Annotated in this window: 53 protein-coding genes, 1 tRNA gene and 1 riboswitch (2 of these 55 running past the window's edge); of the genes, 24 read left to right on the forward strand and 30 right to left on the reverse strand. The window is 61.5% G+C overall.

Translation table 11 applies throughout. The features are described from left to right. Positions 1–938, reverse strand: the 5' portion of a protein-coding gene (locus tag ABAC460_RS48640) for a glycine zipper 2TM domain-containing protein (protein WP_023455419.1). 10 nt of this gene lie to the left of the window's left edge; 938 of the gene's 948 nt are visible here — the first part of the coding sequence; its start codon is at positions 936–938; its stop codon lies off the left edge, out of view. A 196-nt stretch (positions 939–1,134) separates the two neighbouring features. On the opposite strand from ABAC460_RS48640, the gene ABAC460_RS44895 reads away from it, so the two are divergent. After that, positions 1,135–1,362: a hypothetical protein gene (locus tag ABAC460_RS44895; protein ID WP_023455420.1), complete on the forward strand. Its 228-nt coding sequence runs from the start codon at positions 1,135–1,137 to the stop codon at positions 1,360–1,362. Here ABAC460_RS44895 and dctA read toward each other — a convergent pair. After that, positions 1,359–2,642 carry a C4-dicarboxylate transporter DctA gene (gene dctA / locus ABAC460_RS44900; RefSeq protein WP_023455421.1) on the reverse strand — a complete coding sequence of 428 codons (1,284 nt, stop codon included), beginning with the start codon at positions 2,640–2,642 and terminating at the stop codon, positions 1,359–1,361. The genes ABAC460_RS44895 and dctA overlap by 4 nt on opposite strands. Before the next feature lie 50 nt (positions 2,643–2,692). Further along, entirely contained in the window at positions 2,693–3,649 is a 957-nt protein-coding gene (locus tag ABAC460_RS44905; RefSeq protein ID WP_023455422.1) for a hypothetical protein, read from the reverse strand. 83 nt (positions 3,650–3,732) lie between these two features. Between ABAC460_RS44905 and ABAC460_RS44910 the strand changes: the two genes are divergently transcribed. Further along, positions 3,733–4,203, forward strand: a complete 471-nt coding sequence (locus tag ABAC460_RS44910) for a hypothetical protein (RefSeq protein WP_235075855.1) — start codon at positions 3,733–3,735, stop codon at positions 4,201–4,203. Here the strand turns inward: ABAC460_RS44910 and ABAC460_RS48645 are convergent. Further along, on the reverse strand, positions 4,200–4,988 hold the full coding sequence (locus ABAC460_RS48645) for a polysaccharide lyase (RefSeq protein ID WP_155914745.1): 789 nt from the start codon (positions 4,986–4,988) through the stop codon (positions 4,200–4,202). The two genes, ABAC460_RS44910 and ABAC460_RS48645, sit on opposite strands and share 4 nt — an antisense overlap. A gap of 37 nt (positions 4,989–5,025) precedes the next feature. On the opposite strand from ABAC460_RS48645, the gene ABAC460_RS44915 reads away from it, so the two are divergent. Continuing rightward, positions 5,026–5,850 carry an NAD(P)H-hydrate dehydratase gene (locus ABAC460_RS44915; protein WP_235075856.1) on the forward strand — a complete coding sequence of 275 codons (825 nt, stop codon included), beginning with the start codon at positions 5,026–5,028 and terminating at the stop codon, positions 5,848–5,850. Here the strand turns inward: ABAC460_RS44915 and ABAC460_RS48650 are convergent. After that, positions 5,843–6,931 (reverse strand): DUF3667 domain-containing protein, encoded by a 1,089-nt coding sequence (locus ABAC460_RS48650; protein WP_023455426.1) that lies wholly within the window; start codon positions 6,929–6,931, stop codon positions 5,843–5,845. The two genes, ABAC460_RS44915 and ABAC460_RS48650, sit on opposite strands and share 8 nt — an antisense overlap. A gap of 86 nt (positions 6,932–7,017) precedes the next feature. Next, positions 7,018–7,689: a peptide-methionine (S)-S-oxide reductase MsrA gene (gene msrA, locus ABAC460_RS44925; protein ID WP_023455427.1), complete on the reverse strand. Its 672-nt coding sequence runs from the start codon at positions 7,687–7,689 to the stop codon at positions 7,018–7,020. A gap of 139 nt (positions 7,690–7,828) precedes the next feature. Between msrA and ABAC460_RS44930 the strand changes: the two genes are divergently transcribed. Next, positions 7,829–7,918, forward strand: a tRNA-Ser gene (locus ABAC460_RS44930). Between the two features lie 95 nt (positions 7,919–8,013). On the opposite strand, the gene ABAC460_RS44935 is transcribed toward ABAC460_RS44930, so the two are convergent. Then, entirely contained in the window at positions 8,014–8,436 is a 423-nt protein-coding gene (locus tag ABAC460_RS44935) for a type II toxin-antitoxin system VapC family toxin (protein ID WP_023455428.1), read from the reverse strand. Further along, a complete protein-coding gene (locus ABAC460_RS44940) occupies positions 8,433–8,687 on the reverse strand; it encodes a FitA-like ribbon-helix-helix domain-containing protein (protein ID WP_023455429.1) in 255 nt (84 codons plus the stop codon). Before ABAC460_RS44940 ends, ABAC460_RS44935 begins: the two co-directional genes overlap by 4 nt. Before the next feature lie 204 nt (positions 8,688–8,891). On the opposite strand from ABAC460_RS44940, the gene ABAC460_RS44945 reads away from it, so the two are divergent. After that, positions 8,892–11,417 (forward strand): beta strand repeat-containing protein, encoded by a 2,526-nt coding sequence (locus tag ABAC460_RS44945; protein WP_023455430.1) that lies wholly within the window; start codon positions 8,892–8,894, stop codon positions 11,415–11,417. Here the strand turns inward: ABAC460_RS44945 and ABAC460_RS44950 are convergent, their stop codons facing one another. Together ABAC460_RS44950 and ABAC460_RS0125225 are read right to left on the reverse strand one after the other, a co-directional pair. Continuing rightward, positions 11,418–12,767, reverse strand: a complete 1,350-nt coding sequence (locus ABAC460_RS44950; protein ID WP_023455431.1) for a putative bifunctional diguanylate cyclase/phosphodiesterase — start codon at positions 12,765–12,767, stop codon at positions 11,418–11,420. Positions 12,768–13,145: 378 nt separating this feature from the next. After that, positions 13,146–14,900, reverse strand: a complete 1,755-nt coding sequence (locus tag ABAC460_RS0125225) for a vWA domain-containing protein (RefSeq protein WP_031237433.1) — start codon at positions 14,898–14,900, stop codon at positions 13,146–13,148. Positions 14,901–15,070: 170 nt separating this feature from the next. Here ABAC460_RS0125225 and ABAC460_RS44955 point away from each other — a divergent pair, with 170 nt between their 5' ends. After that, complete coding sequence (locus ABAC460_RS44955) at positions 15,071–16,570, forward strand: alpha/beta hydrolase family protein (RefSeq protein ID WP_023455433.1); 1,500 nt, start codon at positions 15,071–15,073, stop codon at positions 16,568–16,570. A 94-nt stretch (positions 16,571–16,664) separates the two neighbouring features. Here the strand turns inward: ABAC460_RS44955 and ABAC460_RS44960 are convergent, their stop codons facing one another. Continuing rightward, a complete protein-coding gene (locus tag ABAC460_RS44960) occupies positions 16,665–18,167 on the reverse strand; it encodes a vWA domain-containing protein (RefSeq protein ID WP_031237434.1) in 1,503 nt (500 codons plus the stop codon). A gap of 216 nt (positions 18,168–18,383) precedes the next feature. On the opposite strand from ABAC460_RS44960, the gene ABAC460_RS44965 reads away from it, so the two are divergent. Further along, on the forward strand, positions 18,384–20,822 hold the full coding sequence (locus ABAC460_RS44965) for a hybrid sensor histidine kinase/response regulator (protein ID WP_023455435.1): 2,439 nt from the start codon (positions 18,384–18,386) through the stop codon (positions 20,820–20,822). Positions 20,823–21,035: 213 nt separating this feature from the next. Here the strand turns inward: ABAC460_RS44965 and ABAC460_RS44970 are convergent, their stop codons facing one another. Further along, positions 21,036–21,392, reverse strand: a complete 357-nt coding sequence (locus ABAC460_RS44970) for an endonuclease domain-containing protein (protein ID WP_023455436.1) — start codon at positions 21,390–21,392, stop codon at positions 21,036–21,038. A gap of 223 nt (positions 21,393–21,615) precedes the next feature. Here ABAC460_RS44970 and ABAC460_RS44975 point away from each other — a divergent pair, with 223 nt between their 5' ends. Then, positions 21,616–23,625: a M3 family metallopeptidase gene (locus tag ABAC460_RS44975; protein ID WP_035426495.1), complete on the forward strand. Its 2,010-nt coding sequence runs from the start codon at positions 21,616–21,618 to the stop codon at positions 23,623–23,625. Positions 23,626–23,687: 62 nt separating this feature from the next. Here ABAC460_RS44975 and ABAC460_RS44980 read toward each other — a convergent pair whose 3' ends face one another. The 5 genes from ABAC460_RS44980 to ABAC460_RS45000 all read right to left on the reverse strand — a co-directional run bounded on the left by ABAC460_RS44980 (position 23,688) and on the right by ABAC460_RS45000 (position 28,065). Beyond that, positions 23,688–24,191, reverse strand: coding sequence for a hypothetical protein (locus ABAC460_RS44980; protein WP_023455438.1), 504 nt, complete (start codon positions 24,189–24,191; stop codon positions 23,688–23,690). Between the two features lie 86 nt (positions 24,192–24,277). Beyond that, complete coding sequence (locus tag ABAC460_RS44985) at positions 24,278–25,885, reverse strand: ATP-binding protein (protein WP_023455439.1); 1,608 nt, start codon at positions 25,883–25,885, stop codon at positions 24,278–24,280. After that, the gene (locus ABAC460_RS44990; RefSeq protein WP_023455440.1) at positions 25,875–27,395 is read right to left on the reverse strand and encodes an ATPase domain-containing protein; all 1,521 of its coding nucleotides are present in this window, start codon (positions 27,393–27,395) and stop codon (positions 25,875–25,877) included. Before ABAC460_RS44990 ends, ABAC460_RS44985 begins: the two co-directional genes overlap by 11 nt. 141 nt (positions 27,396–27,536) lie before the next feature. Further along, on the reverse strand, positions 27,537–27,770 hold the full coding sequence (locus tag ABAC460_RS44995; RefSeq protein WP_023455441.1) for a hypothetical protein: 234 nt from the start codon (positions 27,768–27,770) through the stop codon (positions 27,537–27,539). Positions 27,771–27,861: 91 nt separating this feature from the next. Then, positions 27,862–28,065: a cold-shock protein gene (locus ABAC460_RS45000; RefSeq protein WP_023455442.1), complete on the reverse strand. Its 204-nt coding sequence runs from the start codon at positions 28,063–28,065 to the stop codon at positions 27,862–27,864. Between the two features lie 312 nt (positions 28,066–28,377). Between ABAC460_RS45000 and ABAC460_RS45005 the strand changes: the two genes are divergently transcribed. Next, the gene (locus tag ABAC460_RS45005; protein WP_023455443.1) at positions 28,378–28,695 is read left to right on the forward strand and encodes a hypothetical protein; all 318 of its coding nucleotides are present in this window, start codon (positions 28,378–28,380) and stop codon (positions 28,693–28,695) included. A gap of 353 nt (positions 28,696–29,048) precedes the next feature. Here ABAC460_RS45005 and ABAC460_RS45010 read toward each other — a convergent pair whose 3' ends face one another. Then, on the reverse strand, positions 29,049–29,537 hold the full coding sequence (locus ABAC460_RS45010; RefSeq protein WP_023455444.1) for an MgtC/SapB family protein: 489 nt from the start codon (positions 29,535–29,537) through the stop codon (positions 29,049–29,051). 194 nt (positions 29,538–29,731) lie between these two features. Here ABAC460_RS45010 and ABAC460_RS0125230 point away from each other — a divergent pair, with 194 nt between their 5' ends. The 4 genes from ABAC460_RS0125230 to ABAC460_RS45020 all read left to right on the forward strand — a co-directional run bounded on the left by ABAC460_RS0125230 (position 29,732) and on the right by ABAC460_RS45020 (position 34,178). Next, positions 29,732–31,018: an AAA family ATPase gene (locus ABAC460_RS0125230; protein ID WP_031237438.1), complete on the forward strand. Its 1,287-nt coding sequence runs from the start codon at positions 29,732–29,734 to the stop codon at positions 31,016–31,018. Next, positions 31,008–31,730: an RloB family protein gene (locus ABAC460_RS49245; protein ID WP_081716674.1), complete on the forward strand. Its 723-nt coding sequence runs from the start codon at positions 31,008–31,010 to the stop codon at positions 31,728–31,730. Before ABAC460_RS0125230 ends, ABAC460_RS49245 begins: the two co-directional genes overlap by 11 nt. A gap of 147 nt (positions 31,731–31,877) precedes the next feature. Beyond that, positions 31,878–33,716, forward strand: a complete 1,839-nt coding sequence (typA, locus tag ABAC460_RS45015) for a translational GTPase TypA (protein ID WP_023455446.1) — start codon at positions 31,878–31,880, stop codon at positions 33,714–33,716. 201 nt (positions 33,717–33,917) lie between these two features. Next, positions 33,918–34,178 carry a hypothetical protein gene (locus tag ABAC460_RS45020; protein ID WP_023455447.1) on the forward strand — a complete coding sequence of 87 codons (261 nt, stop codon included), beginning with the start codon at positions 33,918–33,920 and terminating at the stop codon, positions 34,176–34,178. Here the strand turns inward: ABAC460_RS45020 and ABAC460_RS45025 are convergent. Next, positions 34,175–35,518 (reverse strand): gluconate:H+ symporter, encoded by a 1,344-nt coding sequence (locus ABAC460_RS45025; protein WP_023455448.1) that lies wholly within the window; start codon positions 35,516–35,518, stop codon positions 34,175–34,177. The genes ABAC460_RS45020 and ABAC460_RS45025 overlap by 4 nt on opposite strands. Before the next feature lie 236 nt (positions 35,519–35,754). On the opposite strand from ABAC460_RS45025, the gene recA reads away from it, so the two are divergent. The 3 genes from recA to ABAC460_RS45040 all read left to right on the forward strand — a co-directional run bounded on the left by recA (position 35,755) and on the right by ABAC460_RS45040 (position 40,471). Further along, positions 35,755–36,837: a recombinase RecA gene (recA, locus tag ABAC460_RS45030; protein ID WP_023455449.1), complete on the forward strand. Its 1,083-nt coding sequence runs from the start codon at positions 35,755–35,757 to the stop codon at positions 36,835–36,837. Positions 36,838–37,038: 201 nt separating this feature from the next. Further along, positions 37,039–39,675 (forward strand): alanine--tRNA ligase, encoded by a 2,637-nt coding sequence (gene alaS / locus ABAC460_RS45035; protein ID WP_023455450.1) that lies wholly within the window; start codon positions 37,039–37,041, stop codon positions 39,673–39,675. A 10-nt stretch (positions 39,676–39,685) separates the two neighbouring features. Next, positions 39,686–40,471 carry a glucose 1-dehydrogenase gene (locus ABAC460_RS45040; RefSeq protein WP_023455451.1) on the forward strand — a complete coding sequence of 262 codons (786 nt, stop codon included), beginning with the start codon at positions 39,686–39,688 and terminating at the stop codon, positions 40,469–40,471. Between the two features lie 203 nt (positions 40,472–40,674). Here ABAC460_RS45040 and ABAC460_RS45045 read toward each other — a convergent pair whose 3' ends face one another. The 8 genes from ABAC460_RS45045 to ABAC460_RS45080 form a co-directional block, all read right to left on the reverse strand. Next, a complete protein-coding gene (locus tag ABAC460_RS45045; protein ID WP_023455452.1) occupies positions 40,675–41,256 on the reverse strand; it encodes a TMEM165/GDT1 family protein in 582 nt (193 codons plus the stop codon). Between the two features lie 15 nt (positions 41,257–41,271). After that, a riboswitch (yybP-ykoY riboswitch) is annotated at positions 41,272–41,432 on the reverse strand. A gap of 22 nt (positions 41,433–41,454) precedes the next feature. Beyond that, entirely contained in the window at positions 41,455–42,378 is a 924-nt protein-coding gene (locus ABAC460_RS45050) for an AEC family transporter (RefSeq protein WP_023455453.1), read from the reverse strand. 55 nt (positions 42,379–42,433) lie between these two features. Then, positions 42,434–42,706, reverse strand: a complete 273-nt coding sequence (locus ABAC460_RS45055; protein WP_023455454.1) for a hypothetical protein — start codon at positions 42,704–42,706, stop codon at positions 42,434–42,436. A 1-nt stretch (position 42,707) separates the two neighbouring features. After that, positions 42,708–43,328, reverse strand: coding sequence for a DUF2939 domain-containing protein (locus ABAC460_RS45060; protein WP_162150348.1), 621 nt, complete (start codon positions 43,326–43,328; stop codon positions 42,708–42,710). A gap of 93 nt (positions 43,329–43,421) precedes the next feature. Beyond that, positions 43,422–44,528 carry an SGNH/GDSL hydrolase family protein gene (locus tag ABAC460_RS45065; protein ID WP_023455456.1) on the reverse strand — a complete coding sequence of 369 codons (1,107 nt, stop codon included), beginning with the start codon at positions 44,526–44,528 and terminating at the stop codon, positions 43,422–43,424. A gap of 62 nt (positions 44,529–44,590) precedes the next feature. Beyond that, positions 44,591–45,658, reverse strand: coding sequence for a zinc-binding metallopeptidase family protein (locus ABAC460_RS45070; RefSeq protein ID WP_023455457.1), 1,068 nt, complete (start codon positions 45,656–45,658; stop codon positions 44,591–44,593). A gap of 12 nt (positions 45,659–45,670) precedes the next feature. Continuing rightward, positions 45,671–46,750 (reverse strand): SGNH/GDSL hydrolase family protein, encoded by a 1,080-nt coding sequence (locus ABAC460_RS45075; RefSeq protein WP_023455458.1) that lies wholly within the window; start codon positions 46,748–46,750, stop codon positions 45,671–45,673. Next, positions 46,747–47,745 (reverse strand): SGNH/GDSL hydrolase family protein, encoded by a 999-nt coding sequence (locus ABAC460_RS45080; RefSeq protein WP_023455459.1) that lies wholly within the window; start codon positions 47,743–47,745, stop codon positions 46,747–46,749. Before ABAC460_RS45080 ends, ABAC460_RS45075 begins: the two co-directional genes overlap by 4 nt. Positions 47,746–48,059: 314 nt before the next feature. On the opposite strand from ABAC460_RS45080, the gene ABAC460_RS45085 reads away from it, so the two are divergent. Then, positions 48,060–48,902 (forward strand): hypothetical protein, encoded by an 843-nt coding sequence (locus tag ABAC460_RS45085; protein ID WP_023455460.1) that lies wholly within the window; start codon positions 48,060–48,062, stop codon positions 48,900–48,902. Between the two features lie 160 nt (positions 48,903–49,062). Here the strand turns inward: ABAC460_RS45085 and ABAC460_RS45090 are convergent, their stop codons facing one another. Further along, the gene (locus tag ABAC460_RS45090; protein ID WP_023455461.1) at positions 49,063–50,277 is read right to left on the reverse strand and encodes an NADP-dependent isocitrate dehydrogenase; all 1,215 of its coding nucleotides are present in this window, start codon (positions 50,275–50,277) and stop codon (positions 49,063–49,065) included. Positions 50,278–50,482: 205 nt separating this feature from the next. On the opposite strand from ABAC460_RS45090, the gene ABAC460_RS45095 reads away from it, so the two are divergent. From ABAC460_RS45095 to ABAC460_RS45105, 3 genes are read left to right on the forward strand one after another with little or no spacing between them, the layout of a single operon-like run. After that, positions 50,483–50,821 carry a hypothetical protein gene (locus ABAC460_RS45095; RefSeq protein WP_023455462.1) on the forward strand — a complete coding sequence of 113 codons (339 nt, stop codon included), beginning with the start codon at positions 50,483–50,485 and terminating at the stop codon, positions 50,819–50,821. A 3-nt stretch (positions 50,822–50,824) separates the two neighbouring features. Next, positions 50,825–52,285 carry a methyl-accepting chemotaxis protein gene (locus tag ABAC460_RS50555; protein ID WP_023455463.1) on the forward strand — a complete coding sequence of 487 codons (1,461 nt, stop codon included), beginning with the start codon at positions 50,825–50,827 and terminating at the stop codon, positions 52,283–52,285. Between the two features lie 58 nt (positions 52,286–52,343). Beyond that, a complete protein-coding gene (locus ABAC460_RS45105; RefSeq protein ID WP_023455464.1) occupies positions 52,344–52,814 on the forward strand; it encodes a DUF1579 domain-containing protein in 471 nt (156 codons plus the stop codon). A gap of 192 nt (positions 52,815–53,006) precedes the next feature. On the opposite strand, the gene ABAC460_RS45110 is transcribed toward ABAC460_RS45105, so the two are convergent. Together ABAC460_RS45110 and ABAC460_RS45115 are read right to left on the reverse strand one after the other, a co-directional pair. Continuing rightward, complete coding sequence (locus ABAC460_RS45110) at positions 53,007–53,318, reverse strand: ArsR/SmtB family transcription factor (protein WP_023455465.1); 312 nt, start codon at positions 53,316–53,318, stop codon at positions 53,007–53,009. Further along, positions 53,315–53,773 carry an SRPBCC domain-containing protein gene (locus ABAC460_RS45115; RefSeq protein ID WP_023455466.1) on the reverse strand — a complete coding sequence of 153 codons (459 nt, stop codon included), beginning with the start codon at positions 53,771–53,773 and terminating at the stop codon, positions 53,315–53,317. The genes ABAC460_RS45110 and ABAC460_RS45115 overlap by 4 nt, the downstream gene beginning before the upstream one ends. 173 nt (positions 53,774–53,946) lie before the next feature. On the opposite strand from ABAC460_RS45115, the gene bufA2 reads away from it, so the two are divergent. The 4 genes in view from bufA2 to ABAC460_RS45135 are tightly spaced (at most 47 nt apart) and all read left to right on the forward strand, a layout consistent with a single transcriptional unit that may run on beyond the window. Continuing rightward, positions 53,947–54,231 (forward strand): BufA2 family periplasmic bufferin-type metallophore, encoded by a 285-nt coding sequence (gene bufA2 / locus ABAC460_RS45120; protein WP_023455467.1) that lies wholly within the window; start codon positions 53,947–53,949, stop codon positions 54,229–54,231. Between the two features lie 47 nt (positions 54,232–54,278). After that, positions 54,279–55,130, forward strand: a complete 852-nt coding sequence (gene bufB / locus ABAC460_RS45125) for an MNIO family bufferin maturase (RefSeq protein ID WP_023455468.1) — start codon at positions 54,279–54,281, stop codon at positions 55,128–55,130. Further along, positions 55,130–55,885 (forward strand): HvfC/BufC N-terminal domain-containing protein, encoded by a 756-nt coding sequence (locus ABAC460_RS45130; protein ID WP_023455469.1) that lies wholly within the window; start codon positions 55,130–55,132, stop codon positions 55,883–55,885. The genes bufB and ABAC460_RS45130 overlap by 1 nt, the downstream gene beginning before the upstream one ends. A gap of 9 nt (positions 55,886–55,894) precedes the next feature. Then, positions 55,895–56,223: the start of an RNA methyltransferase gene (locus tag ABAC460_RS45135; RefSeq protein WP_031237443.1), read on the forward strand. Its footprint extends 475 nt past the window's final position; 329 of the gene's 804 nt are visible here — the first part of the coding sequence; the start codon lies at positions 55,895–55,897; its stop codon lies beyond the right edge, outside the window.

Consider the following 56,223-nt stretch of genomic DNA (forward strand, 5'->3'; position numbering starts at 1 on the left):
GAACGATGGCCTTGCTTGTGCTTGTGTCCGCCATTGTGCCCGCCGTGGTGCGTGCCGCCGTTGCCGCTGTAGCCACCGCCATAATAGTAGCTGCCGCCGCCGTAGGACGAGGACGACGAATAGGTCGTCGAGCTGTAGCTGCTGCCGGTATAGGGCTTATAGCTGCCATAACCGGAGCTGTAGGCCTGCACCGGTGCGCCGGAGCCGTAGGACTGGCTGGAATAGTAGACCGGGCCCGATGTGTAGGTGGCGCAGGTGCAGGGCGCATAGGCCTGGGTCGTCGCCGGATAGCTGGTGTAGCCGCTGTCGTAATAGCCGACACCGTCGTCATAGCTGCTGTAGCCGCTGTTGGAATAGGTGGTCACCGGCTGGCAGGTGTAGCGCACGCCGCAGCCATCGGAATAGGCGGTCGTGGCGGGAGCGCTGTAGTAGGTGTCCTCGTCCGTATCAGGCTGGCTGTAGTAGGTTTCGCCGCCCTGGTAGGGCTGGCTGTAATAGCTGCCGCCTGAGGAATAGTAGGTTTGCGGCTGGCTTTGGTAATAGCCGCCCGAGCTGTAGGACGGTTGCTGATAATAGCCGCCATTGTCGTAGCCCTGAGGCTGCTGCTGATAGTCGCCGCCGCTGTTGTAGGCGCCGTCGGAATAGCCGCGGTCGTAGTTGCGGTCGTATTGCTTGCCGACCTTCGAGCCGATGACGCCGCCGATGATGGCGCCGCCGACCGTACCCAGGCCGCGCTCGTTCTTGGACACCTGCGAGCCCAGCAGCCCGCCGGCCACCGCCCCGACCACGGCGCCGGTGTTGCGACCCTTGTTCGGGTCACGTTGCTGATAATAGCCGTCGTCTTCGTAGTATTGCGCGTGCGCGACAACCGGCAGGACAAGGGCGGCGGCCAGGGTCAGGACGCCGATTTGCAGTTTGCGGTTCATGTTAAGGGTCATGGGGGAGCACCTCCAGCGGTATTAACCAAATCTTAACATGCAGCCATGCTCCCCGCAGCGTAAAAAAACAATGGGGCGCGCCCGGTACGCGAAAACGGTAGCTGGCGACTTATGGCTTCTTGATGTTTCGGCGGGTTGATCCGCAAGGCGCGCCGGGAGGCTTCGCGGCATAGTGCGGCAAACCGGAGACCTCCCCATGCGCCGTAATGTCATGAAACTGATCCCTGTGGTGGCTGCTTTGGCGGCAGTTGCCGTGGCCGCCTGCAATCCCAAAGGGGAGCATGTCACGGCCGAAGGTGACGAACTGTCGTCCGAATTTTCCAACTACGCCGAATCGGTGCCGCCGAAGAGCTTTGAGCCGGCCCTGCCGCCGGTCGACCTGCCGCAGATGCCGGATGCTTCGCAGAGCGCCGATTCGCGTTAAGTCTTTGTCGGGTTTAAACCTGCTCTAAGCTTCGCCTTGTCTAGTTCGCCTTCCCAGCGCGAAATGACGACGCAGGCCACGCCGTTGCCGACGAAGTTGGTCAGGGCGCGGCATTCGCTCATGAATTTATCGATGCCCAGCACGATGGCCATGCCGGGCACCAGGGCCGGATTGACCACCGCCAGGGTCGCGCCCAGCGTGATGAAGCCCGCGCCGGTCACGCCCGTGGCCCCCTTCGAGGTCAGCATGGCCACGCCTAGAAGCGTCAGTTGTTGCGTAAGGGTCAGGCCGTAACCCAGGGCCTGGGCGATGAACAGCGACGCCAGGGTCATGTAAATATTGGTGCCGTCGAGATTGAAACTGTAGCCCGTCGGGATGACCAGGCCGACCACGGGCTTTGAACAGCCGAGCGCCTCCATCTTGCGCATCAGGTTGGGCAGGGCGCTTTCCGAAGACGAGGTCCCCAGCACGATCAGCAGCTCGTCGCGCAGATAGGCGACGAAGCGGAAAATTGAAAAGCCGCACCACCAGGCGATCACGCCCAGAACGACAAAGATGAACAGGGCCGCCGTAACATAGAAGGTGGCGATCAGGGCCAGCAGCGAGCCCAGCGCCGCGGCGCCGTACTTACCGAGCGTAAAGGCCATGGCCGCGGCGGCACCCAGCGGTGCCAGCTTCATGATCATGTTGATGATGTCGAAGACGACATGGCTGCCTTCGTCGATCAGGTTGCGTATCCCTTGCGCCGGTGGGCCGATCCTTTGCAGGGCAAAGCCGGTCAGGATGGCGACCAGCAGGACCTGCAGGATATTGCCCTCGGCCAGGCCGCTGAGCAGGGTATCGGGGATGATGTGCAGCAGGAAGTCGCTGAGGTTTTGATGGGTTTCTTCGGAGACGTATTTGGCCACGGCCGCAGCGTCGCCGGCGGCGTGCATCCCGGCGCCGGGGCGGACGAAATTCGCCACCAGAAGTCCGATGACCAAGGCGAAGGTCGAGACGATTTCGAAATAGAGGATGGTCTTGACGCCGACCCGGCCGACCTGTTTCGCCTCACTGACCTGGCCGATGCCCGAGACGACGGTGCAAAAGACCAGGACGGCGATGGTCATCTTGATCAGCTTGATGAAGCCGTCGCCGATGGCCTTCATCCACGGTTGCGACGCGAACTGCGGCCATAGCAGGCCGATGGCCGCGCCGAGGACCAAGCCGATCAGGACCTGGACGTAGAGTTGCCGCCAGATCGGTGTACTGGCCTTGGCGGAAAGCTCCGGTGAATCCATGTTTCGCCCCTGTTTTGCGCGACCCTACAGGGGTTCGCGGAGAGCGACAATCACTGCGTTTGGCTTAGGCTGGCCTTGATCAACTTGATGCGGGCACGGGCATTGGTGCCGGACACGACCCCGACCGTACCGGCGGAGGTAAAGGTAAGCGCCGTCAGCGAATAGGTGCCGGGCTGGAGCGTCTTGGTGACGCTGGCATCCAGGTCGTTACATTCTTCTGACGCGGCCCAAGCCAGCCCGACGAAGACGCTGCAGAACTTGGCCACCGTCTTGATGCCGTCGACGCCGAAAAAGCCCGAAGCGTCCGAGGCGGCACCGCCCAATATGCCCAGGGCGAAGACTTCGTTGCGCAGTTCGGCCGACATGGAGACGGCGGTCGTGGCGCCTGCCGGTACGGTGAAGTCATAGGTGAGATAGCCGCTGTTGCTGCACACCCCGGCCTCGGCGGCCCAGACCGAGGTGTCCAGTGTGCCGCCGGAGATTGTCACCCCCGCGCCTGAAATGGCGCCGCAGCTTTGCTGGATATCCATCGCGAAGTCGGCGAGGCGGACGTCGGTGGTCGTCTTGACCGGGCCCGGAGGGGCGGGTGTGCCGTCATCGTCCTTGTAGCCGACGGCATAAAGCCCATCGACGATCCGGAACCTCATACCGGGATACAGCCGGGACAGTTCGGCGACCGTCAGGTTCCAATCGAATTTGGCGGCCAGCAATGCCTTCTTGTAGCCCTTGCCGTGTTTGGCACGGAAGGCGGCGATGGCGGCCTGACGCTGTTTCGGATCGGTCATGGCCGCGATGGCCTTGAGATCCTTGTCCATGGCGGCTTTCAACACCGGGTCGGCGGCCAGGGCCTGGGCGATGGCGCCGTCGTGACGGGCCAGGATGGCGCGGGCCTTGGTCTGGCTGGCCGGGCTGTAGATGGTCGCCGGCAGGGTTTTGGCGAAGGTGGTGACGGGGGCGGCCAAGGTGAGCAGGGCGACGGAAATGGCGAGGGAGGTAAAATAGCGCATGGCGGACTTCCCGGCAGCTGGAAATGGCGCGATAAGGCGACGTGCGGGCGCGTACGGCAATACCGCGTTTGAGGGAGTTGACCTTGGCGGCTTTACGGCGTGGATTGACGGCGGACGAGGTATCGGCCCTGCCGCCTGGGATGATGGCGGCGATCGATGTGGCCGGGGTTGAACTGATCCGTGCGCATCTGTGGGTGTCCTGGCTGGCCATGCTGATCGGGCGCGGGGCGCAGATCGTTGTGCGCGGGCGGCGCATCTTCTGGCCGCATCTGCCGGCCGATGTCAGCAGCGATCCGGCCTTGCTGGCGGTTCTGGCGCATGAGCTCACCCATGTCTGGCAATATGCGAACGGAATGACCTTGTGGCGGTATATCCTGCGCGAACGGGGACGGTATGATTACACGCTCGATGACCGGCCGTTTGTGGAGTATGGCTATGAGCAGCAGGCGTCGATCGTCGAGGATTGGGTGCGGTTGCGGGCCGGTTTGGTATCGCGGCATAGCCAGCGGATCGTCAGCGTGGGCAGGCTGGCTGATGTCGTGCCGTTTGCCTAATCCAGCGGTGACTCCGCCGACACAAGGAAATCATCGAAATAGACGTTTTGATCCGATGGCGGGGCCCAGTCCAGGGTACTGCCACCAAAGAAGGTGTCCATCTTGATGCCTTCGATCATCACCGTCTCCGATCGCCGCCACACCCGGTCCTCCATCCTCAGGACTTCGACGCCGTCGATATATTGGACCAGCGAACCGTTGGCCTGGCCGATATCGTTCAGCACCACATGCTGGGTCAGGACATACCACGGTCCGGCTTCGAACCGGCCCAGGGCATAGTTGTCGCCGCAGTCCTCTTTCTTGCCGGGATGGTAGAGATAGGACCAGGCGCTGCCGTCGACCCGCCACATCAGCCGCGTTGTAAAACCGTCGAAACTGCCATCCTTCAGGCAGCCGGTCGGAAAGTCGCCGCCGCCCAGGCCCGGCAGCTTGCCGCCCTTGACCCAGGTAAAGCCCGGCGCGAACATCACCCGGTATTGCAGCCAGTAGGACTTCGAAGGCGCGAACCGGGTGGTGAAGGTCATCGCGGAATTGCCGCCTATCAGCCCGGCGGGATAGGTCACGCGCAACACCGGGTTGGCCGCATCATGCGGATCGGCGGCGATCACCGTCCGACCGGCGGTCAGGCCGGTTGATTCGGACGGCGCCAGGCCCCAGTCGGCCTGGAAATCAGCGGGGGCATAGGCGCCCGGCGTGTAACCATCGAAGTCAACCGACAGGACGGGCGCGGCCTGAACCGACCCGACCGCCACGGCCATCACAACTGCGGCAATGCCTGCTTTCACTTTGGTGTCCTCCAGGTTTGAGCCTATGATAGGCGGCATGACCGCCCACCACAATTCCCCCGATCTTTGGGCCGACAGCTTTCCGCATCCGGCGGCCGATGGCAGCAAGTACGATCGTGGCCATGCCGTCGTCCTGGGCGGGCCGATGGCGGCGACCGGCGCGGCCCGGTTGGCGGCGCGGGCGGCTTTGCGGATCGGGGCCGGGCTGGTTTCCATCGTCTGCGATCCGTCCGCCCTGATGGTTTATGCGACAGCTTTGCAAGCCGTGATGACCAAGACGGTGCGCGACGAAGCGGCGTTTACGGAACTGGTCAACGATGCGCGGGTAACGGCGGTGCTGATGGGGCCGGCGGCCGGCGTCAATGACCGCACGCGCAACCTGGTCCTGGCGGCACTGAATGCTGGAAAGGCCTGCGTGCTGGATGCCGACGCCATCACCGTGTTCAGGGACACTCCCGAAGCGCTGTTTGCGGCCATCCGGTCGCCGGTCCTGCTGACGCCCCATGCCGGCGAGTTCGCCCGACTGTTCGGCGAGGCAAGCGACCGCGAAGCCGATGCCTTACGCGCCGCCCAAGCCAGCGGCGCCGTGGTGTTGCTGAAAGGCAGGGACACGGTCATCGCCGCGCCGGACGGACGGGTGGTGCTCAACCGCGATGCCCCGCCGTGGCTGGCGACGGCAGGATCGGGGGATGTGCTGGCTGGGTTTGCCTCGGGCTTGATCGCTCAGGGCATGGCGGTGTTCGAAGCCGCCTGCGCCGCGGGGTGGATCCACGCGGAATGTGCTCGCGCCTTCGGGCCTGGCCTGATTGCCGAGGACCTGGAAGCGGAGGTGCCTTCGCTGCTGCGGACACTGCTCAGATAGTGGCGATCGCGACAGTCATGATGGCTAACATGCCGGTGGCGAAGCAAAGTCCGGTCAGGATCGAGACGAATAACGCTTTCACAGCTGAGGTAAAAACCGACGAGTTGTAGGCGCCGCGCATGGTGAAGAACAGGTTCACTGGCACGCCGATCGCCATGATCCGCGCGACCCAGAGGCCGACGCTTTCCGGAAGGGCAAGGGACACGGCAAAGCCAAGAAACACGAACGACAGCAGGTTCATGGCGACGATCAGGTGATCGTAGATGTAGAACTGACGTTTGCGCAGGTTCACCAGGGCCAGTACCAGCCCCAGGATCGGCAGCAGAAACACAGCCAGGCGGTGGCCCCATGTGAACATCAGCAGAAAGTAGTGTTTGGGGTTTTCCAGCGCCCGGACCATGGCGCCTTTCAGCCACTCTGGCTTGATGTCCGATTGCGCAACCATGCCGCCCAGGTATTTGGCGTCGTCCTCTGTCATGGCGAAAAGGGCGACGCTGCGCGTTGTGGTGCCGTCCTGCTCGACTTCGGTCATCGGACCGGTGCCTTTGCGATCAGGCTCGAACAGCGCGACCTTGGTGTCCTTCTTGCCGGTTGCGGAGGTGGCATGCGGGGCCTGCGCCGGGGCATGAGCTGCTTCGCCATGGCCAGCCTCGGCATGCCCCGGCTCAGCGTGGGCGGTGTCAGGATGCTGCGCCGCGTGCATGCTGTGTTCGATACGGTGTTCAGCGGCGAAAATGAACAACAACAAGGCCACCAGGAACAGGCGGAACGGCGGCACGTGGCGGGTGATACGGCCTTCGAGATAGTCGCGGTTCAGGGTGCCAGGCCGTAAGAACAGTGGCGGCAGGGTGCGCCACAGCCGGCCGTCGAGGTGGAACAGGCCTTCAATGGCCTCCCAGACCAGGTGGACAATGTTGCGGTGGTGTTGATCGGCGTTCTGGCCGCAGACGTGGCAGAACTGGCCCGACAGTTCGGTGTCGCAGTTCTTGCAGCGCGCCCCGGGCTCGGGGACGAAGGCCTTATGGCGCTTGAACAGCGAGTTCAGGCCATCCAGCGAGAAGAGTTCCAGTTCCTTGACCATGCCGACCCCGTAAATAAGCCCGCCGCCAGTTACCGGCGGCGGGCTTGATTTGTAAAGAGGTTGCGGGTGAAAGAAGTTTTTGGAAATCAGATGGCGCACACGGCGCCCGTGCCCTTCAGGCCGCAATAGCCGTCTGGATTTTTGTGCAGATAGCCCTGATGGTAGTCCTCGGCGAAGAAGAAGGGCTTGGCCGTGGTCTGGCCGGGGGCTTCGGCGTCGGCCGGGGTGGCGGGACCGAAGATCTCGGTGGTGATGGCGCCACGGCCGATCGCCGACAGGGATTTCTGGTATTCGGCCTTGCTGGCCAGGGTGGCTTCGTACTGGTCCTGTGTGGTCGTGAAGATGGCGGAACGGTACTGGGTGCCGACGTCATTGCCCTGACGGAAGCCCTGGGTCGGGTCGTGGCTTTCCCAGAACAGCTTCAGCAGTTGGGTGTAGGAGATGGTCTTGGGGTCATAGACGACCAGCACGCCTTCGGTATGGCCGGTCTGGCCGGAGCAGACCTCTTTATAGGTGGGATTGGGCGTATAGCCGCCGATATAGCCGGCGGCGGTGGTGAAGATGCCGTCCTGCTGCCAGAACTTGCGCTCGACGCCCCAGAAACAGCCCATGGCGAAGACGACCTGCTCGGTGCCGGCCGGATAGGGGCCTTTCAGCGGCGTGCCCAGCACGGCGTGAGTCGTTTCGGTGGGGATGGCTTCGCTGCGGCCGGAGAGGGCCTGGGTGGGTGGCACCATCTGGGTTTTGAGACCGAACATGTTGGTATTCCCTTTCGTTGCGCGATCTATACGCGCTTGTCGCCTATATGGTTACAAAAAAAGCTTGGCAAAGGGGCTTGCTCATTCATGCGGCGTCGGTATAAGGGCCGTCTTCCGAATGCCGATGGCTGCCGGGAATGGACAGATGGCGGAGTGGTCGATCGCGCACGCTTGGAAAGCGTGTGTACGTGCAAGCGTACCGAGGGTTCGAATCCCTCTCTGTCCGCCACTACTCAGAAAAGCCCCGAAGCTTCGTGCGCGGGGCTTTTTCTATGGCGGACAGAGAGGGATTCGAACCCTCGGCAGGAAACGCTGCAATCGCTTTTAAACCGCGTCGTTCCACGGATTGATAACGGGGACGTCCGCCGCTGCGAACGGAGACACATCGCGGGTGGCGACGGCGAAGCCCTTCGAGGCGGCGATGGCGGCGATATAGCCGTCGGGAGTCGGAAAGCCCTTGCCGGCGGTTCGCGCCAGGACGGCCAGTCCGGCATAATATCGTGCCGCTTCGGTATCGAACGGGAGAATGCGGCCGTCAAACAGGGCAAGCACCCCATCAACCACGTCGGTGATGCGCGTCTTTCGCTTGCCCTCCGGCAATGCCGCGACACCGAAAAGCAGTTCTGCCACCGTAACACTGGAGAGAAACAGCGATTCCGCGGTCTGGGCGTCCAGCCATTGGTGAACCTGCGCGTCAGGCGCCGCCTTCATCATCTCCGAAACGACGTTTGTGTCGAGGAGGATCATTCGAAGTCCATCGGCTGGGCAGGCTTGCGATCGCGCGCTTCGTTGAGAGCGGCGATGTCATCGTCCGTCAGGCCGGCGCGGCGCCCGAGCTCATGCAGGGCCGTGCCCAACCGAAGCCGGTCCTGGGGACGGGCAGCGTCTTCGAGAATGGCGCGGATCTCAGCTTCCGTGCTGCGGCCGTGGTTAGCCGCGCGCATTTTTAACGCCCGATGCGTCTCGTCGTTCAGGTTACGGATCGTGACGGAGGCCATGATAACGCCTTGGGGATAGTAAAATTATTGATATCAAAATACAGTAGGTGATATCATTTTTCAAGAGTTGTGGTGTGCCGAGCGAACGCCACCGCAGCCCACGGCATAATTCCCCAATCCGGCGAGGCCGGTGATCGCCCTGACCGGTGCCATGGTACAGGTCTTGCAACAGCGCGCTCCCCAGCGTTTTTCAGGACAGTTCAGATGGCTATTTTCGTCGGTACACCGGATCATGACACCTTTATCGGCACGGCCGGCGACGACACCTTCTCCGGCATAGCCGGTGGCGACAAGGTCGATGGCGGCGCAGGTAACGACATCATCTCGATCGACCTGTCCTATACCGATATCGCCGTCAACTATAACGCTATCGCCGCAGCGACCGCTGCCGGCACCGAGCCGTTGTGGTACATGTCGGTGAAGAATGTCGAACGCCTGGGGACGCTGAAGACCGGTGGTGGCGACGACAGCCTGACCATTTCAGCGGCGCAAGGGGCCTTCGTGTGGAACGCCGGCGCCGGTGTCGATACGCTGAAGCTCGATTTTTCCGCGGCCACCGCCGGCATGGTGACCATGACCACCGCCGACGGCTATGTCACCCGGGCAGGGTCCTACGCCAATCCGGTCATCGGTCGGGCCATCGATATCGAGCGAGTCCAGATTACCGGCAGCGCATATGGCGACGACCTGCGGGGCACGACCGGCAATGACACGCTGAGCGGTGGCGCCGGTGACGACACCCTGTCTGCCGATGGCGGCAAGGACGCCATCGACGGCGGCGCCGGTTATGATCTGCTGGTCAATGCCAACTATTACGACGCGACGGTCAGCGTCGTCTATGACGCCGCCCTCGCCACGACGGAGGCGGGGATCACCCTGTTCAACGGCACGACGATCCGCAATGTCGAAAGCCTGTCCATGACCACCGGCAGCGGCGACGACTGGCTGCGCGTCACCACGGTCCAGAAGAACTTCACCTGGATCGCCAATGGCGGCAAAGACCATCTGATCGCCAACTATTCCTACTCCGACGGCGCGGTGACGGTGACCCTGATCGCTTCGACGCCGCTCGGTCCCGACCTGCGCATCCACACGGTGGAAATGGGATCGGCCGACGCCAACGCCTATATGATCGAGTCCGTCTATCTCACCGGTTCGAAGTTCGACGACCTCCTGACCGGTACCGCTGGCGCCGACCAACTGGATGGCGGGATACTGAGCCAGGACACCCTGGCCGGTGGCCTGGGCGACGACAGCTACTATGTTGACCATGCCGGCGATGTCGTCACCGAAGCGGCGAACGAAGGTACCGACACGGTCTTTGCGTCGCTCAACTACACCCTGGGCGCCAATGTCGAGCGCCTGGTCCTGACCGGGACGGCGAACCTGTCGGGTTTCGGCAATACCGGTGACAATCACCTGACCGGCAATGCCGGCGCCAATGTGCTGGACGGCCGCGGCGGCGTGGATACCCTGGTGGGCGGCGCGGGCGACGATAGCTATTATGTTGATCATGATGGCGACGTCGTCACCGAAGCGGCCAACGGCGGCAAGGACACCGTGCTGAGCCGGCTGAGCTATACCCTAGGCGCGAATCTTGAAAACCTGGTGCTGATCGCGCCTGGACCGGCGGCGCAGTCGGGCTATGGCAACGCGCTGAACAATCTGCTGACGGGCACGAGCTACGCCAATGTGCTGGACGGCAAGGCGGGGGCCGATACGATGCAGGGCCATGGCGGCAATGACGCCTACTATGTCGATGATTTCGGCGATGTGGTTATCGAGGCCCAGGCCGGCGGTGTCGACGGCGTCATCACCGGCCTGGCCTTCTATGCCCTGGGCGACTGGGTGGAAAACCTGACCTTTACCGGCACGGGCGCCAACCGCGGCACGGGCAACGATCAGAACAACGCCCTGTCTGGCAACAGCGGTAAGGACGAGCTGAACGGGCTGGCCGGCGACGACCGGCTGGACGGGAAGGCCGGTGCCGATATCATGAACGGCGGCCTGGGTAATGACACCTTCCATGTCGATAACGTCGGCGACGTCATCGGCGAATATGCCAACGAAGGCACGGACCTGGTCTATGCCACGGTCAGTTTCAGCCTGGCCGGGATCAATGCCGAAAACCTCACCCTTCTGGGCGACGGCCATATCAATGCCGGCGGGAATGGCTTTGCCAATCTGCTGACCGGCAACTTCGGCAACAACGTCCTGGACGGTTTGGCTGGCAACGACACCATGGCCGGCGGCATCGGCAATGACACCTATTACGTCCAGAGCGCCGGCGATAAGGTTGTCGAAACCGCCGGCCAGGGGCGTGACCTGATCTTCTCTTCGGTCAGCTATTCGCTCTACGGACAGGTCGTCGAAGATCTGACCCTGACCGGATCCGCCAATCTGAACGCCACGGGCAATACGCTGGGCAACAGCCTGGTCGGCAATTCCGGCAAGAATATTCTCAATGGCATGTCGGGCAAGGATGTACTGACCGGTGGGCTGGGGGCGGACGTGTTTCTGTTCACGGCGGGCAGTGGACTGGACACCATTACTGACTTCTCAGCCGCTCAGAAAGACAGCATCGACGTCCATGCCTACACCAACGGTGTCGCCAATGCCGGCCTGGTGTCGCAGTCCGGCGCCCATGTGCTGGTTGCCCTGAGCTCTGGCAATGTCGTCACCGTCAACAACGCCACGGTGGCCGACGTGCTGGGGCATATCGTCTGGTAGTTATCTGCGCGCCTTGAGCCAGGCCAGGGTCCGGGCGCGGTCCTGCGGTTTCGAGAACAGATAGCCCTGAAGATGCGAGCATCCCAGCAGGTGCAGGGCCTGGCGCTGGTCATCGGTCTCGACGCCTTCAGCCACGACGCCCAGCCCCAGGCCGCGGGCCAGGTGGATGACGGCGCTGATGATCGGCGCCGCCTGGGGTTCGATGCCCAGGCCGTCGATAAAACACTTGTCGATCTTGATGACGTCCAGCGGGAAGTTCTTGACGCTGAATAGTGACGAATAGCCGGTGCCGAAATCGTCCAGCGCTATGCCGAAGCCTAGGGTACGCAAAGCGCCCAGGGTCTCGGCGGCGCCGCGCGCGTCCTCAAAAAAGGCCGTCTCGGTGACTTCGATATGGACGCGTTGATAGGGGACACCGGCGTCGTCGGCGTGGCCGCGCAGGATCTGCGCCATGTCGGCGCCGTTGAACTGGCGCGCCGACAGGTTGATGGCGACATACTGGTCCGGCCAGTCGCGACAGTCATTGAGTGCTTGGCGGATAACCCAGTCGCCGATGCTGCGGATCAGGCCGCTTTCCTCGGCGATCGGGATAAAGACGGCCGGAGACACTTGGCCCAGCTCGGCGCTTTTCCAGCGCAGCAGGGCTTCGAAGCCAGCGACCGCCAGGGTGTTAGCATCGATGATCGGTTGATAGTGCAATTCCAGTTCGCCATGAGGCACCGCTTTGGACAGACCGGCTTCGATGGCGCGGCGGCGTCGCAGATTGTCGTCCAGGCTCTTGTCGAAGCGGCAGACGCGATTGCGGCCGGCGCGCTTGGCGGCGAACAGGGCGATGTCGGCGCAGCGCATCAGGTCGGTCACGCCGCGCAGGCCGCCATCCTGGCCCAGGAACAGACCGATCGAGGCGCCGATCTGAAGGGTATTGCCGTTGACGTCGAATCCGGACGCGCAGGCCTGCATGACTTGTTGGCAGACGGCTTCGGCGGTTTCGGCCGTCTCGGTGGCCAGGATCAGGCCGAACTCGTCGCCGGAAAGACGCGCCAGGAAGGCGTCGGCCGGCAAAAGACCGCGCAGCCGATCGGTCACGTCGCAGATCAGCGTGTCGCCGACGGCGTGGCCATAGGTGTCGTTGACATATTTGAACCGGTCCAGGTCGATCAGGGCCAGGGAATAGGGGGCATCGCCGTTAAGGCGCTGGCTCAGCTCACGCTGGAAGGCGGCGCGATTGGGGGCTCCGGTCAGAAAATCGTGATAGGCGGCATGGACGGCGCGGGCTTCGCTTTCGCTGAGCTGCTTCACCTTTTCCTGCAGGTCGTGCAGCGTCGAATCGTCGTTTGCGATTGTTTTCATCGATTGTCAGCCACCTTCTGGTCGCCGCGAAGGCTAGGCTACAAACATTAAAATCCTGTGCCTGCAATCGATTGGTCGATCGCGGGAACGCCAAAAAAACTGCGCTTAACGGTTGTGACCTGACGGGATTCCCCCGGTCAACCGTTAAGCTTGAAACGGTTTGTAATCGGGACTACAGTGACGTGTCGCTGCGATCACTTCCCCCCTCGACCGTGGCGACTTTGACGGGCACTCTGCCCCCCAGGGTGCCCGTCTAACCCTCGCTCTCCCGAAAATCCGACCTGCATCTATTGCCTCGTATTTGCCTCGGGTCTGACGTGAAAAAGGCCCATCCATGCCGGACGGGCCTTTTCGCTCTCTCTCACCACGCAGGGTAACTCACCGCCCGACTTTGGCGGTTTCGGCCAGCCGGGTCAACTCCAGAAATTCCTGACGACGGTAGTCGCTTTGCGTGCCGGCCAGGGCCCGGGCATCGGCAAGGCCATAGCCGCCAAGGTATTTGTCGCCGCGCAGGATCTGACCGTAGGCCGCCACACTGACGGCAAAGGCCATATCTCCGCGCGCGGGTTGCGCATTGGCCACAGTGGACGCCGGAATGGCCTGTTCAATCAGGCGCGACGTGTCTTCACCGGGCAGCTTGTAGCGCAGCTTCAACCACACGAGTTGGTCGCCCTGAGACGCAGGCTTGGCGTTATTGGCGGTGAAGTGGCGGTCGGGCAGCCAGCCTTGCGCGCCAGCCGGGACGATCTCATAGATGGCCGTGACCTGGTGGCCGGCGCCGATGTCGCCGGCATCGACCTTGTCGTTGTTGAAGTCTTCCTCGGCCAGGGCGCGGTTCTCGTAGCCGATGAGCCGGTATTGCGACACCAGGGCCGGGTTGAACTCGACCTGGATCTTGACGTCCTTGGCAACCGTGAACAGGGTCGAGGACAACTCATCGTCCAGCACCTTGCGGGCCTCCATGGCGCTGTCGATATAGGCGTAGTTGCCGTTGCCGACATCGGCCATCTTTTCCATCAGGCCTTCATTGTAGTTGCCGGTGCCGAAGCCCAGTGCCGTCAAGGTGACACCCGAGTCGCGGTTCTGTTTGACCAGGGCCTCGACCTCGTCGATCGAGGAGATGCCGACATTGAAATCGCCGTCGGTCGCCAGGATGACGCGGTTGATGCCGCCTTCGATGAAGTTGGCCTTGGCGGTCGCATAGGCCAAGGCCATGCCCTGGCCGCCCGCGGTGGAACCGCCGGCCGACAGGCATTCCAACGCCTGCTTGACGTATTTACCTTCGTGGGTGGGCGCCAGGACCATGCCGGCCGCACCGGCATAGACGACGATCGATACCTTGTCGTCCGAGCGCAGATTGTCCGAAAGCGTGGACAGGGCGGATTTCACCAGGGGCAGCTTGTCGGGATCGCTCATCGAACCGGAGACGTCGACCAGAAAGACCAGGTTGGCAGCTGGACGTTCCGAGCGCGGCACGTCATAGGCGCGCAGGCCCACCCGCATCAGCCGGGTTTGTGCGTTCCACGGGGTTTGCGCCACGTCGGTGGTGATCGAGAAGGGCTTGGACCGGTCCTGGGGCAGCGGATAGTCGTAGCGGAAATAGTTGAGCAGTTCCTCGGTGCGGACGGCGGCTTCGGGCGGGGTGGTGCCGTCGTTCAGCATCCGCCGGACATTGGCGTAGGCGCCGGTATCGACATCGACCGAGAAGGTCGAGACGGGCGTTTCCGTCACGCGCATCACGGATGAGACGGGCTCGCCACTGTACTTTTCGGTGTTCGGCGGGGCGTTGTAGGAGAGGTCGGCCGCACTATAGGCGTAGCCCGGACTTGGCGCGGCCCGGGGCTGGATTGCCGGCGCCGGTGGTGGCGGTGGAGGCGGAGGTGGCGCGGCCATTTCGGCGACGGGCGGAGGCACGACCGGTGCTGGTGCCGCCTTGTAATTTGTCCGGGTCTGCTTTTTCGGCGCCGTGCCCCTGAGCGTCACAACCGTGCTGTCGTCATCGGACGGACCCTGAATCTGGCATTTGACCGGTGACGCAGCCTCTGGGGCTGGTGTCGTCGCCATGGCCACGGGTACCGGCACGCTGGCGCTGACCACCATGGCGGCCGCGCCGGCTAGTAACATTCCACGCATGATAACCTCCCTGAGCGTTCCTCTCGAACGCTGCTATCTGAGGTTTGGCCCGGATTGGGCGCAAAATATGACTGGGATTGTGGCAATTGTGGCCGAAGAGGTCAGACCAAAATCGCTTTGCGTCTGACCAATATGTGTGAAAGAGTGCGCGGCAAAAATGGGAGGTTATTATGCGCACCACACTGTCATCACTGATCGTGCTCGGAGCCTTGCTGGGCTTGCCTTGCGCGGCGAAGGAACCGGTCAATTTTACCGCTGAGCAGGACCAGCGCAACATGCTGGATCAGCTGGGTATCGGGTCGATCCGGCCGGGTCCGAGTGGTGACGAGAAGGCCCCCAACGCCGCCAATACCGATGAGGCCAGGGCCAATCCGTACCCCAACTGGCCGGAAATCCTGGTGGCGGCGGACGGGAGCAAAGTGTCCACTTCCGAACAGTGGTGGCAGACGCGGCGGCCGCAGATCGTCGAGGCCTTCGAGCGCGAGGTGGTCGGGCGGGTGCCCGCCAACGCTCCCAAGGTGACCTGGACCGTCGAGGCGTCGGAGACCGAATTCATCAATTGGAAGCGCGTGACGGCCACCAAATTGATCGCACATTTGGACAATTCGAGATATCCGGAAATCCAGGTCGATGTCCCGGTCATGCTGATCCTGCCCGAGGGGGCGGCGCAGAAGCCCGTGCCGGTTTTGATCATGTTTACCTGGGGGGCGATCCGCTTCCCGGCGCCGGTCCAGCCGCAGCCGGAGGAGGTCGGCCGTATCAATGCCGCCATGAAGGCCGAACTGGTCGCGCGCGATCCGTCCCTGGCCGCGGTCTTTGCCAAGTATCCGGGTTATGACCTGGTGACGCCGGCGCCATTCCCGCCGCCGCCCGGCTCCGGGCCGGAGGAGCGCATCCAGCAACTGGTGGCCGATGGTTGGGGCGTGGCTCTGGTCAATCCGACCAATATCCAGGCGGACAATGGCGCGGGGCTGACGCGCGGGGTCATCGGGCTGACCAACCAGGGCCAGCCGCGCAAGCCCGAGGACTGGGGGGCGCTGCGGGCCTGGGCCTGGGGGGCGTCACGGGTGCTGGACTATCTCGAAACGCGGCCGGAGGTCGACGCCAAGCACGTCGGCATCGAGGGGGTGTCGCGCTATGGCAAGGCAGCCCTGGTGACCATGGCCTTCGACCAGAGGTTCGATATGGGGCTGATAGGGTCGGCCGGGGAGGGCGGTGTAAGTCCGTATCGGCGCAACTATGGTGAGATGGTCGAGAATCTGACCGGTTCGGGCGCCTATCACTGGATGGCGGGGAACTTTTTGAAATATGCCGGGCCCAAGAACGCCAATGACCTGCCGGTGGATTCGCATATGCTGATTGCCCTGGCGGCACCGCGCAAGGTGTTCATTTCGTACGGTGTGCCAGAGATGGGGGATGCGAAATGGCTGGATCAGCAGGGCAGCTATATGGCGACCGTGGCGGCCGGCTCGGTGTGGAAGCTGTTGGGCGCCAGGGATCTGGGCGTGGGGAATGATTATCAGACGGCCAAGATGCCGCCGGTGCTGACGCCCTTGCTGGAGGGTGATCTGGCCTGGCGTCAGCATGACGGCGGGCATACGGACGCGCCGAACATGGTGCATTTCCTCAAGTGGGCCGATGGGAAGATCGGGCGGCAGAGCGCTTTCTGAAGGCGGTTGTGCGGCGGAAGGTACAGTCGCCCCTCACCCTTACCCTCTCCCCGTGAAGAACGGGGAGAGGGGATTTTATAGCGTTTTCAGCGCTTTATTTTGCGGACTCGGCCAGTTTGGTCAGTTCCAGGAACTCCTGGCGGCGGAAGTCGTTCTGGCCACCCGCCAGGCGACGGGCGTCATCCAGACCGAAATCTCCCAGGTACTTGTCGCCGCGCAGTATCTGGCCATAGGCCGCCACGCTGACCGCAAACGCCATGTCGCCTTGCGCTGCACGGGCTTCGCGTAAGGCCTGGGCCGGGACCGCCTGTTCGATCAGGCGCGAGTCGGTTCCGTTGGGGAGTTTGTAGCGCAGTTTCAGCCAGACCAGTTCGTTGGAGGCGGGCACGGGGGTAGCATTCTCGGCATAGCGGCGTTCGTCGGTCCACCCAGTGTTGCCCGCCGGGATGATCTCATAGATGGCCGTGACCTGGTGGCCGGCGCCGATATCGCCGGCGTCCACCTTGTCGTTGTTGAAGTCCTCTTCCGCCAGGGTGCGGTTCTCGTAGCCGATCAGCCGGTACTGCGACACCTGGGCCGGGTTGAACTCGACCTGGATCTTGACGTCCTGGGCCACGGTGAACAGGGTCGAGGACAGCTCGTCGTCCAGCACCTTGCGCGCCTCCGAAGCGCTGTCGATATAGGCGTAGTTGCCGTTACCGACATCGGCTATGCCCTCCATCAGGGCTTCGTTGTAATTGCCCGTGCCGAAGCCCAGCGCCGTCAGGGTGATGCCGTCGTCCTTGTTCCTGCGCACCAGGTCCTTGATCGCTTCGGGATCCGAGATGCCGACATTGAAGTCGCCGTCGGTGGCCAGGATCACCCGGTTGATGCCGCCGTCGATATAGGCTGCCCGCGCCGTGGCATAGGCCAGTTCGATGCCTTCGCCACCCGCTGTCGAGCCGCCGGCGTGGAGCTGGTCCAGGGCGCGGCGAACCTCGGCCGGTTTCGACGTCGGCTCCAGCACGATCCCCGCGGCGCCGGCATAGACGACGATCGACACCCGGTCCCTGGGGCGCATGTCGTCGGCGACCAGGCGCAGGGCGTGTTGGACCAGGGGCAGCTTGTCCTTTTCGTCCATAGAGCCCGACACGTCGATCAGGAAGACCAGATTGGCCGCCGGGCGTTCGCTGCGCGGTACGTCATAGGCGCGCAAGCCCACCCGCAGGAGGCGCGAATGGGGGTTCCACGGCGTGGTGGTGACGTTGGTGGTGATCGAGAAGGGCTTGGATTTGTCGACCGGCAGGGGATAGTCGTAGCGGAAATAGTTGAGCAGTTCCTCGGTCCGCACGGCGTCGGCGGGGGGCTTCATGCCGTCATTGAGCAGGCGGCGGACATTGGCATAGGCACCGGTATCGACATCGACCGCGAAGGTCGAAACCGGTCGGTCGGCGACGCGGACGATCGGCGATACCGCCTCGCCGTCATAACGTTCAGTGTTCGGAGACGGTGCGTAGGCCTGGTCGTATTCGGCGGCCTCCGTATACATCTCGGACGACTTGGGCTGGCAGGCCGTCAGCATGGCCAGCATGGAAACGCACAGCAACAGTCTCTTCATGGAACCCTCCCACAGGGATAACGTGATGATCACGTAATTATCACGGATGCGTGATAATTACGTGATCATCACGTGAATTGTGGAGGAATTAGGGCGGACGTCTCGCCTGTCGCGCGAATTAATAAAGGCCCGATACGGATTGCGGATTCCGGACGGAATTGCACTTGAGAGGCTATTTGGCGTTCTGTAACCTGATGCCGTTACAGGGACTGTTCTATGGCCAGTGCGGATACCGAGGGGCGGGCAAACTTTCCAGCCAGTGGCGGCGTCATGGCCGCCAAGGTGCGCGAATTCGATTGGGCGAAGACCCCGCTGGGGCCGATCCGTCAATGGCCCGTGGCGTTGCGGGTCACGGTCGACCTGTTGTTGTCGTCGGCCTTTCCCAAATGCCTGTTCTGGGGCGAACACCTGATCGCCATCTTCAACGACGCCTATATTCCGCTGATCGGCAACAAGGCCGATTCGCTGGGGGAGCCGTATTATGTGACCTATGCCGAGGCATGGGATGATCTGAAACCGATCATCGATAAGGCCTGGGCGGGGGAGGCGACCTTTATCGAGGATCACCTGATCCCGCTGGACCGCTTCGGTCAGCTGGACGACGCGTGGTTCACCTTCTGCTATTCGCCGGTTCGTGATGATAACGGCCAGATCGGCGGGATCATGGATACCGTGGTCGAGACTACCGGCAAGATCCGGGCGCAACGTGAGCAGGCGGCCGAACGCCAGAGACTGGTGAGTTTGTTCGACCAGGCGCCGACCTTCATGGCGGTGCTGTCCGGGCCCGACCACGTTTTCGACTATGTCAACGGCCCGTATCTCTCGCTGATCAATGGCCGCGACGTGGTCGGCAAGCCGCTGCGCCAGGCGCTGCCGGAAGTGGTCGAGCAGGGCTTTGTCGCTATTCTGGATGAGGTCCGCAGTACGGGCAAGGCCTTCACGGCGTTCGGCGCCCCGGTCAATTTGCAGCAGGCCGACGGCAGCTACCAGGATCGCTTCCTCGATTTCGTCTACCAGCCGGTCACCGGCGTGGATGGCGAGGTCAGCCGCATCTTTGTCCAGGGCGCCGACGTTACGGAACGCCACGCAGCCGAGCAAGCGTTACGCGAATTGAACGAGACCCTGGAAAGCCAGGTCCAGCGGCGCACAGCCCAGTTGAATCAGGTGTGGCGCAAGTCACGCGACGTCCAGGTGGTGACCGATCTGCAGGGGCGCTTCCTGTCGGTCAGTCCGGCCTGGCAGGCGATATTGGGGCGCGATCCGGCCGAGGCAATCGGCCGGTCGTTCTCCGACTATATGTGGCCCGAAGACCTGCCGGCGGCGCGCGAGCGGCTGGCCCAGGCCGCCACCTTGCCGGATCGCGTCGATATCGAGACGCGCTTTGTCCATGTCGATGGTACGCCGCGCTGGTTGTCGTGGCGGTCGACCACCGAAGGCGACACCATCTATGGCTATGGCCGCGACATCACCGCTGAAAAGCAGCAGGCCGAGGCGCTGCGCCAGACCGAGGACGCCCTGCGCCAGGCCCAGAAGATGGAGGCGGTCGGGCAACTGACCGGCGGGATTGCGCACGATTTCAACAACATGCTGGCGGTGATTACCGGGTCGCTGGACCTGCTGAACCGGCGGCTGGGCGATGCCGATCCGCGCGCCAAGCGCCAGGTCGACGCGGCGGCGGAAGCGGCGAGGCGGGCGGCGGCCCTGACCCAGCGGTTATTGGCGTTTTCGCGTCAGCAGCCCTTGCGGCCGCAATCGCTGAACGTCAATTCGCTGGTATCGGGCATGTCGGATCTGCTGCGTCACAGTGTCGGCAGTTCGATCCGGCTGGAGACGGTGCTGGCCGGCGGGTTGTGGAGTGTCCATGCCGATCCAAACCAACTCGAGAACGTCATCCTGAACCTGGGTGTCAATGCCCGCGACGCCATGGCCGAGGGCGGGCGGCTGACCATCGAAACTCAGAACGCCCACCTGGATGAGCGTTATGTGGCGCGCCACATGGGCGTGCCGGCGGGGCAATACGTGTTGATCGCCATCAGCGACACCGGTGAGGGTATGGCGCCTGAGGTCGTGGCCAAGGCGTTCGATCCGTTCTTTACCACCAAGGCGGTCGGCAAGGGGACGGGCTTGGGGCTGAGCCAGGTCTACGGCTTCGTCAAGCAGTCGGGCGGTCATGTGAAGATCTATTCCGAGGTCGGCGAGGGGACGACGGTCAAGATCTACCTGCCGCGGTATATCGGGGTGGCTGAGGATGAGGTGGCGTCCGAGATGTCGGACCTGCCGCTGGGTGAGGAGCAGGAGGTGGTTCTGGTCGTCGATGATGAGCCGGCGGTGCGTCAGTTCAGTTGCGATGCCCTGATGGAGCTGGGCTATCGGGTGTTGGAGGCCGACGGGGCGGTTCGGGCCTTGGCGCTGTTGGAGGCGCATCCGGAGGTCGCGTTGTTGTTCACCGATATCGTTATGCCGGAGGTGAACGGGCGTAAGCTGGCCGATATGGCGCGGGGGGTAAGGCCGGATCTGAAGGTGTTGTACACAACGGGCTATACGCGCAATGCCGTGGTGCATAATGGCGTGCTGGATCCCGGTGTGGAGCTGATCGGCAAGCCGTTCACCGTCGAGCAACTGGCCGCTAAGGTCAGGCATGTGCTGGATTCGTAAGCGCGGGCGGAAAGAGGACCCCTCCGCTTCGACGCGTTTCGCCCCATAGGGGGCTCACTTGCTCAGCACGCCACGGGGCGCCCCGCTCCCCATCAAGATGGGGAGGAGAAGTAATTAGGACCGTGATTTTTCTTCCTTCTCCTCCCTACCGAAGGTGGGGAGGTGGCGAGCAAGTGAGCCCCCTATGGGGCGAAACGCGTCGAGACGGAGGGGTCACTTCGTGATCATGGACTCCGCCAGGGTTATGACTCCTAACGCGATCTCATCGGGCTCAGCCATGATCTCGAAGCCCGGGATGCGATGGACATGGTAGCCTTGAGACATCAGCCAGGCGTCACGGCGTTGATCGCGTTCCGGGATGTCGCCGGTGCCATGGACCTGGCCGTCAACCTCGATGATGAGTTTGGCCGCCGCGCAGTAGAAGTCCGCAATATACGGCCCGACCGGGTGTTGTTTTCGGAAGTGAAGGCGTTCTTGGGCTTTGATCCGGGACCAAAGGCGGACCTCTGGAGATGTCATTTCCTGGCGCATCCGGCGGGCCTGGGCGTATTTGCGGAGCGGCTTTTTCATGGGGGGAGATTATTCGGTTGCAGGCAGTGGTCAATCCCCGGAACCCCTCCGTCTCGACTTGCTTCGGCCCATAGGGGGGCCTCGCTCGCTCGCCACCTCCCCATTGTCATGGGGAGGAGAAGATAAGTAAATCTTCGTGCGTTCACATGACAATTCGTTAATCTTGCCAGGTTCCGGCATCGGGCCTATGAAGTTTCAAACCGTACCATTTCAGGTGTTCTCCATGACATTCGCCGCCAAGCTGACCCTCGCTGCCGTGCTGCTGAGCGGGGCGTCCTCCGCCGTCCTTGCCGACACCCTCGAACAGGAAGCCCAAACCTTCCTGAAGCCGACCTTCGTCACCGAAACCTCGGCCGCCGCCATCGATGCCCGATGCGCCGCCACCATCGACTACGCCACCCGCGCCAGGACCGAACTGGAAAGCCATACCGGCCCGGCTTCGCTCGACAAAGACTTCCAGCTGTTCGATGCCCTCAGCCTGGTCCTGGGCGATGGCAGCAGCGAAATGTACCTCATTTCGCAGAGCTCGGCCTCGAAAGACATCCGCACGGCCGCCGAAGCCTGCGTGCCCAAGCTGTCGGACCTCGGCACCGCCGTCGGCCTGTCGCGCCCCATCTATGACCGCCTGTCCGGCATTCCGACCGCCGGGCTGGACAGCTCAACCACCTTTACGCTCAATAAGGTGCTGACCAACTACCGCCTGGCCGGGGTCGACAAGGACGACGCCACCCGCGGCAAGGTCAAGACGCTGCAGACCGAAATCACCGAGATCGGCTTGAAGTTCGCCGCCAATATCCGCGACGACAAGGGCGATATCGCCCTGAAGCCCGAAGAGCTGAAGGGCCTGCCGCAGGACTGGCTGGACGCCCATAAGCCCGGCGCCGACGGCTTGGTCCACCTGACCTATGATTACCCGGATGTGATCCCGGTGCTGGACTTCGCCGATATCCGTGAAACCCGCAAGAAGGTCGCCATCGGCTTCCGCAACCGCGGCTATCCGGCCAACGAACCCGTTCTGAAGAGCCTGCTGGAAAAGCGCTACGAACTGGCCCAGGTGCTGGGCTATCCGGACTATGCCACCCTGGTCACTGCCGACAAGATGATCGGCAATCCGCAGCGCGCCGCCAGCTTCCTGGATGACGTCAATGTCGCCGCCAAGCCCGGCGCCGAGGCCGATTACAACGAACTGCTGACCTTCGCCAGGACGGTCGATCCGACGATCGAGCGCCTGGAAGGCTATGACAATTCCTACATGTCGAACAAGCTGCGCAAGGCGAAGTACGATGTCGACGCCCAGCAGGTGCGGCAGTACTTCACCCTGAACAAGACCCGCGACGGCATCTTCGTGCTGCTGAAGGACCTGTTCAAGGCCGACATCCGCAAGTGGGATACGCCGGTCTGGTCGCCGGAAGTCACGGCGTGGGAGCTGTATGACGGCGACAAGCTGGTCGGGCGTTTCTATCTCGACATGAGCCCGCGCGACGGCAAGTACAACCACGCTGCTCAGTTCACCGTCCGCACCGGGGTCGAGGGCGTCCAGGTGCCGATCGGGGCGCTGTTGTGCAACTTCCCGGCCGACGGTCCGATGGACCACGACGACGCCGTGACCTTCCTGCATGAGTTCGGCCACCTGATCCACCATCTCTATTCCGGCCATACGAAGTACGCCAACCAGTCGATGGGTAACCTTCAATGGGACTTCATCGAGGCTCCGTCGCAGTTGCTGGAGGAATGGACGTGGGATTACAGCACGCTGAAGACCTTTGCGTCGAACCCGGCGGGTGAGGTTATTCCGCAAGCCCTGGTGGCCAAGATGACCGCCGGCCGCCACTTCGGTGAGCCGACCATGTGGAAGGGCCAACTGGCCTATGCCGCGGTATCGCTGAACTATTACAACCGCAAGCCGGACTTCGACCTTTCAGCCAAGTACGACGAGCAGATGGCGCGCTATTCGCAGTTCCCGGCGGTTCCGGGCACGCACCCCTATGCCAGCTTCGGTCACCTGGATGGCTATTCGGCCATCTACTACACCTATGTCTGGTCGAAGGCGATCGCGCTGGACCTGTTCACCCAGTTCGAGACGGCGGGTATTCGCGACCAGGCGACGGCTTTGAAGTACCGCAAACTGGTGCTGGAGCCCGGCGGGTCGCAGGACGCCAATGTGCTGATCCAGAACTTCCTGGGCCGGCCGCTAAGCCTGGATGCGTTCAAGGAAGAACTGCAGGAGAAGTAGGTTTTTTGATTGAAGGTTTGGCCGTCCGGAGTGATCTGGACGGCTTTTTCTTTAACCCAGCGTCAGTTGCCCGAAGGCTTATAGCGCAACTGGGTAAGGAAATACTGTTCCAGGGCCAGGTCGTCCTCGGCCTGTCGAAGCAGGGACGGATTCAACGGCTTGGTGCCGCAGACGTGGCCATGCATGTAGGTAAAGGCCGTATCGGGACCTTCGTCCAGCCACTGGAGCTTGTCTTCCGACTGCATTTTTTCGGCAAAGGGCTTGGTCTTGCCAACCTCAAAGGCCTGGATCGCGCCCAGCGCAAGGCGTGACCTGGCGCAGTCGAACCAGTACATCGAACGTATCCGGGCAGCACCGCTTTTCTTGGCCTTGTCGCCGCGGCTGAAGGTGATCGTCCACACGGTCCTGAGGTCGTCACGGACCGGCGCGACCGAGTCCATCTCAAGCACCATCATCTCCGAAGCGTCGGGTTCGAGCAGGATGATAGTGTAATCCTTCGCCATAACCGGCGTCGCCAGCGCGCCCGCTATCACGGCAGTCACCAAAAGTCCGACAAGATATTTCATGATGCCCCCTATCCTGCGGCAACGATCGCCGCAAACCGGCGTCCGGTCAAGCCGGATATGTCTTGCTGGGCCGTGGGATAAGGGGTTCAATCGATGAGGGCGACCAGTTTCTTTTCCAGGTCGGCGGGGACGAAGGGCTTGGAGATATAGTCGTTCATCCCGGCTTCGATACACAGGTCACGCGTGCCGCCCAAAGCGTGCGCCGTCATGCCGATGATCGGTACCGGCGGCACACCCGTCGCATGTTCATGGTCGCGGATGGCCCGGGTCGCGGCATAGCCGTCCATCTCCGGCATCTGAACATCCATCAGCACGGCGCTGTAATGGCCCTTGCCGACCTTTTCGACGGCGATGCGGCCGTTTTCTGCCACGTCGACCTGATAGCCGAACATGCCAAGCAAGGTTTCCGCTACCAGCACATTGGGCTCATAGTCCTCCACCAGCAGGATCGCCGGCTTGGCTTGAGTCTGCATCTTTTCATGCGTCTCGATGCCGCTTTCCGGGACGGAATCCGGCCGGTCGGCCAGGCGGAGCGGTAGAAACAGGCTGAAGCGTGAGCCCTTATCGAGCTCGCTTTCGACCGCAATCGTGCCCCCCATCAGTTCCGCCAGGGTCTTGCTGATCGCCAGGCCCAATCCCGTGCCGCCGAACTTGCGGCTGATGGTGTTGTCGGCCTGGGTGAACTTGGCGAAGATTCGGTCCAGTTTGTCCGGCGCAATGCCGACTCCCGTATCGGTTACCGAGATGGTGATGTGGCAGTGCCGGCCTTGTGGCGACGACGTGACGATGATCGCCACTTCGCCGGTATCGGTGAACTTGATGGCATTGCTGCACAGGTTGGTCACGACCTGGCGCAGGCGGGCGGGGTCACCGCAGAACCATCTGTCCTGGATATGGTCGAGGTCCAGCCGCAGCTCCAGGTCCTTTTCGCGCGCCTTGACCGCCATCATGTCGGCAATGTCACGGATGATCTGATCGAGTTGGAACGGGATGTGCTCGATTTCGATGCCGCTGGCCTCGATCTTGGCGATGTCCAGCAGGTCGTTGATCAGCATCAGCAGGCTCTCGCTGCTGGCCCCCAGAGTGTCGATATATTTATGCTGCTGCGCGGTTAATGGGCTGCTGTGTTTGAGGATGGTCGACAGGCCCAGGATCGCGTTCATCGGCGTGCGGATTTCATGGCTCATATTGGCCAGAAACTCGCTTTTGGCTGTGTTGGCGGCATTGGCTTTTTCGACCGCGACTTCCAGGGCGCGGGTCTGGCGTTCGCGTTCGTCCAGATAGGCGCGCATGCGGTATTGGCGTTCGCGGTCGCGCAAGGCGGCGCGGATGGTCGAAAGGAAGTTGTTGAGCTGCACCGGACGTTTGATCAGCGTCATATGGCCGACCTCTTCCAGCTTTCGCCGTGTGCCCGTCGTGTCGGGGCCCGGCGAAGTGAGCATGATGATCGGGATGTCCGACCATTCCGCCTGGGCGGACAGGGTGGCGTGAAGCGTGTCGTCACGGTCGCCAAGGACCGCTTCCTGGGTAATGATCAGGCAGGCGGCGCCGGTGCGGAATTCGGCGCACAGTTCAGCCAGGTCGCGGCAGGCATGCGAATGGATCGCTTCCTTGTCCAGCAGCGACGCTACCATGGCGGCGTCGCGTGAGGTGGGGGCCAGAACAAGGACCCGCTGTCCGCTGCTATTGGCCATTGAAGATATCGGAGCGTTGGGCCAGTTCATCTTCACTGCCGCTGAACACGGGCGTACCGGTGAGCACGCCCTGGAAGCGGACCAGGGGTTCACCGATGCCGATGCCTTTGTCGCTGAGCGAGAATTCGCGCAGCGAGCGTTCATGGCGGCCATTGCGCTTTTTCAGCACCGAAATCAGTTGCCGGACCTGACCGCGGGCTTCGAAATAGCGGAACAGGATCACCGTATCGGCCAGGTAGCTGGTGTCGATGGCGGTGGTCATGGCCAGGCCCAGCAGGCCGTGTTGCGCCACAACCAGGAAGGTGACGACACCGCGATGCCCGAGATAGGTCAGCAGTTCGTGCAGTTGCGCCGTCAGAAAACGTTCCTCGGGCATAGCGTTCATATAGCCGTTCAGGCTGTCGATGATGACGATCCGCGCATCCTTACCGTCCTTGCGTTCGACACTGGCGCGGACCGAATGGGCGAATTCGCCGGGCGACAGTTCCGCCGGGTCGACCCCGCGGACTTCGATCAGGCCGCTGGCGACGTGGGCGCGCAGCGGCAGGCCCAGGCCGTCGGCGCGTTGGAACATGGTCTCTATGCGTTCGTCGAAGGCAAAGATGACGCTGGCTTCGCCGCGGTTGGCGGCTTCGACGGCGTACTGGATCGAGAGGGTCGATTTTCCGACGCCGGCCGGCCCCAGCATCAGGACGGAAGTCCCCGATTCGATGCCACCACCGACCAGGGCATCCATTTGCGGCACGCCGCTTTTCAGCACATGGACCTCGCGTGGGGCGTTGTGTTCGCCGGCAATGATGCGCGGAAACACTGCCAGGCCGCCGCGGACAATGTTGAAGTCGTGATAGCCGCCACGGTAGCGTTGTCCGCGCAGCTTGGTGATCTTCAGCCGCCGGCGTTCGGCGCCGTATTCGGGAGACAACTGGTCCAGGCTTATGACGCCGTGAGCGATGCTTTCCAGTTGGAGGTCTTCCTCGCCGGCGGCGGTCTTGTCGTCAAGGAAGAAGACGGTGCAGTCGCGGCCGGCGAAGAACTGTTTAAGCGACAAGACTTGTCGGCGAAAGCGCAGGGCGTTCTGCGCCAGCAGCTTGATCTCGGACAGGGAGTCGATGATGACCCGCTTGGGCTGGATGCGGTCGACAGCTTCCAGGATTTCACGCGTGGTGACGTTGAGCTCGACCTCTGACGGTTGAAACATGACGTATTGGTTGTCGGGGTCGAGGTCCTTGTCCTGGGCGATCAGTTCGTAGATTTCGATGCCGTCGATGGACATGCCGTGCGACGCGGCAACGGCCGTCAGCTCATTGCGGGTTTCCGACAGGGTGACATAGAGGACCTTTTCGCCCTGGGCCACGCCTTCGATCAGGAATTGCAGCGACAGGGTGGTCTTGCCGGAGCCGGGCGTCCCATGGAGCAGATAAACCCGTCCTGGCGGCAGGCCGCCGCCCAGAATGTCGTCGAATTCGGGAATACCGGTTTTGATGAGTTGCGCTCCGACGTGTGCATGCATGGACAGGGCCTGGAAGAAGGACAGAACAAGGCCCGGTGCTACCCTGCCTATGTTACCCTACAACCGCAGTTACAGTTTGGGAGAGACGATTCGCGCAGCGAATTTGTCAAAAAATCATAAGCGTTACGCGAAGCGGACTTGTTACGCGAACCGGACCTGGGCCGAGCCGCCGCCGCAGAAGATCTGTTGCATGGCGTCGCGGACGCATTCATGGGCTTCGGTACGCGAACGGAAGATGCCCCAGAAGCCGGAGTCGCGGAAGACTTCCCACGATGCGCCGCGGGCGGCGATGTGGAAACGGACGGGGACGTTTTCGTAGACCAGGCCGGGTTCGGCGTGGGTGGGCCAGATGGCGTCCCAGGTGGTAGATGGCATTTTTATATATCCTTTTTGGGGTGTAGCACCCGATAGAAAAGGCCCGGCGTCGTAAAACGCCGGGCCCTTGGAAATCTCTGAGTCGCCTAACTTACAGAGTCTTCAGGTCGACGGCCGAAGCCTTGCCGCGATCTTGAGCAACCTGATACTCGATCTTTTGACCTTCGTTCAGGCTGCGCAGGCCGGCGCGCTCAACAGCGCTGATGTGGACGAATACGTCGCCGCCGCCCGCTTCAGGCTCGATAAAGCCGAAGCCCTTGGTGGGGTTAAACCATTTTACGGTGCCGTTGGCCATGGTGGCCTCCTTTAAGTGTCGCACATTCGTGCAGTATCGCTACGCGAGATTGCGCAGCGGGTCCGAAATAGCAAGGCTTGGAAGAGAGGCCGTTCAGGGCGTGCAGACAAGTCGTGGTCTGGTTTCGAATGACCACAAGGTGACAGGTTCGAGAGGATTTAACAAGCTTATAATTTTTTATATTTTCGGCAGACCCAATAAAACCTGTGGTTTGCGCATTTAGACTATCAAAAATATTTGAATCGGCATTCCGCATATCATCCTTATTCCGGCGCCGTCATAGCTCTGGGTTTCAAGTTTTAGGATAGCTGTATGACCATCGTCGACAACACCGAGCGGGCAGGGATGCGGGCGATTATTTCGGACATTCTGGTCCGCCACCGCGACGGCACCATGACCGATCCGCGCGGCCGAGCGGCTGTGGCGGCGTTTGTGACCTCCTATGCGCCGGACGACTATCTCAGCGACGACGACCTGATGGATCTGGATGTTTATCTGGATATTACCTTGCAGATGAACAAGCTGTCGCGGGTGGCCCAAGACCCGCAGGTGATGGGGCGAGTGGAGACAATCATCCAGGTAGCCCTGGGCGACCAGGAGATTTTGCCGGTGATCCGCCCGACGAATTAGGGACGTGCCTGAGGCGTCGGTGTGTGGGTTTTTCGACCCAAAAGGGTTGTCCACAGATAAGCCAGAGAAGCCAGATGAACAGCGTCTGAGGCGGCGTTCAGCTTTTGCATGGCTCCGGCGCGCAGCGCTTTCAAAGACCGGTCCGACGCGCAAGCGCGGGCCGGTTTTGCTTTTTAGCGTGGAATATTGCGAGGGTTTGGAAGCCCGGTGGTGGTAGGCGATGACGCTCTAAGAGGTCTCACGCGAAGACGCGAAGGGAAGGCGGCCGATGTGGTGCGTAAACGTTGTCCATCTGGCTTATCTGGCTTCTCTGTGGACCACCCTTTGCGTAGGTGACCGCGAGTCGGGACGTGTCAGGGCTGCTCATCGTCAATGACCTGCCGGCCCTGGCGCTTTTGGGCCTGTTTCTCGAGCCAGACCTCAACCGGGTGGATCACGACCAGCAACAGCAGGGTCAATCCAGCGCCGACGCCGAAGACCGTCCACGACGCCAGGCCGGCGGCGATGCCCAGGGCTGCCGCCACCCAGATAGCCGCAGCCGTGGTCATGCCGTAGACCGTATGCCGGGTGCCCTTGACCAGCACGCCGGCGCCCAGGAAGCCGATGCCGGCCATGACGCCCTGGATCACGCCCTGAACCACCCGGCTGAGCGCATCGGGATGTTGCATCAGGGCAGGAATATGCTGGGCGGTGACGGCGACCATGGCCGAGCCCAGGCAGACCAGCCCCATGGTGCGGATACCGGCGGGCCTTCCACGCAGGTCGCGGTTGCTGCCGATGATCATGCCGACCACCGTGGCGGCAACCAGGCGCAGTGTGATGTCGAGATCGTCGGGTGTCATGCACTAGGACTGTCAGGACACGGATAAAAGGTCAAGGTTGCCTGCCTATCCAGCATTCTCGTTTTGAAGAATGACGAATTTAATTCGATTGACGGTGGCATTTCGGGCTTAAGGGGCCTATATAAGTAATTAAAACACGATTTCTGCTAATTTTCGGCAAAATTGTGCACTTAATTTTCGTTACGAGGGGTTATATGCTCTTAGAGTTTTGCGTTGCGAATTTTCTTTCTATCGCGGATCGTCAGACAATCTCGTTTGTTGCGGGCGTTGGCTCGTCGCGGCAATCAAACTATAGCTTTCCAACGCACAACGCACTTGCGTCAAATGCGCTGCGCGTTGCTTGTGTATTTGGCCCAAACTCTGCGGGCAAAACCAGTCTCACTTCCGCTTTCGATTTCTTTTTGAGATTTGTCGTCAATTCAGCAAAAGACAGAACGCTGGGTGATAAGATTAACGTCGTAAATTTCAAATTGGATGATGAATTTTTTGGAAGGCCGAGTGAGTTTGAAATCACGTTTGTTGCAAATGGAAGCCTTTATCAGTATGGATTCTCTGTAAATAGAGAAAGAGTTTGTGATGAATGGTTGTTTGTTAAATCAAACCAACCTGGAACGCGCATGCGGCAATTATTTCAGAGGTCGTATGATTTCGATAGAGAGCTATATAACTGGGATGTGAGTAGTTCATTTCCCAAGAGAGAAATTGACACTTTAAAGAAGAGAACTCGAGATAATGCGCTGTTTTTGTCAACAGCTGTTCAAAATAACTTTTCTGCATTTATGGACGTATTTTCGTGGGTGCGTAACGATTGCCATGTGATCGGGACGCTGGACAAATTGGCTGACGATTTTACGTCTGAGCAAATTAATTCCGGCATGAAGAAGCAAGTCCTGCAGTTCATTCAGAGCGCTGATATTAAAATATGTGATATCCTGGTTGAGGAGGGTAAATTCGAGATCCCTCCAATTATGGAAAAAGTTTTGGTCGCGGAAGAAAAAGAGCGATTGATTAATATGGCGCAGGATATGAAGTCATGGAAAGTAAAAACAGTACATAAGAAGAAGGGGGGAGGGGACGCATACCTAAATTTGCATGAAGAATCTGACGGAACAAGAAAAATTTATGCGTATGCCGGCCCGATTTTGGATGTATTGGAAAACGGTTACACGTTGATTGTGGATGAGCTTAATTCAAGTCTTCATCCAATTATGATGAGATATATTGTTGATCTATTTAATAGTTCTGAATCAAATCCGAAAAACGCTCAGCTAATATTTACATCTCATGAGACTCATGTGTTGTCTGGGGATGTTCTGCATAAGGACCAGATCTGGTTGGTGGAGAAGGATAGTGAGGAAAAGTCTCGTTTCTATCCGCTTTCCGATTTTGAGGTTCGCGATACGGACTCTTTTCAGCGAGCATACCTTTCTGGTCGGTATGGGGCAGTGCCGCTATTAAAGAGTGTCCATCATGGGAAATGATCAGCTTTTTAAAAGACGTGCTAAGACCAAAGCTGATTATGAACGTCGGGAAATAGGAAGGCAGCCCAACAAAAGAATACTAATTGTATGCGAGGGGACGCGGACAGAGAGGGGGTACTTTGACCCTGTTATAAAGAGTCTGGGAATCACGGGAATTGATGTAGTTATAAGGGATGATTGTGGATCTGCCCCTATTTCGGTTGTGCGTCACGCGGAAGCCATTGTGAAATCTGAGGGAAGTTTCAAATCCGGAGGATATAACTACGTATTCTGTGTTTTTGATCGCGACTCACATGACACATTCGAAGCAGCTAAATCAAAAATAGAGTCACTCAATAGGAGCTTGAGTGGCTCTATTGAGCGTATGTGCGCGATCACATCAATTCCATGTATAGAGTATTGGTTTGTTTTGCATAATGCATATACTCGATCGCCATATGCAGCAGTTAAAGGGAAATCTGTTGGCGACTTGTGTGTAGAGGAGCTCAAAAGGAACAAGGTATTTGAAAAATATGAAAAGAAACTATCTTCTGAACAAATACATTACTTGATTGATAATTTGCAAAAGGCGTTAAGGAATTCGAGGGCAGCACTTTCAGATTCCAAGGATACCGGAGAAGAAAATCCTTCAACACGAGTCCATGAAATGTTTGATTTTCTCGAAGAGCAAAGATTAGTCATCGAAAAAGAAAAAGCGAAATCAAATCGATGAAAAAATGTCGCCTTTCGCACCCGCGAAAAATAATGCGGGCGCGGGGTGGCTTTTCGATGCAGATTCGGTTATAAGCCGCGCAAATCCAAGCGAAACAACCGTCCGGCCTCTCATGCTGAGAGGCTTTTGTGCGTCTAAAGGCCTTTTATGAACCTGCGTAATATCGCCATCATCGCCCACGTTGACCACGGCAAAACCACCCTGGTCGACCAGCTCCTTGCCCAGTCGGGTGTTTTCCGCGCCAACGAAGCGACCGTTGAACGCGCCATGGACTCCAACGACCAGGAGCGCGAGCGCGGCATCACCATTCTCGCCAAGTGCACCTCCGTCCTGTGGCACGGCAAGGCTGGCGACACCCGCATCAACATCATCGACACCCCGGGCCACGCCGACTTCGGCGGTGAAGTCGAACGTATCCTCGGCATGGTCGACGGCTGCGTCATCCTGATCGACGCCGAAGAAGGCGTCATGCCGCAAACCAAGTTCGTGCTGGGCAAGGCGCTGAAGCTGGGCCTGCGTCCGATCCTGTGCATCAACAAGGTCGACCGTCCCCACGCCGACCCGGACCGCGTCCACAACGACGCCTTCGACCTGTTCGCCATCATGGGCGCGACCGAAGAACAGCTCGACTTCCCGCACATCTATGCCTCGGGCAAGAACGGCTGGGCGACGCTGGACATGAACCAGCCCAACGACACCCTGGCGCCTTTGTTCGACCTGATCGTCGACCACGTTCCGGCCCCCAAGGTTATCGAGAACGTCGCCGAACCCTTCCAGATGCTGGCCGTCCTGATCGAATCCGATCCGTTCCTGGGGCGCCTGCTGACCGGCCGCATCCAGTCGGGCAAGGCCGTTCCGGGCCTGGCTATCAAGGCTCTGGACCGCAACGGCAATGAAATCGAACGCGGCCGTATCACCAAGGTGCTGGCCTTCCGCGGCCTGAAGCGCCAGCCGGTCGAAGAGGGCGCCGAAGCCGGTGACATCGTCGCCATCGCGGGTCTCAGCAAGGCCACCGTCGCCGACACCCTGTGCGACATGTCGCTCAGCGCCGCGCTGCCGGCCCAGCCGATCGATCCGCCGACCATCTCCATGACGGTATCGGTCAACGACTCGCCGCTGGCCGGCCGTGAAGGCACCAAGGTCCAGTCGCGCATCATCCGCGAGCGCCTGTTCAAGGAAGCCGAGTCGAACGTCGCCATCAAGGTCACCGAGACCGAGGAAAAGGACGCTTTCGAAGTCGCCGGGCGCGGGGAACTGCAACTGGGCGTGCTGATCGAAAACATGCGCCGCGAAGGCTTCGAAGTCGCCATTTCGCGTCCGCGCGTGGTGTTCAAGAACGATCCGGAAACCGGTGAAAAGCTGGAGCCGATCGAAGACGTCATGATCGACGTCGACGACGACTATACCGGCATCGTCATCGAAAAGCTGTCGGCCCGCAAGGCCGAGCTCAAGGACATGGGCCCGTCGGGCGCCGGCAAGACCCGCATCATCCTGAAGTCGCCTTCGCGTTCGCTGATCGGTTACCAGGGCGAGTTCCTGACCGACACCCGCGGCTCCGGCGTGCTGAACCGCGTGTTCTCGCACTATGAGAGCTACAAGGGCGTGATCGACCAGAACCGCAAGGGCGTGCTGGTGTCCAACGGCGACGGCGAAACCTCGGCCTTCGCGCTGTGGAAGCTGGAAGAACGTGGCACCATGTTCGTCGGTGGTAACGAAAAGACCTATATGGGCATGATCATCGGCGAGAATTCGCGTTCGGACGACCTGGACGTCAACCCGATGAAGACCAAGCAGCTGACCAACATCCGTGCTTCGGGCACGGACGAAGCCATCCGCCTGACGCCGCCGCGCCGTCCGACCCTGGAGCAGGCGATTGCCTATATCGAGGACGATGAGCTGGTCGAAGTCACGCCCAAGTCGATCCGTCTGCGCAAGAAGACTCTGAACCCGAGCTTCCGCAAGAAGCGGGTCAAGGAAGACGCGTAATCGCGGTCTTTGGCCGCCTGGTACGTCGGCTTCGCTGGCAGGTACAAGAGGTACCTGCTGGCGCTAGCCTCCTGCCATGCGACTCAAATCTCACGATTACTCCTGATGAGTAATGAGAACGGCTCCGGAAACGGGGCCGTTTTTGTTTGGGAGGGGCTGACCCGCTTGTAGAACCCGGCCTGAGCGGTTAGGTTCCCGCCCATGCAAGCCTTCAAATTCATCTGGCCCTATTCGCTGGGCAGTTTGCCGTTTATCGGCCTGTTCATCTACCAGATTGCTGTGGTTTGGCCGACCCGGCCCGGACAGCCGGATCTCACCTACACCATTCCCATGCACGTCGGGGACCGCGATGTGTTTATCTCCAACATGGACCTCATCCTGATGATGGGCAGCTGGGGTATCGCCGCCATCATCATCCTGATCGGTTATCGCCGGATGCGCCGGCAGATGCGGGCGCGCTAAACCACCAGGTCCAGCAACAGCACGCAGATCAGGCCGACCACGCCGACGGCGCCTTCCATCAGGGTCCAGGACTTCAGCGTGTCCTTTATGCTGAGGCCGAAATACTCCTTGAACATCCAGAAGCCGGAATCGTTGACGTGGCTGAACATCAGGCTGCCGGCGCCGATAGCCAGCACCATCAGGTTGGGATCGACGCCCGACACGGCGACCAGAGGCGCAACCAGGCCGGCCGCGGTCAGGCCGGCCACCGTGGCGGAACCTAGCGAGATGCGGATAATGCCGGCGATCAGCCAGCCCAGGACCAGGGGCGGGACGGGCAGGGCGCGTAAGCTTTCGCCCAGTTGCGCGCTGACGCCACTGTCGATGAAGACCTGCTTCAGCGCGCCGGCGCCGGCGATGATTAGCAGGATCGGGGCGATTTCGCGCATGGCCGAAGCCGAGGAGTCCATCAGCTTGCGGAAGCTCTGGCCGCGGGCGATCCCGAGGGTGAACACTGCCACCAGCAGCGAAATCAGCAGCACCAGGATCGGGTGGCTGAGGAAATCGACCAGGGGTTTATGCTCGGGTGGGACGGCGCCCGAGAAGCTGAGGGCCGTCGCGCCGGACAGCAGGACCACGGGCAGCAGCGCGGTGGCGAAGCTGTTGAAGGCGCCGGGCAGTTCGTGGTCTTCCTTGGGCGGGGAGACAAACAGCTCGGGCGGGTTGGCTTGGATGTTCTTGACCAGCATGGCGAACAGCGGACCGGCGACCAGCAAGGTCGGAATGCCGACGATCATGCCGTAGATCAGGGTCAGGCCCATATCGGCGCCGAACATCGGCACGATGGCGGTGGGCGAGGGGTGGGGGGGCAGGAAACCATGGGCAATCGACAGGCCGGCCATCAGCGGAATGGCGATATAGACCATGCCCTTGCCCGACTGGCGCACCAGCGAGAAGATCAGCGGCACCATCAGCACGAAACCGACATTATAGAACAGCGGAATGCCGACGATGAAGCCGGTGAGGCTTAGCGCGATCGGCATGCGCGAGGCGCCGAACAGCCTGATCAGGACCTGGGCGATCTTCTGGGCGGCGCCCGAATCGGCGATGACCTTGCCGAACACGGCCCCTAGCGCCAGCAGGATGGCCAGCGAGCCCAGCATGTCGCCGATGCCTTTTTCGACGGATTTGGGGATGGTGTTGAGTGGCATGCCCAGCATCAGGGCGGCGGCAATGGCAGCGATGACGAAGGCCAGCAAGGGCTGCATCTTGCCCCAGGCGATCATGACGACCAGGCCGAGCACGGCAATGGCAACGGCGGTCAGGGCCCAGGCGGGATCGCCTGCGGTGAGAGTAGGCATTGTTATCCTCCCAGTGCCGGGCTGCTTTTTTGTATAGAGGGGCGCCGGTCTTGTTAGCGCTAACCCTAAGCGAGAACCGGGGTTTGGGCAATGCAGACAATTTTGTTCCAATTCGCATCTCATTTTCTTGGGAGAACATATTGCGAACGTGGAACAAACAGTGTACGACTTATCCTCAGATGAATTTGGAACAGATCGCCCCGTTCAGGGGAATCGTGAGATAGGGAAGGCATGACATGTCGCAACCGGCTTTGAAACTCGTGACCAAGAACGAATCCGAAAAACAACGCGCCCTCGAGGCCGCCCTGGCGCAGATCGACCGCGCCTTCGGCAAGGGCTCGGTGATGAAGCTGGGCGCCGGCGGCAAGATCGCCGAAGTCGAGAGCATTTCGACAGGGTCGCTGGGGCTGGATATCGCCCTGGGTATCGGCGGCCTGCCCAAGGGCCGGGTCATCGAAATCTATGGTCCGGAATCGTCGGGTAAGACGACCCTGGCCCTGCACACCGTGGCCGAAATCCAGAAGGCCGGCGGCACCGCCGCCTTCGTCGATGCCGAACACGCCCTGGACCCGACCTATGCCGGCAAGCTGGGCGTCAATCTGGAGGACCTGCTGGTCTCCCAGCCCGACAATGGCGAACAGGCGCTCGAAATCACCGATACCCTGGTCCGTTCCGGCGCCGTCGACATCGTCGTCGTCGACTCGGTTGCGGCCCTGACGCCGCGCGCCGAAATCGAAGGCGATATGGGCGACAGCCTGCCGGGCCTGCAAGCCCGTCTGATGTCTCAGGCCCTGCGCAAGCTGACCGGCTCGATCTCCAAGTCGAAGTGCATTGTCATCTTCATCAACCAGATCCGGATGAAGATCGGCGTTATGTACGGTTCGCCGGAAACCACGACCGGCGGTAACGCGCTGAAATTCTATGCCTCGGTCCGTCTCGATATCCGCAGCATCGGCAAGATCAAGGTGCGCGACGAAATCATCGGTAACAACGTCAAGGTCAAGGTCGTCAAGAACAAGGTGGCGCCGCCGTTCCGCGAAGTCGAGTTCGACATCCTGTACGGTCAGGGCATCTCCAAGCTGGGCGAAATCATCGATATGGGCGTCAAGGCCAGCATTATCGAAAAGTCGGGCTCATGGTTCTCGTACAACTCGACCCGTATCGGCCAGGGCCGTGAAAACGCCCGCGACTTCCTGAAGGCCAATCCGGAGATGACGGCCGAGATCGAAAAGGCCATCCGCAACAAGACCGAAAAGCTGTCGGAAGAGTTGCTGGGCGCGCCGGAGCCGGACGCCAACGACGGCGACGAAAGCTTGTAATCAGATACGGACGGTTTGCCGGCGTTTGCCCCACAAACCCACTTTCCCAGACCGTTCGAAAGAAAGACGCCCTCTCACCACAGGGCGTCTTTTTTGTATCTTTTGCCGGGTTTGATGTCCCTGACGTCGCAAAGGTCTTTGCGATTGTCCGAACTCACCTCTATATACGCCGATATTCGCATCAGACCTTATCGGACCCCCATGCCCAGCCTGAATCAGATCCGTCAGACCTTTCTCGACTACTTCGCGCGCAACGATCACGAAGTGGTCGCATCGTCGTCGCTGGTCCCGCAGAACGACCCGACCCTGATGTTCACCAATGCCGGCATGGTGCAGTTCAAGAACGTATTCACCGGCGCCGAGACGCGGCCCTACAAACGCGCCACCACCTCGCAGAAGGTCGTCCGCGCCGGCGGCAAGCACAACGACCTCGACAATGTCGGCTATACCGCGCGCCACCACACCTTCTTCGAGATGCTGGGCAACTTCTCCTTCGGCGACTATTTCAAGGCCGATGCGATCGAGCACGCCTGGACCCTGCTCACCAAGGATTATGGTCTCAACCCTGACCGCATGATGGCCACTGTCTATATCGATGACGATGAAGCGTTCGACCTGTGGAAAAAGATCGCCGGCTTTCCGGAGTCGAAGATCGCCCGCATCGCCGGCAGCGATAACTTCTGGTCTATGGGCGATACCGGTCCGTGCGGTCCGTGCACCGAAATCTTCTACGATCATGGCGACCATATCTGGGGTGGCCCTCCGGGTACGCCGGAAGAGGATGGCGACCGCTTCGTCGAAATCTGGAACCTCGTGTTCATGCAGTTCGACCAGCAGCCGGACGGTACGCGCGTCAACCTGCCCAAGCCGTCGATCGATACCGGTATGGGCCTTGAGCGGGTCGCAGCCGTGCTGCAGGGGGTGCACAACAATTACGACATCGACCTGTTCAAGACCCTGATCAGCGCGTCGGTTGAAGCGACCGGTGTTGCCGCCGAAGGCGACAGCCTGCCGTCGCACAGAGTCATCGCCGACCACCTGCGCTCGTCGTCCTTCCTGATCGCCGATGGTGTCACGCCGTCGAACGAAGGCCGTGGTTATGTCCTGCGCCGCATCATGCGCCGCGCCATGCGTCACGCCTATCTGCTGGGTGCCGAAACCCCGCTGCTGCATCGGCTGGCCCCGACCCTGGTGGCCGAGATGGGCGGCCATTATGGCGAGTTGAAGCGCGCCGAAGCCGCCATCGTCGAGACCTTGCGTCAGGAGGAAGAACGCTTCCGCCGCACCCTGGGCCGCGGCATGACCCTGCTGGACGAGGCTGTACGCGATCTGAAATCCGGCGATATGCTGGAAGGCGAAGTGGCCTTCAAGCTGTATGACACCTATGGCTTCCCGCTGGACCTGACCCAAGACGCCGTCCGGGCCAAGGGTTTGAGCGTTAATGTCGCCGGTTTCGAGGCTTCTATGGAAGCACAGAAGCAACGCGGCCGTGATGCCTGGACGGGCTCCGGCGAGAAGGCCACTGCCGCCGAATGGTTTGCCATCAAGGAGGCCATCGGCGCCTCGGAATTTACCGGTTACGATCATCTGTCGGCCCAGGGCCATGTTCAGGCGATCGTTCTGGATGGCGAGACGATCGAGGAAGCCCTGACCGGCGATACGGTCAGCATGGTCTTTGAAAAGTCGCCCTTCTATCCGGAAGGCGGCGGCCAGGCCGGTGACACCGGTACCGTCGACTTCCTGCACGGCAAGGGCAATGTGCTGGACACCCAGCGCCAGGCCGGTGAATTGATCGTTCATCGCGTCGAAATCACCGAAGGCCGGGTCAAGGTCGGCGACAAGGCCGAACTGCATGTCGACGCAGGCAAGCGCAAGACCACGCGCTCCAACCATTCGGCGGCGCACCTGGTGCACGCTGCTCTGCGTCACGTTCTCGGCCCACACGTCGCGCAGAAGGGCCAGTTGGTCGACGCCGAACGCATGCGTTTCGACTTCAGCCATGGCGGTCCGCTGACGGTTGACGAACTGGCGCGCATCGAAGCCGAGGTCAATGCCGTGGTGTTGCAAAACGCTGCGGCTGCGACCAAGCTGATGACGCCGGAAGCTGCGATCGAGGCCGGCGCAATCGCCTTGTTCGGCGAGAAGTATGGCGACGAGGTCCGGGTTCTGGCCCTGGGTCAGGCTTTGGACGGCCAGGGCGACTATTCGGTCGAACTGTGCGGCGGCACACACGTCGCCCGCACCGGCGATATCGCCCTGTTCAAGATCGTGTCGGAATCGGGCATCGCCGCCGGCGTTCGCCGTATCGAAGCCGTCACTGGCGAGGCTGCGCGGCAGTTCCTGCTGGAACAGGCGGGGGTCGCCCGGTCGTTGGCCGATCAGTTCAAGGTGCCGGTGTCCCAGGTTGAGGCCCGGGTCGAAGCCCTGGTTGCCGAGCGCAAGCGGCTGGAAAAAGAACTGGCCGAGGCCAAGCGCGCCCTGGCCGTCGGTGGCGGTGGTGCCGCGTCGGGGCCTGAAGAGATCAATGGCACCAAGCTGATTGCGCGCGTGCTCGAAGGTGTTGGCGGGAAGGACCTGCGTCCCCTGGCGGAGGATTTCCGCAAACAGGTCGGCTCGGGCATTGTTGCCCTGGTCGGCAAGCTGGACGGCAAGGCGGCGGTGACGGTGACTGTGACCGCGGATCTGACCGGACGATACAACGCGGCCGAATTGGCAAAGGCCGCCGTGATCGCCATGGGTGGCCAGGGGGCGGGCGGCAAGCCGGACTTCGCCCAGGGCGGCGCTCCTGACGACAGCAAGGCCGATGCCGGGCTTGAGGCCGTAAAGGCATTAATTTAACGGAGGTTCGATGAACCGTCTGTCCAGGAAGGTCTGTCTGATCACCGGCGCGGCGTCGGGCATCGGCGCCGCCATGGCGCGCGCCTTTGCCGCCGAAGACGCGACGGTCATCATCAGCGATATAAATGCCGCCAAGGGTGAGGCGGCCGCGGCGGCCATGGGCGGGAAGGGGTTCTTTCTGCGCCATGACGTGACCGATGAAGCGCAATGGCAGTCGGTGATGGCCGCGATTGCTGAACAGCATGGCGGATTGGACGTCCTGGTCAACAATGCCGGGATCATCGGGACCGAAGGCGGGGCGGACCATGATCCGGAACATACCTCGCTCGATGAATGGCATCGTGTGATGCGTATCAATCTGGACAGCGTCTTTCTGGGGTGCAAGCACGCCATCGCCGCCATGCGGGCGACGGGACGGGGCGGGTCGATCATCAATATGTCGTCGCGATCGGGATTGGTCGGTGTCCCGAAGACCGCGGCCTATGCGGCGTCCAAGGCGGCGATTCGCAATCACAGCAAGAGCGTGGCCCTGTACTGCGCGGAGGAGAACCTCGGCATTCGCTGTAATTCTCTGTATCCGGCGTCGATTCGTACGCCGATGTGGGACGCGATGATCGACAGCCGCGAGGACGAGCAGGCGATGATCGACGCCATGCCGCTGCATCGCTTCGGCCGGCCGGAAGAGGTCGCCGCCGTCGCCATATTGCTGGCGTCGGACGAGGCGACCTACATTACCGGTTCGGAGTTCAATATCGACGGCGGAATACTGGCCGGAACGTCGACGTCACCGAAGTAGGCTGCCTTTCGTGCGACGGAACCCTGGTAAAAGGGTTGTCCACAGATAAGCCAGAGACGCCAGATGGACCGTGCGTGTGGCCGAGGTCCCGGATCACCCCGTCATGCCGCGCAAAGCGTGTCGATATATGGCCAGGTTTGGCGAAGGCCGTGCCTAAAACTCTAACCATCTGACTTATATCGCTTATCTGTGGATTTCCCTCCTTACGAAAACGCCGGGATGAGTTTGAACCAGGTCAGCAGGCTCCACAGGCCGAAGCCGACGAACAGAGCACTGGCGGCATAGCGGACGGCATTCAGCGGAATCCACTTCATAATCTTGTCGCCGAACAGCACGGCCGGGACGTTGGCGATCATCATGCCCAGGGTCGAGCCAGCGACAACGCCGATCAGGTTGCTGTATTGGGCGCCGAGCGCGATGGTGGCGAACTGGGTCTTGTCGCCCATCTCGGCCAGAAAGAAGACGACGATCGTGGTGACAAACGCACCGTAGTCTTTTTTCGGGGCTTCATCGTCATCAGCCTTGTCAGGAATCAAAATCCACAGACCCAGCGCGATGAATGATACCGCCAGAATCAGGGGCATCCAGGCCTGGAGCGGCGTTTTCATCAGCAGGCTGCCGCCTAAGGCCGCCAGGGCGTGATTCGCAAGGGTCGCCACCAGAATGCCGAAGATGATCGGGATAGATTTGCGATAGCGCGCCGCCAGTATCAGGGCGAGAATCTGCGTCTTGTCACCCATCTCGGAGATGGCGACCAGAAGCGTCGAATGAAGGAAGGCGTCCAAGGTAAGCTACGATCTGATCAGGCGGCCAATGACACACGGTATACCTGCGCGCCGCCTGATCGATTGGCGCCCGGTACACCGCAGGTCTTGCCTAATCTTTGCTGCCGCCATGCCCATGCCGGGCAAGTATGTTGACGGCAGCCACGGTCGAAACCGCGCGGCTACTCCCCTGAAGGATGGGGCGCTTATAGGGAAGGTTCAGGTGTGCGTCAAGATCAAAGCCAGAACCGATAGGGTGATCAGGCTGAAGACAGTCGATTGCGCCACAGTCTTGGCGGCGCCTTCGTACCAGACCTGGTAGATTCGGGCCTGGATGAAAACGCTGACGGCGGTGGGCGTCGCCGCAAGGAAGACGCAGATTTTGAACGTGGTCGGGTCGGCTTTCAGCAGATAGAGGGTGAGCGCGACCAGGGCCGGGGCCAGCAGGATTTTCGCCGCGACCGCCAGTCCGCTTAAAGGATCGAAGCTGGCCAGGTTACGCCATTCCATCATGCCCAGCATCCCGCCGAGCGCCACCAGCGCGACCGGCGGGCCGGATTTGCCGAGCAGGTCCAGTGCGGTTTCGATCGGGGCGGGGAAGCGTTGGCCGAAGAGTAGCAGGCCGACGCCGATCAGGGCACCGATGACTGTAGGATTTTTCGCCGTGCGGATCAGGGCTTCCTTGAAGGTATGGCCGGAGGACTTGGCCATGGCGGCGCAGCCCAGGCTGAACAGAAGCAGGAAGTCAACGGCAACGACCAGCGGTCCGATCTCACGCGCCGATTGGCCGAACAGCGAAAAGGCGATCGGAATGCCGAGGAAGGCCGAGTTGTTGATAAAGCCTGACATGCCGGCGGTGGCCGCCTGTTCGCGTGGGGTTTTTCGTAAAGTGGCGACGAGGAGGACGATGCCGGCCGTGGTAATCATGGCCGCGGCATAGCCGGCGAACAGGATCGCGTGGCTGGAATCGAAGTGGGGGAGTTGGGAGAAGCTGACGGCCAGCCAGCATGGGAAGCCCAGCCAGTAGAAATAGGCCGACAGTCCGTCCAGGCCCTGGTAGGTCAGACGGCCGGTCCGCGCTAGCACGGCGCCTGCGGCAATGAAGCCGAAGAAGATGACGACCCTGGACAGCGTATCGAGCATGCTGGGTTAGTAGAGCGTCATGGCGGAGAATGCATGTGTTTTTTGGCGGTGACGCCTATCGTCTGACGCCGCCCATGGCTTCACATGTATCGTCGGGAACGCTGGCGTCGCAAACTAGAGCTGGCGGCACAAAGAAGTCCATCACCTGCTGGCCGCCCTTAACCCACCAGATCGTCAGGAAGGCGACAAGCCAGGCAGCACCGATTAACCGAACCCGGGTAGAATATCCTTTACCAAGCAGAAACCAGTAGAAGATCAGGGGAAACAGGACGAGGCAAACCCATAGCCAGGTCTGTACCTTGCGTGAACTCTGCGTGGCCTGGATCATATTAGCCTGCCGGGGAGGCTGCGGTGACTTCCTCGCCGGCCTTAGGCAGGGCGATGTGGGTCAGTTCCCAGTGCGTCAGGCCCTTGCGCTCGAAGGTAAAGGTCGTCGTTCCGCGTTCGGCGTCGTCGATCGTCAGGCGCGCCCGCTCCAGGCTCATGAAGCTGTACTTCGGCATCGGCGGCTTGCCTTCATAGGTTGCCGGGTCGAACTTGGGCGCGTCTTCGCCGGCGCCGTAGGTCAGGGCCAGCAGCGAGCGCGGCTTCAGGTAGGAATCGACATCGACGACCGGGATGATCGGCGTCTTGGGGGCCTTCGGGTTGGTCAGTTGATCCCACGCCTTGCCCACCGTCTTGGACACGTCCTTCAGCACATTGCCGGTGGCGCCGACCGGATCGGCAACCGCGGACGGCGGCGGGGCGGCGACGCCTTCGTCACCGGCCAGCAGTTGCGCCTTTAAGCCCGCGCGCACCGAATCGAAGCTGACCAGCTTGGCCAGGGCCGCAACGTCCTCGGTTTTGGCCGAGCTGCGGACGTCATAGAAGGTGATCATCGGGGCGGCATAGAACAGCCCGCCGCCCAGAACCACGGCCACCAGAAAGACAACTGTCAGAAAACGCCACACGGCAACCACCCCGAAAAACCCATCGTTAACCATTCCTAACACGCCGATTCGGACTTGTCAGGGCGTGTTTGCCGTTTCACCGGCAACTGTGCCTCATTTGCCCTGCCACACCTCGGGATGGCTCTCGAACCAGGCAATGAACATCTTGGCGATATTGGCGTCGTCGCGGGTATTGGGATGGCCGTTGCAGCCGTCGCTGACCGTCGGCGGGATGGTCAGTCGGGCGATCTTTGTCTCGCCCCCGGCTTTGAGGGCGTTGTAAACCGCGGTGGTGCCTTCGGTGTAGCCGCCGCGTTCCTCCGGCGAGGTCAGGATCAGGAAGGCCTTCGGATTCGCCTTGCGGACGTCCTTGACGAACTGGATGTAAGTCTTTTCGTAATCGGCCTGAAGCGCCGCCTGGTCCTTCCACGGTTCGCCGGCGGCGACCGGAGTCGAGAAGTCGTTGCCACCGATGCCGATGACGATCACCTGCGGCGCCCAGCCGTCGCGCGGCGCCGGCGTGGCCTCATCGAACAGGGCGCGCGGATACAGCATCGGCATATGATATTTCGGATGCTCGAAGCCGCCGTAGTTGCGCACCATGCCGAGGCCGGAAAAGGCGTTGACCTGGTAGTCGGCCTTGAACTGCTTGGCGATGATCGGCCCGAAACCCTGCTGGGCGTCGGTGGTCTCGAAAATGTCCTCGGCCGTGCAGTCGCTGTAGGGCGAGGTGTTGCCGTAACCAACGGTCAGGGAATCGCCGATGAACTCGATCTGGCGGGACAGCGGGGCGGGCGGGGTGCCCTGGGCCAGGGGGGCGATAAAGCCCAGGAACTGGCCGGTGGCATACTGGGTTTCGGAGCGCTTTTCGACGCGGACCGTGTGCGTGCCGCCCTGGGGCAGGGACACCGTGGTGCCGCCGAAGCCCGGCTTCTTCAGGATCATCACGATACGGCCGTCGACCAGCACGTTGAAATTGTTGGCGGTGTCGTTGAAGATCAGGGTGACGCCAGGACCCGAAACCTGGGTTTCGAAATAGACGCCCGGCCATTGGTAGCTGTAACCCTGAGGGTCATGACGAACCTTGCCGCCGACCTTCAACGGCAGGAAACCAGCCGGTTGCGGACCACCGGTGTCGTTCAAAGTGACACTGTCGACGACGACATCCTGGGCGTGGGCGCCGCCGGCGAGGGCGAGACCCAATAGAACGGCTTTCCACATGGCGTGATGCTCCCTCTTATGATTACCGCGATCTAAGGCGCAAATCGCCACCCTGGCAAGCGCTATACTTGCCGCGTCAGCAGGCTGTGGACATAGGCCATCTTCTGCTTGATCACAGGGGTGAGGATGAAGGGGTAGAGGTCGCGCTCGCCCATGGAATGGTGGATGGTGTTCAGCGCCACCGACAGCGGTACCCAGACCTCGGCTATGCGCTCGAAATCCAGAACCGAATAGGGGTCGAAATTGGCGTGGGCGTTCAGCAGGTCCGGCGACATCGGCGCCAGGGCGATGCCGAACATGTGTGCTGTCTCCAGGCTGTCGACGATGTGCAGCACATGGGCGAAGCATTCGGCGAAGTCCTCCCACGGATGCGAGGTGGCGTAGAAGCTGATATAGTTCGAGCCCCAGCCGCGCGGCGGGCCTTCGCGGTAATGGCGTTCCAACGCCTGGCCGTAGTCGGCGCTTTCGTCGCCGAAAATGGCGCGGAAGCTCTCGATCTTGCCGGCGTCGCGGACCATGTGATTCCAGATGAAATGGCCGGTCTCGTGGCGGAAATGGCCCAGCAGGGTGCGGTAGGGCTCGTTCATCATCGACCGCTGCTGTTCGCGGGTCGGATCGTCGGCCTCGGCGGCGCGGATGACGATATGGCCTTCGTCATGGCCGATCATCACCGGGTTGCATGAACCGTCGGGCAGGATCTCGTCTTCCTTCAGGTCGAACAACAGCCCGCTCTGCGGATCCTCCTGCCGTCCCTGGCGCGGCAGATCCCAGCGCAGGAAGGAATAGAACAGGTGGCGCTGGGCGTCCGAGATGGCCCGCCACCGTCGCAGGCCATCGCTGGATTTGGCGTTGGGCACCAGGCCATTATAACGGCAGGCGACACAGAATGCTTCGCCGCCTTCGGCCCGGACCAGCCAGTTGCAGACATCCCAGGTGGCGTTGGCGCAGAACTTGTAGATGAACTGCTGCTGGTCGATGCGGCGCCAGCGGTCGGGCTGGGTGGTATCGGGCTGGACGGTATGCAGGCAGATTTCTTCGGAGACGAAACCCAGGCGCAGACCGCATTTCAGGCACGAGCGGTTTTCGAAGTAGATGGCGTTGCCGCAGTTGTCGCAGCGGAAAAGTCGCATGGTGTCCCCAGATTATTTGCCCTGCCAGACCTCCGGATGGGCTTCGAGCCAGCTGACCAGAAGGTCGCGGACCTTTTCGCTGTCGGCCAGCGACGGATGATAGTGGCAGCCCGTATAGGTTAAGGAATTGAGCTGTAAGAAGGCGATGCGGCTCTCACCCGCGGCCTGTAAGCCCTTCATCACCGTCTTGACCTGGTCGGCATATTCGCCGTTCATCTGGTCGGTGGCGGTCAGGACGAAATAGACACCGGGATAGCGTTTACGCAAGTCCTGAACGAATTTTGTGTAGGTGGCGACATAATCGGCGTGCAGGGCGTCGCGCGTTGCCCACTTTTCACCCGGATTGAGCTGGGTCGAGAAGTCGTTGGTGCCCAGGCCGATGACGATGACATTGGGTTGCCAGTCATCGGCGTTGCGCGTCGCGGTGATGCCGTTGATGCGGACGTCGAACGGATAGGCGAGCGGCAGTTGCAGGCCGTCGCCGCCATTATAGTTTCGGACGATGCCCTTGCCGGAAATGGCGCTGAAGCGATAGTCGGCGTTGAAATGCTTGGCCGTCAGGGTGCCGTAGACGCGGGTATTGTCGGTGGTGGCCCAGACCGTTTCCGTGGTGCAGTCGGTGGTGGCAGACGTGTTGCCGTAGCCGACGGTGTAGGAATCTCCGATGAATTCGATGCGGCGGTTCGATGCCGCCGGCGCCGGCCGGACATTGGCCTGATCCGGCACGAAGAAGCCGGAGAAGCCGGCCGTCATCCATTCCGATTCGGTGACCTTTTCGACGCGAATGGTGTGTTCACGGTCGGGCAATGGGCCCAGTTCGATATCGCCCTGGCCGGGCTTGGTCTCGGTCACGACCTTCTTGCCGTCGAGGTAAAAGTTCAGGATGTTGGCGTCGTCGTTGAGGCGGACGACGACCGAGGTGCCCTTGAAGCGCGATTCAAAATAGGTGCCGGGCCATTGATGGACATAACCGTCGGTGGCGTTGGCCTGGGGCATGACGCGGCCGCCGGTCTTCATCGGCAACTGGACTTCGGCGTTGGCAGCGGAGGCCAGGAGGAAGAGGGGGGCGAGCAGGGGCAGGAGGTGCTTCACTTATAACTCCACAGGTCGGGGTGGGCTTCAATCCACGTGTTCAATTGGGTGCTGATACGGCGGTGATCATTAAGATCAAGGTGCCAGTGGCAGCCGGTCAGGGCGAAATCGCCCATGGTCAGGCTGTCGATACGGGCTTCGCCGCCGGCCTTCATGGCAGCGACGACGGCATCGAGATGGGGCGCGACCTTGGGGCCGTCATAGTTCATAACCAGCAGGAAGGCGCCGGGGTTGCGTCGGCGCAGCTCTTTCAGGAAGAGGACGTACGAGGCTTCGAAATCGGCGGCCAGGGCGTCTTCCGAAGGCCATTTTTCGCCCGGCTTGACCGGCGTCGAGAAATCGTTGCCGCCTAAGCCCACGACGATCAGGTGGGGTTTCCATGAGTCGTCTTCGTACAGGGTCTGTTTGTCGAACAGGATGTAGGGATATAGGGCGGGCAGGGGCTCCCCCGGGGAGATGCCGTCGTAATTACGCACCGCGCCGCGGCCGGAATAGGCATTGATCTGGTAGTCAGCGTCGAAATGTTTGGCAGTGATCGGACCGAAAGCCTGGGAGGTGTCGGTGCTGCGCTGGACCTGCTCTTGCGTACATTCCTGCTTGGATGAGGTATTGCCGTAACCAACTGTCCAGGAGTCGCCGATGAATTCGATCTGGCGTGCGCGAGGCTGGGGCGCCGGCAGGACATGACGTGAAGAGGGGACGGCAAAACCGTTCAGGCGAAGACGCGCGGCTTGCAGTTCGGTTGCAACCTCTAGCCGGATTATGTGCTCGCCGTCATGGTCCAACAGGAAGGTCATGTTGGGGCGTGTCCCGCGACCGCGATGTTTCCCGTCTATAAAAACATTATATAAGGCTTCGACGTCGTCGTAGCCTTCCATGCGAACTTCGTTACCGGTGAAGCGACTTTCGAAATAAATGCCCGGCCATTGGAAGAAGTGTGCAGGGCGTTCGGCACCGCGATAGGGTTCGTGGGAAGCCTTGCAAATTTTGTCCATGGCGGGATCCCAGACCTGAAACCGCTCCGACAGGTGGCGACCAACGCTATGAACCGGCAGATAAGCTGGGTTGGTGCAAGGTTCTTTAGGCTTTGAAAGCGCTGCGGCCGGCGCCGCAGCCAGGCCGGCCGCCCAGGCGCTAAGTTGCCGCAGCGACCCGCGTCGAGTCACTGTCTTTGCCGATTTCGTCATATCTTCCCTCCCGCCGATCGTTGGGCACTCTGACGGTGAACTCACCTTGCGTCAACGTCTTGACATTTTACCGTAGCTGTATCGCAAATGGTTAACGGCCGGAAGCTGCGGGGAGACGCGGGGTGCATAACAGCGATAACTGGTTTACCGTGCTGTCGTTGGGCAGCGTCGCCCTGGCGCTGGTGCTGATCGCCATCCTGATCGTGCGGTCCGTGTTTCATATGTTGTTGGCCAATACGCGCGGCATTGCTGGCCATCACCATGAATTCGACGGTTGGAAGGCAGCGCGGGTCATTGTCGTGATTGTTGGTGCTGCCGTTGCGGGCATTACCCTGGCTGTGCGGCCGGCGGGATTCGTGCCGCAGGTGCTGATCTGGGCGGGATTGTTCGCGGCCATCTGTCTACCGCTTCTGATCGCCATCTGGGAGATCCGGGTCGTCGACATGGAAAAGCCGGTCAACCAGGAGGGGCCGCGGCGGCTGGGTCTCGCGGGGAAGAACCTGCTCTATATACTGGGGTTGCCGGGGATGATGACGGTGTTCGTCATGGCCGGAGTGGCGTTGAACCCGGAGCGCGGTGGTTTGAGTTCGTTATGGAACCCGCCGGTGACGATCAGCAGCGAGACCAACTATTATATGTTGCCGCGGCCAACGGCCTGTTCGCAGTGGCTGCGTCAGGCGGGGGCAGTGGATTTACCTTTGGCGGAGGCCAGGTCGCCCGACCATGCGGTGGTGACGGCGGAATACTGGCTGGACGCGACCCTGAACCAGATCACGTTCAATGCCTTCGATACTTCGGGATGTTATCTGAGACGGGTGGATTATAACCGTGAGAATGCCCGGATGGTGGCGGCCGTGACGGCCTATAACTTCATCCTGCTGTTTGTCATCTCGACCATCATCTACTCGGTGTTCAAGCACAAGGTCCGCAAGGGCGTGGCCAAGGCGACCGCGCATCAGGATTAAGTTTCGCTGTTTGTGCACCGGCCTGTACCCCTCCACCGCTTCGCGGTCCCCCTCCCCACAAGGTGGAGAGGAGGGCGTTTGTCACTGCGCGTGGGGTAGTCCTGACGAAAAAAGCCGCCGGGGTGAGCCGGCGGCTTTCACTTTTTGAGATTGGGCTGCCTTAGGCGGCCAGGGCCTTGGTCAGGTTCTCGCTGACCTTGTCCAGGAAGCCTTCGGTCGTCAGCCAGCCTTGCGACGGGCCGACCAGCAGGGCCAGGTCCTTGGTCATGGCGCCGGCTTCGACCGTGTCGATGCAGACCTTTTCCAGCGTCTCGGCAAAGCGGTTCAGCTCGGCATTGTCGTCCAGCTTGGCGCGGTGCTTCAGGCCTTGGGTCCAGGCGAAGATCGAGGCCATCGAGTTGGTCGAGGTCGATTCGCCCTTCTGGTGCTGGCGATAGTGGCGGGTGACGGTGCCGTGGGCGGCTTCGGCTTCCATGATCTTGCCGTCCGGCGTGACCAGGGCCGAGGTCATCAGGCCCAGCGAGCCATAGCCTTGCGCGACCGTGTCGGACTGGACGTCGCCGTCGTAGTTCTTACAGGCCCAAACGAAACCGCCGGACCACTTCAGCGCCGAAGCGACCATGTCGTCGATCAGGCGGTGTTCGTAGGTCAGGCCCAGTTCCTTGTACTTCGCGGCGTATTCGGCGTCAAAAATGTCCTGGAAGATGTCCTTGAAGCGGCCGTCATAGGCCTTCAGGATGGTATTCTTGGTCGACAGGTAAACCGGATAGTTGCGGGCGATGCCGTATTCGAACGAGGCGCGGGCGAAGTCGCGGATCGATTCGTCCAGGTTATACATGCCCATGGCGACGCCCGAACCCGGGAACTTGAACACTTCGTATTCCTGGACCGTGCCGTCGTCGCCTTCGAACTTCATGGTCAGCTTGCCGGGGCCGGGGACGAGGAAATCGGTGGCCTTGTACTGATCGCCGAAAGCGTGGCGGCCGACGACGATCGGCTGGGTCCAGCCGGGGACCAGGCGCGGCACGTTGCGGCAGATGATCGGCTCACGGAACACGACGCCACCCAGGATGTTACGGATGGTGCCGTTGGGCGACTTCCACATCTTCTTCAGGCCGAACTCCTTCACGCGGGCTTCGTCCGGGGTGATGGTGGCGCATTTCACGCCGACGCCGCAGGCCCGGATAGCATTGGCGGCATCGATGGTGACCTGATCGTCGGTGGCGTCACGGTGTTCCATGCCCAGGTCGAAATATTGCAGGTCGATGTCGAGATAGGGATGGATCAGCTTGTCCTTGATCATCTGCCAGATGATGCGGGTCATTTCGTCGCCGTCGATGTCGACGACCGGGTTTGCCACCTTGATTTTAGCCATTGAAAATTCCTTTCGAACGGGCGCTGACGGCCGGAGGGCACAGGCTCATGGCCGCCGCGAACGGGCTCCCTATAGACGTATTTTCCCGCATCCGCAAATAGGCGCGACGGGCGTTTTACATGGGCGTAATGCGATATTTAAACTTTGTTATCCCTGTGCGCGTATCACGAAACGTGGGGCCACCTATTACACACTGTACCGCATCATGTCCGAAGTCCCGTCGTTTCCGCAAAGCCGATCTTCCGTCCGGATTGTTGCCCTGTTCAGCCTGTTGCTGCTGGGGGTGACCTGCGGCGCCGCGACAGCGCCTCAGCCGGGTCGTGACCTGGCCGTCATCGTGGCGCCGTGGAGCCAGCGGCCGGACGCGCTGGTCGCCATCTCGCACGCCGGCGGCCGCATCACCGGCGCCGGGCGCTGGTCCTTCATCGCCTTCGCCGCCCACGACGACTCGCGACTGGTGTCGCAGCTTTACGCCTCAGGCGCCTGGCTGGTCATCGATGCCGGCGGCCTCGCAGCCTGCCAATCCCCTTCTTCAGGAGCCTGAACCGTGGACGGTCTGAACCAACTTCGCCTGGAATTTTCGCGTTTCCTGATCGGCTTTTTGTGGGTCAATGCCCTTTTGATCCCGGTGATCGGCCTGTTCGGCCGCGGCGGCATCCACTGGGCCGCGGTCATTGGTGGCGTCATGCTGGCCGCCGCCGCGACCTGGGTCTGGTCGCGCGATGCTACGGCGCCGGCGACGCGGATGGTGACGTCCCTGGCGGCGGCCGGCATGGTCAGCCTGATGGTCTTCGCCCTGCGCGGCCATGATTTGCAGATCGACATGCATATGTATTTCTTCGCCAGCCTGGCCGTCTGCGCCGGCTGGTGCGACTGGCGCGCCCTGGCGGCCTATACCGGCTTCGTCGCCGTCCACCATTTGGTGCTCAACTACGCCATGCCGCTGGCCGTGTTCCCGTCGGCGGCACCGGAACTGCTGCGCGTCCTGGCCCATGCCGTCATCCTGGTCGTCCAGTCGGTGGTCCTGGCCTGGCTGGTCGGGCATATCGAAGATCTGTTCGCCAAATCCGGTGAGGCGCTGGAAGCCGCCCAGGCCTCTGGCCGCGAGGCCCAGAGCCTGGCCTGTCAGCAGGAGGACAGCCGTCGCCGCGAGATCGAGGCGCTGAGCCGCCGCGAAGCGCTGAGCGCCGAGTTCGTCGAGCGCATGAATGCCCTGTCCAGCCGGTTTTCGGGTTTTTCCGGCCAGGTTGCCGGGGCGGCTTCCAGCCTGGCCGACACCATGAACCGGTCGATGCAGCGGACCCAGGTCATGGTCACGGCTTCGGACGAAGCGCGCGGCCATATCGATGCGGTGGCTGCCGGCGCCGAGGAGTTGTCGGCTTCGATCGCCGAAATCAACAGCCTGGCCGCCCACTCCAATGACGTCGCCACCCGGGCGACCGGCGAGGTAGCGGCCACCCAGGCATCGGTGGCCGACCTGTCGCGTTCGGCGCAGAAGATCGGCGATGTCGTCGAACTGATCCGCTCGATCGCCAGCCAGACCAACCTGCTGGCTCTGAACGCCACCATCGAGGCCGCCCGCGCCGGGGATGCCGGCAAGGGCTTTGCCGTGGTCGCGTCGGAGGTCAAGCAACTGGCGTCGCAGACCTCGAAGGCGACCGACGAAATCGCTGCCGTCATCAATGGTGTCCAGGCTTCGACCGGCGAGACCGTGGAGTCGATCGACCGCATCGTCACGACCCTGGGCGGGGTGTGCGAAACCGCCGGCGCCATCTCTCAGGCCATGCACCAGCAAAGCGCAGCCACGGCCGATATCGCCGCGACGACGCAACGCGTGGCCATGGGCACGGCCGGGATGTCCGATCACATCGCGCGCGTTGGTGATGACGCCAAGTCGTCGGACGCGGCGTCGCGGGGCCTGATGCAGCTGTGCGGCGACCTGGAAGCCATGGCGCGCGAACTTCAGGGCGAGGTCGACAGCTTTGTCGACCGGTTGAAGGCGGCCTGATCCTTATCCGTTTTTGATTTTGCCTCTGGTAAGGTGCCTTCCAGCACAGGAGGCGCGCATGAAAGTCGATATTCAGACCCAGCATCGCTGGCTGGAACAGTTCACCGGTACCTGGGAAGTCGTCCAAGGGGCGGATACGCCGCCGGAGGAACGCTCCGACAACTGGAAAGAGGTCGGGCGCAACCTGTACGGCGTCTGGGCGGTGGTCGAAGGCAATGGCCAGATGCCAGGCGGCGGTGCGGCGACGACGGTGCTGACCCTGGGCTTCGACCAGGCCAAAGGCAAGTTCGTCGGCAGCTGGATCGGGTCGATGATGGAAAATCTCTGGGTCTATGAAGGCGAACTCGATGGCGACGGCCGGCTGGTGCTCAACAGCGACGGGCCGGACTTCGAGACCGGCGAGATGCGGAAATATCGTGACATTTACGCCTTCGAAGGCGGCGACAAACGCACCCTGACGTCGCAACTGCTGCAGCCCGACGGCAGCTGGAAGGCATTTATGAGCATGACCTATCGGCGGGTCGGGTAGAGGCTTTTACTATCCTCCACCGCTTGCGGGGGAGGTGTCGAGCAAGTGAGGTCCCCTATGGGCCGAAACGCGTCGAGACGGAGGGGGCGTTAGAAGCTCCGAGTTTCCGGCTCCCCCTCCGCTTCGACGCGCTACGCTTTCAGCTTCGCTTGCTCAGCACCTCCCCCGCAAGCGGTGGAGGATAAGATTAAGTTACTTCTCATCCAAAACGTCCCCCAGCGCGTCTAGGCGGCGCTCCCATGTCGAGCGCAGCGCCCTGGTCCAGGCGTCCAGCACGTCCAGGCCGGCGCTGTTCAGGCTGCAGGAACGGACGCGGCCGATCTTCTCGGTTTTGACCAGGCCGGCCGCTTCTAAAATAGCCAGGTGCTGGCCGACCGCCGTCAGGGTCATGTCGTAAGGCGCGGCCAGGGCCGACACCGACATAGCCGTGTCGGTCAGGCGTTCGACCATGTCGCGCCGGGTCGCGTCACCTAAAGCCTGCAGAACCTTACGGGCGTCGGTCACAAAACCGCGCCCAGGCGTTTCAGCAGCTCGCCCCAGCCGTGTTCGCGCATCTGCGGGCCGTCGGCGTTTTCGAAGAAGGCGCCATGGTGGGTGAGGGTGAGTTTCGTGCCGTCGCCGTCCGCGGCGAACTCGAACGTCGCCAGCGAGCCCGAAAACGGCGTGCCGTTCATCATCATGTTGGAACCGCAGGCGATGCGGCGGTCCGGTACGATGTCGAGATAGAGGGCTTCGCTCGACAGGACGGCGCCGGGGAAGGGTGTTTCCGGCCCCATGGTCCAGCGCGATTTTTCCAGCCCGCCCAAACGAAAGTCGTTGTCGTAGCTGTCGCCCGGCTGCGCCACGCCGTGCCGGAACCAGCGCAGCTTGATGTCGGAATTGGCGAAGGCGGCAAAGACTTTCGCGACCGGATGCGGATAGGTCTTTTCGATGACGAAGGTGGCGTGAACGGCAGTCATGGGATTCTCCATATTCAAGTTTAAACTTCACTATATTGGCGTGCTGAAATGGTCAAGTTCAAACTTCAGTGATGCGCACAGGCTGATTATTTCATGCCTACCGTAACCGCCTGTCCTGCGGCGCCGTATACCTCAAAGCCAGCACGGCACATCCCACTTCTGAGGAACTTCCCATGATCTCCTTCAAGACCGGCGCCACCGTCGCCTCCGCCGCCGCCCTTCTCGCCCTGTCGAGCTTCGCCACCGCCGCGACCGCGCCGGCCGGCAGCTCCGGCGCCGCCATCTCGGCCGATGACACTGTCCACTGCTACGGCGTCCATAGCTGTAAAGGCCAGTCCGACTGCAAGACGTCGACTCATGAGTGCAAGGGGCATAACAGTTGCAAGGGCGATGGCTTCAAGGCGATGACCGCCAAGGCTTGCCTGGCCGACGGCGGCACCATTGGCGATATCGGCTGAGTATGAACCGGCCCCGTCCCGGCTACGGGATGGGGCCGTTACCCGCCATGACCCAGTCCGCGCCCTCCCATGTTTCACCGCCGCGATTCTCGGGCTTCGGCCTGGGCCTGAGGCCTGTCCACTATGCTGACGTCCAGCACACGGACGGGCTGGCTGACTTTTTCGAGATCATTTCGGAAAACTTCATGGTCGACGGCGGCCGACCGCTCCAGGTCCTGGACCGGGTGCGCGAACGCTATCCCCTGGCCATGCACGGCGTGTCGATGTCGCTGGGCGGCGAACGTCTGGATCATGGCTATCTGAAACGGTTGAAGGCCCTGGCGGACCGGGCGCGGCCGCTGTGGGTGTCCGATCACCTGTGCTGGACTGGCACGGGCGGGATCAACAGCCACGACCTCCTGCCGCTACCGCTGACCGAAGCGGCGCTGGACCGGCTGACGGCCCATATCCGGCAGGCCCAGGATGTCCTGGAACGCAGCCTTCTGATCGAAAATCCGTCCAGCTATATTACCTATCCGGAAGATAGTCTGACCGAATGGACCTTTCTGTCGGAACTGTGTGCGCGGACGGGCTGCGGCCTGCTTCTGGACGTCAACAACATCTATGTCAGCGCCCACAATCACGGGTTTTCGGCTCAGGACTATCTCGACGGCCTGCCGTTCGACCGGGTGCGGCAGATCCACCTGGCCGGCCACAGCCAGGGCGAAAGCCTGCTGATCGACACCCACGACCAGCCAGTGCCCGACGGAGTATGGCAACTGTACGCCCAGACGGTGGCGCGCTGCGGCGAAGTTGCCGTCATGATCGAGCGCGATGACGACATTCCGCCGCTCGATGACTTGCGCGCCGAACTGGACCGCGCCCGTTCTTTGGCCGGTCAGGCCCGGCAGGCTGCGTGATGCGCGAACTCGCCACGGCTCAGGCCGCGATGTTGGCCACGCTGCTGGAAACGAGCGTGCCGGAGTCGCCGGGGCTGGCCGTCTATCACAATGCCTATCGCAGCCGTTTGCGTGGTGCCCTGGCCGAAGTCTTTCCGCGTCTGCATCTTTGGCTCGGCGAGAACGCCTTCGACGCTGTCGCGTTAGTCTATATTGCGCGGCATCCCTCGCGGACCTGGACCTTGAACACATTTGGCCATGCCTTTGCGGAGGTTTTGGCCGAACTTTACCCAGATGATGCCGAGGTGGCGGAACTGGCCTGGCTGGAATGGGCGCTGCATGCGGCCTTCGGCGGGGAGGACAGTCCGGCGTTCGATCCGGCAGAACTGGCCGCCGCCGATTGGTCCACGGTTGGGCTGGCGTTCGCCCCGACCCTGACGCTGCGGCCGATCGTCAGCAATGCCGCCGCCATCTGGCAGGCCCTCGCGCACGACCAGACGCCGCCGGCAGTGGCGCGGTTGCCGCAGGCGGTGGCCATGGCGGTTTGGCGTCACGGCCTGGAACCGAAATTTCGCACGGTGAGCCTGACCGAATACGAAGCGATCCTGGCGCTTCGGGCGGGCATGTCCTTTGCCGAACTCTGCGCCACCCTGCCGCAGAACGACGGTGAAGATCCGGCGCAGATGGCCGGAAGCTGGCTGGCGGAATGGCTGGGTGACGGACGCATGGTCGGACTTAGGACGTTTTGCATTGGACCCGGCGCAGTTTTGTCGTAAGTGCGCGGCATGAAAGATGCCCGACCCGCGCCGCCACTCGATCCCAACCTGACCCTGCCGTGCGTCATCCTCGACCGGCCGCAACTGGCCGACAATATCGGCTCGGTCGCCCGGGTCATGGCCAATTTCGGTCTGCAGGAACTGCGTCTGGTGGCGCCGCGCGACGGCTGGCCGCAGGATCGCGCCTGGGCGACCTCGTCCGGGGCGAACTGGCCGCTGGACGGCGCGAAAGTCTTTCCGACCGTCGCCGAAGCGGTTGCCGACCTGAAAACCGTCTACGCCACCACGGCGCGCAACCGCGAAGTCCATCTGCCGGTGGTGACGCCGCGCCAGACCGC

Origin of the sequence: Asticcacaulis sp. AC460, assembly GCF_000495795.1 — a bacterium.
Lineage (GTDB): Bacteria > Pseudomonadota > Alphaproteobacteria > Caulobacterales > Caulobacteraceae > Asticcacaulis.

Excerpts from the sequence above, each read along its gene's own strand:
- ABAC460_RS44895 (WP_023455420.1), top strand. The coding sequence starts at position 1,135 with ATGCGCCGTAATGTCATGAAACTGATCCCTGTGGTGGCTGCTTTGGCG.
- dctA (WP_023455421.1), bottom strand. The coding sequence starts at position 2,642 with ATGGATTCACCGGAGCTTTCCGCCAAGGCCAGTACACCGATCTGGCGG.
- ABAC460_RS44905 (WP_023455422.1), bottom strand. The coding sequence starts at position 3,649 with ATGCGCTATTTTACCTCCCTCGCCATTTCCGTCGCCCTGCTCACCTTG.
- ABAC460_RS44915 (WP_235075856.1), top strand. The coding sequence starts at position 5,026 with ATGACCGCCCACCACAATTCCCCCGATCTTTGGGCCGACAGCTTTCCG.
- ABAC460_RS48650 (WP_023455426.1), bottom strand. The coding sequence starts at position 6,931 with ATGGTCAAGGAACTGGAACTCTTCTCGCTGGATGGCCTGAACTCGCTG.
- msrA (WP_023455427.1), bottom strand. The coding sequence starts at position 7,689 with ATGTTCGGTCTCAAAACCCAGATGGTGCCACCCACCCAGGCCCTCTCC.
- ABAC460_RS44935 (WP_023455428.1), bottom strand. The coding sequence starts at position 8,436 with ATGATCCTCCTCGACACAAACGTCGTTTCGGAGATGATGAAGGCGGCG.
- ABAC460_RS44940 (WP_023455429.1), bottom strand. The coding sequence starts at position 8,687 with ATGGCCTCCGTCACGATCCGTAACCTGAACGACGAGACGCATCGGGCG.
- ABAC460_RS44945 (WP_023455430.1), top strand. The coding sequence starts at position 8,892 with ATGGCTATTTTCGTCGGTACACCGGATCATGACACCTTTATCGGCACG.
- ABAC460_RS44950 (WP_023455431.1), bottom strand. The coding sequence starts at position 12,767 with ATGAAAACAATCGCAAACGACGATTCGACGCTGCACGACCTGCAGGAA.
- ABAC460_RS0125225 (WP_031237433.1), bottom strand. The coding sequence starts at position 14,900 with ATGCGTGGAATGTTACTAGCCGGCGCGGCCGCCATGGTGGTCAGCGCC.
- ABAC460_RS44955 (WP_023455433.1), top strand. The coding sequence starts at position 15,071 with ATGCGCACCACACTGTCATCACTGATCGTGCTCGGAGCCTTGCTGGGC.
- ABAC460_RS44960 (WP_031237434.1), bottom strand. The coding sequence starts at position 18,167 with ATGAAGAGACTGTTGCTGTGCGTTTCCATGCTGGCCATGCTGACGGCC.
- ABAC460_RS44965 (WP_023455435.1), top strand. The coding sequence starts at position 18,384 with ATGGCCAGTGCGGATACCGAGGGGCGGGCAAACTTTCCAGCCAGTGGC.
- ABAC460_RS44970 (WP_023455436.1), bottom strand. The coding sequence starts at position 21,392 with ATGAAAAAGCCGCTCCGCAAATACGCCCAGGCCCGCCGGATGCGCCAG.
- ABAC460_RS44975 (WP_035426495.1), top strand. The coding sequence starts at position 21,616 with ATGACATTCGCCGCCAAGCTGACCCTCGCTGCCGTGCTGCTGAGCGGG.
- ABAC460_RS44980 (WP_023455438.1), bottom strand. The coding sequence starts at position 24,191 with ATGAAATATCTTGTCGGACTTTTGGTGACTGCCGTGATAGCGGGCGCG.
- ABAC460_RS44985 (WP_023455439.1), bottom strand. The coding sequence starts at position 25,885 with ATGGCCAATAGCAGCGGACAGCGGGTCCTTGTTCTGGCCCCCACCTCA.
- ABAC460_RS44990 (WP_023455440.1), bottom strand. The coding sequence starts at position 27,395 with ATGCATGCACACGTCGGAGCGCAACTCATCAAAACCGGTATTCCCGAA.
- ABAC460_RS44995 (WP_023455441.1), bottom strand. The coding sequence starts at position 27,770 with ATGCCATCTACCACCTGGGACGCCATCTGGCCCACCCACGCCGAACCC.
- ABAC460_RS45000 (WP_023455442.1), bottom strand. The coding sequence starts at position 28,065 with ATGGCCAACGGCACCGTAAAATGGTTTAACCCCACCAAGGGCTTCGGC.
- ABAC460_RS45005 (WP_023455443.1), top strand. The coding sequence starts at position 28,378 with ATGACCATCGTCGACAACACCGAGCGGGCAGGGATGCGGGCGATTATT.
- ABAC460_RS45010 (WP_023455444.1), bottom strand. The coding sequence starts at position 29,537 with ATGACACCCGACGATCTCGACATCACACTGCGCCTGGTTGCCGCCACG.
- ABAC460_RS0125230 (WP_031237438.1), top strand. The coding sequence starts at position 29,732 with ATGCTCTTAGAGTTTTGCGTTGCGAATTTTCTTTCTATCGCGGATCGT.
- ABAC460_RS49245 (WP_081716674.1), top strand. The coding sequence starts at position 31,008 with ATGGGAAATGATCAGCTTTTTAAAAGACGTGCTAAGACCAAAGCTGAT.
- typA (WP_023455446.1), top strand. The coding sequence starts at position 31,878 with ATGAACCTGCGTAATATCGCCATCATCGCCCACGTTGACCACGGCAAA.
- ABAC460_RS45020 (WP_023455447.1), top strand. The coding sequence starts at position 33,918 with ATGCAAGCCTTCAAATTCATCTGGCCCTATTCGCTGGGCAGTTTGCCG.
- ABAC460_RS45025 (WP_023455448.1), bottom strand. The coding sequence starts at position 35,518 with ATGCCTACTCTCACCGCAGGCGATCCCGCCTGGGCCCTGACCGCCGTT.
- recA (WP_023455449.1), top strand. The coding sequence starts at position 35,755 with ATGTCGCAACCGGCTTTGAAACTCGTGACCAAGAACGAATCCGAAAAA.
- alaS (WP_023455450.1), top strand. The coding sequence starts at position 37,039 with ATGCCCAGCCTGAATCAGATCCGTCAGACCTTTCTCGACTACTTCGCG.
- ABAC460_RS45040 (WP_023455451.1), top strand. The coding sequence starts at position 39,686 with ATGAACCGTCTGTCCAGGAAGGTCTGTCTGATCACCGGCGCGGCGTCG.
- ABAC460_RS45050 (WP_023455453.1), bottom strand. The coding sequence starts at position 42,378 with ATGCTCGATACGCTGTCCAGGGTCGTCATCTTCTTCGGCTTCATTGCC.
- ABAC460_RS45055 (WP_023455454.1), bottom strand. The coding sequence starts at position 42,706 with ATGATCCAGGCCACGCAGAGTTCACGCAAGGTACAGACCTGGCTATGG.
- ABAC460_RS45065 (WP_023455456.1), bottom strand. The coding sequence starts at position 44,528 with ATGTGGAAAGCCGTTCTATTGGGTCTCGCCCTCGCCGGCGGCGCCCAC.
- ABAC460_RS45070 (WP_023455457.1), bottom strand. The coding sequence starts at position 45,658 with ATGCGACTTTTCCGCTGCGACAACTGCGGCAACGCCATCTACTTCGAA.
- ABAC460_RS45080 (WP_023455459.1), bottom strand. The coding sequence starts at position 47,745 with ATGGACAAAATTTGCAAGGCTTCCCACGAACCCTATCGCGGTGCCGAA.
- ABAC460_RS45090 (WP_023455461.1), bottom strand. The coding sequence starts at position 50,277 with ATGGCTAAAATCAAGGTGGCAAACCCGGTCGTCGACATCGACGGCGAC.
- ABAC460_RS45095 (WP_023455462.1), top strand. The coding sequence starts at position 50,483 with ATGTCCGAAGTCCCGTCGTTTCCGCAAAGCCGATCTTCCGTCCGGATT.
- ABAC460_RS45105 (WP_023455464.1), top strand. The coding sequence starts at position 52,344 with ATGAAAGTCGATATTCAGACCCAGCATCGCTGGCTGGAACAGTTCACC.
- ABAC460_RS45115 (WP_023455466.1), bottom strand. The coding sequence starts at position 53,773 with ATGACTGCCGTTCACGCCACCTTCGTCATCGAAAAGACCTATCCGCAT.
- bufA2 (WP_023455467.1), top strand. The coding sequence starts at position 53,947 with ATGATCTCCTTCAAGACCGGCGCCACCGTCGCCTCCGCCGCCGCCCTT.
- bufB (WP_023455468.1), top strand. The coding sequence starts at position 54,279 with ATGACCCAGTCCGCGCCCTCCCATGTTTCACCGCCGCGATTCTCGGGC.
- ABAC460_RS45130 (WP_023455469.1), top strand. The coding sequence starts at position 55,130 with ATGCGCGAACTCGCCACGGCTCAGGCCGCGATGTTGGCCACGCTGCTG.